Below are 57,671 nucleotides of genomic sequence, written 5' to 3'. Positions count from 1 at the left end.
ATACTTATCAAACGGAAAAGACAATTTACAATTTTTATTCTCAGCAAACAAAGGAGGTAATTTTGGAGAATTGAAAAAGGTAGCATCAGGAGGGGAATTATCTCGTATCATGTTGTCGATTAAAAAAATACTATCAGAGAATATACAATTACCAACGATTATTTTTGATGAGATTGATACTGGAGTTTCAGGAGAAGTATCTAATAAAATTGCAAAAATAATGCAAGATATGAGCGCTCACATGCAGGTAATAACCATAACACATTTACCTCAAATAGCTTCAAAAGGCGTGCAGCACTATAAAGTGTTTAAAGGAGAAGAAAAAGGAGTAACAACCTCTAATTTAAAGTTATTGTCAGAAGACGAACGTATTAGAGAAATAGCAGAGATGTTAAGTGGAAAAAACGTTTCTGAAAGTGCTTTAATTCACGCAAAAGAATTATTAAATTAAGAGTATATTTGCTTTCAAAACAAACAACGATAGACTAAAATATTTTAAATATGTATAATTTATTAAAAGGAAAAAAAGGAATCATTTTTGGAGCATTAGATGAAAATTCTATTGCATGGAAAGTTGCTGAACGTGCTCATGAAGAAGGAGCAGAGTTTGTATTAACCAACGCGCCAATCGCTATGCGTATGGGAGGTATCAAAGATTTAGCAGCGAAGACAGGATCAGAAATTATTCCAGCTGACGCAACTTCTATGGATGACTTAAACAATTTAGTTGAAAAGTCTATGGAAATTTTAGGAGGTAAAATCGATTTCGTTTTACACTCAATCGGTATGTCAGTAAATGTACGTAAAGGACGTCATTATACAGATTCTAAATACGATTTTACAACGAAAGGATGGGACGTTTCAGCGGTATCTTTTCACAAGGTAATGAACGTTTTATATAACAAACAAGCCATGAATGAGTGGGGGAGTATTGTTGCATTAACGTATATGGCAGCACAACGTGTATTCCCAGATTATAATGATATGGCTGATAACAAAGCGTATTTAGAGAGTATTGCACGTAGTTTTGGGTATTTTTTCGGAAGAGATCATAAAGTGCGTGTAAACACAATTTCTCAATCACCTACACCAACAACTGCAGGTCAAGGAGTGAAAGGGTTTGACGGATTTATTTCGTATGCTGAAAAAATGTCACCATTAGGAAACGCAACAGCATTAGAATGTGCTGATTATACAATTTCATTATTCTCTGATTTAACTAAAAAAGTAACTTTACAAAACTTATTCCACGATGGAGGTTTCTCTAATATGGGAGTGAGTGATGCAGTAATGGAAAGATTTACTGAAGAGTAAGATCTTTACTGAAATACAATATAGATAAAATGCAAATCGTTAGATTTGCATTTTTTATTGAACTCATCTTTTCTTTTTGTTTTTAACCGAAAATGAGTTGAAATTTGTTCAGATAAGGCACTTTTTGAAAGATACAGCAAGACTATATGTAAGAAAAGTAACGAAATATGAGCAAATTTGAAACATTTTTTAGGAAATAGAAAAAGGGAAGATGAGTTCACTAATAGCTACAAAATGAACAATATTTTACAGATAGAAAAGGAGTTAGCGCCATTAAGGCAACAATTAAAAGAGCACGAATTATACAATTCGTTAAAGCATATTAATGATGTAAAATTATTTATGGAATCACATGTGTTCGCTGTGTGGGATTTTATGTCGTTGTTAAAGGCTTTACAACGAGAGCTTACCTGTGTAACTTTACCTTGGCTACCTGCCGTAAATACAAAAACAGCACGTTTTATCAATGAAATTGTGTTAGGTGAAGAAACTGATGAAAATGAATTAGGAGAACCTAAGAGTCATTTTGAAATGTATATTGATGCTATGCGTCAAGCAGGAGCGAGTACTGTTCAAATTTCAAGTTTTATTTCAGATATTATTGATGGAAAACCTGTTGAATTAGCCATAGAAGATTGTTCTATAATTGATGAAGTAAAAGACTTTGTAAACTTTTCTTTTGAAGTTATCAAAACAAGACAACCACATATCATTGCATCAAGTTTTACCTTTGGAAGAGAAGACGTGATTCCAGATATGTTTTTAGAAATTGTAAGAAATACTGAAGAGAAAGAAGGAAGTTCATACAGTAAACTTACTTATTATTTGAATAGACACATTGAGCTAGATGGTGATGAACACGGACCGTTATCATTACAAATGATAGAAGAACTATGTGGTGAAGATCAGCAAAAGTGGGATGATGTGTTATATTACGCGAAAGAATCACTACAGAAAAGAATTCAACTTTGGGATGGAATCGCTAAACAAATTAATCAAGCAGTTTTAGCGTAATGAATTTACAATTTTCAATAATAGTACCTGTTTACAATCGACCACAAGAAATTGATGAGTTGTTGGAAAGTTTGACTAAACAAGAGTTGAAAGACGACTTTGAGGTACTTATTATTGAGGATGGTTCAGAAGACTCATCAGAAGAAGTTATAAATAAATACATTTCACAACTTAATCTAAACTACTTTTTTAAGGAAAATAGCGGAGCAGGAGCAAGTCGTAATTACGGAATGGAAAGAGCATCAGGAAATTATTTTATTATTTTAGATTCAGATGTTATTGTTCCACCACAGTATTTATCTCAAGTAAAAAAAACGTTAGAAGAAAATTATACAGATGCTTTTGGAGGGCCTGATGCTGCGCATCCTAATTTTACAGCTTTACAAAAAGCAATTAATTATTCGATGACTTCGGTATTAACTACAGGAGGAATTCGAGGTAAGAAGAAGTCGGTTGGTAAATTTCAACCCAGAAGCTTCAATCTAGGCTTGTCAAAAGTTGCTTTTGAGAAAACAAATGGTTTTTCTAAAATGAAAGCAGGAGAAGATATTGATTTAACTTTTCGTTTGTGGGAAAACGGTTTTGAAACGCAACTAATAGCTAAAGCTTTTGTATATCATAAACGTAGGAGTACCATTAAACAGTTTTTTAAACAAACATTTGCTTTTGGTACAGCTAGACCTGTTTTAAATAAAATGTATCCTGAAACAGCTAAATTAACTTATTGGTTTCCGAGTTTGTTTATTATAGGAATTGATATTGCGGTTATCGCAGTTTTCTTTGGATATTGGCAATTGTTGGCTTTTTACGGAATTTACTTTACTTGTATTTTTTTAGATTCTCTAATTCAAAATAAAAATCTACAAGTAGCTTTATTGAGTGTTGTTACAACTCTTACTCAGTTTTATGGCTACGGATTAGGTTTTTTAGAGTCTCGATTTCTAAAAAAATAAAAGCTCCCAATTTCTTGAGAGCTTTTGTTAATTATAATTTTTTTTAAAATTATTTTTCAGGATTTAAAACTCCTAAGATATATCCGTTAGTTAAATATTTCTTAGCTATTTTTTGAATATCTTTTGTCGTTAAAGAATTTACACTCTTTTCAAAAGAAGCTATGTCTGAGACATCGTTGTTTTGGTAGTCTACATTTTTAATAGTACTTAACCAAAATTGATTCTTTTTAAGCTCTTCTTTGTAGTCAGCAATCATTCCTTTTTGAGCTTTCATTAAATCTTCTTTTGTAGGTCCATTTTTAACTACAGAAGCAACTTCAGCAACAGAAATGTTCTTTAATTTTTCAACATTTTCAGGTGCACAAGGGTATGCAATTGTAAAGTTATACCAACCGTAAGGCATTTTGTTTATGCTACCACGAGCACCAGCAGAATAAACACCACCTTCTTGCTCACGTAGTTTTTCAATTAACTTAATTCCTACAACTTCTCCTAAAACTTTAAAGGCTAAAGCATCTTTTTTGTTGTATTTCGCTTCTCCTTGGTAGGTAATACGAACGTTACTTTTAGGATCTTTTCCTTTTTCTACTATTTTAGTGTGTGAACCTGATAAAGGTCTGAAATCAGTAACATTGTATTTTTCGTTTGAATTTTTCCCTGGTAAACCAGCAATATATTTAGTTGCGTATTCAGCAAGTTTCTTTTCATCAACATTTCCAACAAAATAGAAGTTAAAGTCTCCAGCATCTGCAAAACGCTCTTGATACTTTTTATATGCTAAGTTGTAATCAGCTTTTTCATATTTTTCAGGAGACGGGAAGCCTGTATAACGAGGATCTTTTCCGTAAACAAACTCACTCATTTCTTTTTGGAAGAAGAAATTAGGACTAGCTAGTAGATTTCCTAAGAAACTTTTTTGCTTATTTACATACGAATTAAAAGCTTTTTCATCTTTGTTTAAAGAAGTGAAGTATAAATGCACCATTTGGAATAATTCTTCTAAATCTTTAGGTGTAGCAGAACCTCTAAATCCTTCACTTATTCCACCGATATAAGGAGAAACACGAACGATTTTACCAGACATCATTTTAGATAAATCTGTTTTAGAGAAACCATTAATTCCTGCTTCAGAAAGTCCGCTATTTGCAAAAGCAGTAGCTTTTAATTCTTTATCAGAGTATAACGAAGTTCCACCGAAACTAAACGCTTCAAATAAAACTTCATCGTTTTTAAAGTCAGTTTTCTTATAAGTAATCTTAGCTCCGTTACTTAAAACCATCGTTTTTGTACCTAAATCTTTGTTTTCAGTAACCTTAGTAATAGTACCAGGAGTTGGTTGTTTTGTAATTAAAGAAGCAGCTACAGCTTTATCTTCATAAGGTTTTAACTCTTTAGTTTTAACGTTGTTTAAAGCATCTAATACCTGTTGTTCAGTTACAACTTTTTTAGGTCCAGTAATAACTACAACACGGTTATCATCATGTAAATAATTGTTAATTAGGTTGTTTATTTCTTCTAATTTTACAGAAGGTAATAATTTTTGATGAGTCTTATATCTCCATTCAATACCTGGAATTGGCTTTTGCTCTAAGAAATTGTTTACATATTGACCAATAATTCTGTTAGACTCTCTTTTGTCTTTATCTTTAAAAGACTTTTCCATGCGAGCACTAACGCTCATTTTTGCACGATCTAATTCTCCTTGTTGAAAACCGTATCTTTTAACACGCTCGCTTTCATCTAATAAAGCTTGTAATCCTTTTAATTGACCATCGGCACTTACACTTGCTCTTGATTGGTAAGCTTCTTTACCACGAGCCCATGTTCCACCATGATAACTGAATCCGTAAACAAAAGGAGGGTTTTCGCTATTACGTAATTCCTCTAAACGATTATTAATCATTTGAGCAAATAGCGATTGAACAATTGAATTTCTGTAATCAGCAACAGTTGTTTCTGGTTTTGCTTCATCATAATCTTTGTACATTAACTGTACACTAGCAAAAGGAGCTTCTTTATCAGCTTCAATCGCGATAAAAGTTTCTTTGTGATTTTTTAATGGAGCAACTTCTCTTTTACGAGGATTTTTAACTGCAGGTATTTTACTAAAGTGCGATTTGATTTTTTCTTCTAAAATGTCAACACTTACATCACCAACAGCTACAACAGCCATTAAATCTGGACGATACCAATCTTTATGAAAGCGACGAATACTTTCGTGTTTAAAATTTTCTATGTTTTCTTTAGTACCGATAGGTAATCTTTCAGCATATTTAGAACCATGCATTACCTTTGGTAAATACTTTTCTAACATACGGCTGTCAGCTCCTCTACGAGAACGGTATTCTTCTAAAACTACACCACGTTCTTCGTCAATGTCTTTTCCTTCTAATAAAGCACCATGCGCCCAATCTTCAAGAATTTGAAATCCTTTTTCTAGTTTTTCTTGGTCATCACTTGGAATAGGCAAGATGTATACAGTTTCATCAAAACCTGTATAAGCGTTTAAGTGTGCTCCAAACTTTACTCCGATAGACTGTAAATAATCTACCAATTCGTTCTTTTTAAAGTTTTTGGTACCATTAAAGTTCATGTGCTCCATAAAGTGAGCCAATCCTAACTGGTCATCATCTTCTAAAATAGAACCTGCATTTACAACTAATCGTAATTCTACTTTGTTGGCTGGTTTCGGATTCTGTTTGATGTAGTAGGTCATTCCGTTTGATAGTTTTCCTATCTTAACTGAAGGATCAGTCGGAATGTTCATAGCAGTTACTTTTTCTTTTTTGTTTAGCTTTTGTTGTGTTTCTTTTAAAGCTTGACTATACCCCGTGGATATAATGAAGGCCAGGGATAGCCCTAATACTACTTTTTTCATAGTGAAAGAATTTTTAATTTGAGAGCAATTTACAAGGAATTATTAATAAACTAAAGAATTAGTTATTTAAATTGTGTTAAAATAAAAAAAACTCCCAAATTTTTGAGAGCTTTTAAATAGTTAGATAATTTCTTTTATATTTTCGGGTGGTCTACCCACTACAGCTTTATTTCCGTTAATAACTATAGGACGTTCTATTAATTTTGGATTTTCAACCATTGCTTTAATGATTTCAGCATCTGATAGTTCTTTTCCTTTATATTCCTCTTTCCAAATTTTTTCATTTTTACGAACTAAATCAATCGGAGAAATATTTAATAAACTAATAACTCCTTTTAATTCTTCTTCAGAAGGAATAGTATCTAAATATTTTACGGTTTTAAACTCTTTACCAGAGTTTTCTAAAATTTCTAAACTTTGTCTTGATTTAGAACAACGTGGATTGTGGTATATTTTTATCATTATTAAGAGTTTTATAGTATTAATCTTCTTTTTGTCCCATCATCATTAAATAGGCTTTTAAAAACGGATTGATGTTTCCGTCCATAACAGCATCTACATTTCCTGTTTCATGAGCTGTACGGACATCTTTTACCAGTTTATATGGGTGCATTACGTAGTTACGAATCTGGCTTCCCCATTCATTTTTCATTTTGTTTGCTTCAATTTCATCACGAGCAGCTAAACGTTTTTGTAACTCAATTTCGTACAATTGCGATTTCAGCATTTGCATTGCGGTAGCTCTATTATCATGCTGTGAACGTGAGTTAGAACACTGAATTTGAATTCCTGTAGGTTTATGCAAGAGCTGAACTTTAGTTTCAACTTTGTTTACATTCTGTCCACCAGCTCCACTAGAACGGGCTGTAGTAATTTCAATATCGGCTGGATTGACTTCAATTTCGATAGAATCATCTGCAACAGGATATACGTAAACAGAAGCAAATGAAGTATGACGTTTAGCGTTGCTATCAAAAGGAGAAATACGCACCAAACGGTGTACACCATTTTCACCTTTTAACCATCCAAAGGCATAATCACCATCAAACTCTAAAGTTACTGTTTTTATACCTGCAACATCACCTTCTTGGTAGTTTAAGGTCTTTATTTTAAAACCTTGTTTTTCTGCCCACATGGTATACATACGAGTAAGCATTTCTGCCCAGTCACAACTTTCAGTTCCACCAGCACCTGCTGTAATTTGTATCGTAGCACTTAAACTATCACCTTCTTCAGAAAGCATGTTTTTAAATTCAATATCTTCTAAGAAAGTAGCTGTTTTTTCAAATTGTTCTTCTACTTCACTATCTTCAACATCACCTTCTTTATAAAAATCGTACAAAACTGTTAAATCGTCGTTCATAGCCGTAACAGTATTGTAGTCTTCTACCCATTTTTTCTTAAAACGAAGAGATTTCATAATAGCTTCAGCCTCTTTCGGATTGTTCCAAAAATCAGGATTTGCAGTTTTTTCTTCTTCATTTGAAATTTCAATTAACTTCTTGTCAATTTCTAAATATCCTTTTAACTTGCCAATTCGTTCAGCGATATTTTTAAGCTGTTCGTGTGTAATCATAGATGCAAAAATACATTTTAAAAATCGTAGTTAGAAATGGAAATAAACTTAATAAGTGATACTGTAACAAAGCCAACTCAAGGAATGTTGGAAGCAATGATGAGAGCTAAGGTAGGAGATGATGTTTTTAAAGCAGATCCAACAGTGAATTTGTTACAAGAAAAGGTAGCTGATATGTTTGGAATGGAAGCTGCGTTATTTTTTCCTTCGGGAACCATGGCTAATCAAACTGCGATAAAGATTCATACACAGCCAGGTGATAGAATGTTTTGTGATAAATGGGCACATGTATATAATTATGAAGGAGGTGGAGCAGCGTTTAATGCAGGAGTAACTTCTTGTTTGATTGATGGTGACAAAGGAATGTTTACTGCAGAACAATTGGAAAGTGTTGTAGGAAGGAGAAATGATATTCATACACCGTATAGCAGACTAGTTTGTGTTGAAAATACTACGAATAAAGGAGGAGGAGCTTGTTGGGGTTTTGAAGAGTTGCAAAAGGTTCAAAAAGTAGTTAAAGCTAATGATTTAGCATATCATTTAGATGGAGCACGTTTATTTAACGCATTGGTAGCAAAAAATGAAACTACTAAGCAATATGGAGAGTTATTTGATACGATTTCAATTTGTTTGTCAAAAGGATTAGGAGCTCCTGTTGGTTCTGTTTTGGTGGGAAGCAAAGAACATATTGAAAAAGCCTTACGTGTGCGTAAATTGTTTGGTGGTGGAATGCGACAAGCAGGTTTTTTAGCCGCAGCAGGAATTTATGCTTTGGATAATCAAGTAGAGCGTTTAACTGAAGATCATAAAAAAGCAAAAGAAATAGGAAAGGTGTTAGAAAATTGTTCGTATGTTAAAAAAGTAGAGCCTATTGAAACAAATATTGTTATTTTTTATGTAGAAGATTCAATATATCCAGATTATTTTATGAAAAAGATGGCAGACAGAGGTATATTACTAATTTCAATGGGTGAAGGAAAAATACGTATTGTAACACATTTAGACTATACTGATGAGATGCATGAGAAATTATTAGAAGAGTTGAAGTCATTTTAAATAAAAAGAGAGGTTGTTTTACAACCTCTCTTTTTTTAGTTTAATTCTTCAAGTTTAGCTAACTCTTTGTAGTTTTTATTCAGCTTACGTAATAATATACCATATAGTAATTGGTAAAAGCACCATAAAATCACTACCATAATGATTAATAACACGATAGTAACAATTATAGAAACTAAAATTTGTTTAGAATTGAATTCTGGATGAGTTTTAAGTGTAGCAATTGAAACAATAACTCCAAAAATAAAAACATATAACAAATTAAATAAAACATAGTACTTTACAGTTTTTCTTGTTTTAATAATCTTGTCCATTAAAGTTTTTGTAGAGTCGACTACAGATATACTTTTATAATTTAAATAAAACTTAATTAAAAAATAGAATAGTATTGGATAAAGAACAAATTGTGAATAAAACATGAAGTTGTATAATCCAAGTTGTCTGTATTCGTTATAAGCCTCTTCCATGTCAAAAATAAAATAGAAAGAATTCAAGAAAATAAATTCTAAAATTCCAATAATAAAAATCCATTTCACTATTGATGAAGACTTGGAGTGTGCCATCTTATATATATCGACCTTAGAAACTTTGCGTGTCTCTTCTGGTTGGTTTTCCCAAGCTTTTTTATATTTATCTAAATCCATTAACTTATGGGTTTAATACTTTTTTTAATTTACCCTTCGCCCTAGTCATTTTTACTCGAGCATTTACTTCACTAATTCCTAAGGTATCTGAAATTTCTCTGTAAGATTTATCTTCCAAATACAAAAAGATGAGTGCTTTATCAATATCATTTAATTTACGTATTGCACTGTATAGTGCTTTTAATTGTAACTCTTCTGTGTCGTCATAATCCTCTGCTTTAATTTTAAATGAATACTCTGAAATGTCCTGTGTCTGTATAGTTCTAGTTGATTTACGATATAAAGAAATTGCAGTGTTAAGCGCTACACGATACATCCAGGTACTAAATTTTGCATCTCCTCTAAACTTGCTGTAATTTTTCCATAGTTGAATAGTGATTTCTTGAAACAAATCATTGTGAGCATCTTGGTCGGTCGTGTAAATTCTACATACCTTATGTACAATGTTTTGATTGGCTTCGAAATCGTCTAAAAATTTATTTTCTAGTTCTTTTTCCACAAAGTTTGATAAAGTTGATATGTTATAAGTAGCCTAAAAATACAAATTGTTACAACTCATCCTAAAAAAAATACAATTCAGTTTGTTTTTGTTTTTAAAAGCTGATTTCTAGAAGAGATTTGTACAAGAATTAACCATAAAAACAACATTATGAAATTTTTTACACACATTTTAATCGTAATAGTAGTGTTTACTGTCGAAACAATTTCTGCTCAAAAACAGAACATCACAGCTACAGTTGTTAACGCAACATCAGATGTTGGAAACATCAAATATGCGTTATATACTAAAGAGAATTTTAGAAAAGAACCAGTACAAGCAAAAGAAGCTAAGATAAAGGAAGGAAAAAGTACTGTAGTATTTGAAAATATACCTGCTGGTGAGTATGCAATTATTTGTTTTCACGATGCAAATAATAATAACAAAATGGATTTTGAACCTAATGGAATGCTTTTAGAAGATTATGGAGCATCAAATAATAATTTATCTCGTTTTGGACCACCTCAATATGAAGATGCAAAGTTCTTAGTTAAGGATAAAGATGTATCTTTCGATATTAAATTTTAATGAACTAGAGTAAACTTAAGTTTGTAGTAAGTAAAAGAAAAGAAATGAGAACACCATTAAAAAAAACACTTAACAACTTAAAAAATGATATTTGGATCTGTACAAAGCTTACAATCATTTTTGGTGTTGTTTTTACTTTAATAAATCAGGCATTTACTTTAAAAGAAGCAGGATTGGTGTTTTTATTTTCTGCAATGTATTCTTTTGTTTTAGGTTTAGGAAATGGAATTATAAATAACTACTTAAGTGAAAAGTGGGATTGGGTTTTACAAACTAATCAACGAGTATGGGCTGGTATTGTTGCAACAATAAGCTATACGGTAGTGGCGGTATTATTAATCCATTATGTACAATACTTTGTTATTTTTAATAATAATATAGATAACTTTTTTAAAGGTCAGTTTTTGTGGATGCATTTATTTGCAATTATACTTTCATTAGCCATTGCTGTGTTTTTTCATGCGAAAGATTTTATGGTAAACTGGAAGGCATCAGTAAAACAAGAAACCACACAGCATGAAATAGTAGCTAAAACAGAAACAGCAAAGTTTGAAACCTTAAAGAGTCAAATAGATCCACACTTTTTATTCAATAGCTTAAATGTACTTACCTCTTTAATAAGTGAAAACCCAAAGCAAGCAGAAAAGTTTACCACAAAATTATCTAAAGTATATAGGTATGTATTAGAGCAACGAAATAAAGAACTAGTACCAATTCAAGAAGAATTACAATTTGCTAAGACGTATATGGAATTATTACAAATGCGTTTTGAAGAAGCTGTACAATTTAATATACCTGAAGAAGTAAGTAATCCCGATTTAAAAATAGTTCCGTTATCGCTACAATTATTATTAGAGAATGCAGTAAAACATAACGTGGTTTCTTCAACTAAACCTTTAGAAATAAACATTTTTGAAGAAGAAGGTTTCTTAAAAATTCAAAATAATATTAATCCAAAAGAAGCTATAGGAAAAAGTACAAAAGTAGGATTAAGAAATATAGTAGATCGTTACGGTTTAATAACCGATAGAAACGTTCAAATAGTTAATAATAATAAAACATTTACAGTGTGTTTACCGCTGTTAATTAATATAAAAGATAGTATCATGGATACAAAAAGCTTAGAAAATAGTAATTACGTAAAAGCAGTAGAAAAGGTAGAAAAACTAAAAGAGTTTTACCAAAACTTAGTTTCGTATTGTATAGTCATCCCTTTTTTAATATTTATAAACCTTAAAACATATTCAAAATTTCAATGGTTTTGGTTTCCAATGATAGGTTGGGGAATAGGATTAGTTTTTCATTACCTAGAAGTAAATAATTACAATTTATTCTTAGGTAAAAACTGGGAAGAACGTAAGATTAAGGAGTTAATGGATGATGATAAAAACTATAAATAAAATGAGAAAAGATTATAGAATTGAATATAAATACGCAAAGGCAAAAAAGAGAGTAGAAAAAATAAAAGGTCTATACATTCATCTTGTAGTAACTGTGTTAATTATACCAGTATTGATTTTTATAAACTTAAAGTTTGTACCTAGTTACCATTGGTTTTATTTTCCAACTATAGGAATGTTTTTAGGGCTGTTTTTTCATTGGTTTGGGATTTTCGGAATAGAAAAAATAGGTTTAGGAAAAGACTGGGAAGAACGAAAAATTAAAGAATTTTTAGAAAATAATAGCAATGGAAAATAATTATACAGAAGAAAAAAGATATTTAGAAGCTAAAAAGAAAATAAAACAAGTAAAAGGGTTTTATGCTCATCTTTTGGTAAATATAATTTCAATAATAATCATTGTAGTAGTAAACTTAAAATTTTCACCTTATTATCACTGGTTTTGGTTTCCAGTTATAGGAATAGTACTAGTTACTTTTATTCATTGGATGTTAGTTTTTGGTGTTGATTTTTTGGTGTTTGGAAAAGATTGGGAGGAAAAGAAGATAAATGAATACCTAAATAAAAAGGATTAGTATGAAAAGAGATTATACAGAAGAACATAAATACTTATTAGCGAAAAAAAGAGTAGAAAAAATTAAAGGTTTTTATTGGCATTTAGCAGCATACATAATTGTGAATATATTTATTTCGGTTGTAGTTATTATGGGATTGATGAATGAAGATAAATTAACTTTTACAAAAGCAATAACTAATTTTGGGGTGTATGCTACTTGGTTTTTTTGGGGGATTGGAGTCTTTTTTCATTGGTTAGGAGTATTTGGAACCAATATATTCTTTAATAAAGAATGGGAGCAACGTAAAATACAAGAATATCTAGATGAACTAAGAAAGAAAGAAAATGGAAACTTTAAATAGAGAACAACAATATATAAGAGCTCAAAAAAGAGTAAATGAAATCAAAAAGTTCTATAAACATTTAGTGTTTTACATGCTTATAAACTTAGTTTTTATAGGAAGAAGAATATATAAAGATATTGTTTATAGAGACGAATCTGTTATGGATGCTTTCTTAGATATAAACAATTATAATTTATTTTTTTGGTGGGGAGTTATAGTATTTTTACACGGATTTAATGTTTTTGCGAAAGAAAGGCTTTTTTCTAAAAACTGGGAAGATCGTAAGATTAAAGAATATATGAATAAATAATTGCTAAAAATAAACAAGTCATGAATGTTATAATTATTGAAGATGAAAAACCAGCAGCAAGAAGATTAAGTAGGATGTTGGCCGAATTAGGTATAGAGGTTAAGCAAATGCTTCACTCGGTAGAAGAATCGATTAACTGGTTTCAAAATAATTCCCATCCTGATTTAATATTTTTAGATATTCAACTTTCAGACGGATTATCATTCGAAATTTTTGAAGAAGTAACTGTGAAATCAGCTATCATTTTTACAACCGCTTATGACGAGTATGCACTAAAAGCATTCAAGTTAAACTCTATTGATTATCTCTTAAAACCAATAGATGAAGACGAGTTAAAAGTAGCAGTAGATAAGTTTAAAGAACACCAGCCTTTACAGAATAATATACAAGTCAATATAAATGATATCCGTAAGTTATTGATCAACCCTGTTGATAGAAAATACAAAAAGCGATTTACAATAAAAGTAGGTCAACATTTAAAAATTATAAATATTGAAGATATTGAATGTTTTTACTCAGAAAATAAAGCAACTTATATACATACCAATTCCAATAGAAACTATTTAATAGATAACTCTTTAGAATATTGGCAAGAAGAGTTAGATCCAGAACAGTTCTTTAGAGTAAATAGAACATTTATAGTACACATAAATGCTATCAAAGATATTGTGTCTTACACTAACTCACGCCTACAACTAAAACTAAATTCTTATAAAGATTCAGAACTAATTGTAAGCAGAGAGCGTGTTAAGGATTTTAAATGTTTTATTGAGTAAGTATTTTTCTAAAAGAATCAATTTGAGGCATAGCTTCAGGATGTATGTCATTTCCATCTTCAGTAAACCAAGCATGAGTACTACCAAGATAGTTCATGCCTAAATATTTAGCACTTTCAATAAAAGGCATTTCAAAACCATCTCTAAGGTCATTTGCCCCAGAGTTGCTAATCATAGCCATATTTTTACCTCGTAATTGTCTACCTAAATCTTTTTTGTATTTTAACAAGTCAGACAAACGATCAAAAAATATTTTTAAAGTAGCACTCATGGTATACCAATACACAGGGGTTGCAAAAACAATCGTATCATAGTTATTAATAACTTCTTCCATCACAGGAATAAAATCGTCATTAGCATTGCTAAAGTCATATTCAAAAACACCAATGTTTTTTGTTTTTAAGTCGATAACATCAAAAGAGTTGTTGCTGTTGAGGTAGCTAATAACTTTATTAGTGTTTCCTGTGCTTTTAGAACTAGCTTGTATAATAATTGTTTTATTCATCTGTTGCTTATTTGGAAATAAAGCTCAAAAAAATAAATAAAAGAATATCTTGGATTTAATTGTAATATTTGATAATAACCAAGAAAAAATCAATAGAAGAAGTCTATATTTTTGTACTTTTATGCTATAAAAAAAGCGGATGAACACAAATACCTACATATTTTCTAAAAAAAGGAAGTTAAATGAATTTTCTACTAAAGAAGTTGTTGATAATGCTAAGAAGAAGCTGAAAAAATCAAGAAAAAAAATTAGTGATTTACAAGACACAATGTATGCAGAAGGTAAGTATAGTGTTTTATTGTGTTTACAAGGAATGGATACAGCCGGTAAAGATAGTTTAATTCGAGAAGTTTTTAAAGATGTTAATGCACGTGGAGTAGTGGTACATAGTTTTAAAGTACCAACAGATTTAGAGTTGAAGCACGATTTTTTATGGCGCCATTACATAGCATTACCCGCAAAAGGAAAAATAGGAGTTTTTAATCGTACACATTACGAGAATGTTTTGGTAACAAGAGTGCATCCAGAGTATATATTTGCTGAAAATATTCCGACAGTAAAAAGTTTAGATGATTTAACTGATACTTTTTATCATAGTAGAATGGAACGTATTAATCAGTTTGAGAAACACATATCTGAAAACGGAACTATTATTTTAAAGTTCTTTTTAAACGTGTCTAAAGAAGAACAAAAAAACAGACTATTACGTAGATTAAACATTCCAGAAAAAAACTGGAAATTTTCCGCAGGTGATCTTGAGGAACGAAAGTTATGGGATACATATCAAGAGTGTTATGAAGATATGTTACAAAGAACATCAACAAATTATGCTCCTTGGTATGTAATACCTGCAGATGATAAACCTACAGCACGTTACATTGTAGCAAAAACATTAGAAAAAGAATTAGAAAAATATAATTTTAAAGAGCCTACACTTCCAAAGAAAGTGTTAGACCAAATAGATAAATTTAAAAAAGAATTAACGAACGAATAATATATAGAAAAGACAATAATAGATATATGTAAAGTAAATAGAATATTGTCTTTAAGCACTACAAAAAATGAATTTAAATTTAACAAAACCAATCGTATTTTTTGATTTAGAAACAACAGGAATAAACATTGCTAAAGATAGAGTAGTAGAGATATCTATTTTAAAAGTGTTTCCTAATGGAAATAAAGAAAGTAAAACATGGTTGGTAAATCCAGAAATAGAAATACCAAAAGAAGCTTCAGAAATTCATGGAATTACTAACGAAAAAGTAGTTACAGAACCAACTTTTAAAGAATTAGCACCGCAAATTAATGAGTTGATAGGAGATGCTGACTTAGCAGGATTTAACTCTAATCGATTTGATATTCCTTTATTAGCAGAAGAGCTGCTTCGAGCAGGAATTGATTTTAATATGAATAATCGTAAAGCAGTTGATGTACAAACTATTTTTCATAAAAAAGAACAGCGAACACTAAGTGCTGGATATCAATTTTATTGTGGAAAAGAGTTAGTAGGAGCGCATGGAGCAGAAGCGGATACAAAGGCAACCTATGAAATTTTATTAGCACAGGTTGAAAAATATGAAGATTTAGAAAACTCAGTAGAAGCATTGAGTGAATTTTCAACCCACGGAAAAAGAGCAGATTTTGCAGGGTTTATTTTATTTAATGATAAAGATCAAGAAATCTTTTCTTTTGGGAAGTATAAAGGAAGAACTGTAGAAGAAGTACTAAAAGAAAATCCAGGATACAATGCTTGGATTCAGAATGCTGATTTTCCTTTGTACACAAAAAAGGTTTTAAAAGAAATAAAAGAACGAATGTCGGCACCGAAAGATACGATGACTGATGAAGAAAAGCTACAAGCTTTACAACAGAAGTTTAATTTACATTAAGTGTTTGAAAATTAACAACTACTTAAGAGCTCTTATAATTTTCAATTTTTACATTCGTTAAAAATTTAGTTATGAGAGTTTTTCTTTTTCTATGTTTTGTAAGTATTACAGCATTTTCACAAACAGTAGTTTTAAAAAATAAAGTAATAGATGCATATACAAATGATCCTGTTGCTTATGCGAATATTAGTTTTTTAAATGAAAATGTAGGGGTGTCTTCCGATGAAAATGGTCACTTTTCATTACAGATCAATAAAAAATTATTGAAAAGTAAAGTACATGTTTCTTGTTTGAATTATAAAGACACTGTTGTATTAGCATCGGTTTTACAGAGTGAATCTCTTAAACTTCAACCAAAATTATATGAGCTAGAGGAAGTAATAATTTCAAATAAAGCGGATAGAGAGTTAGTTGTTGATGATTACAAAAGAAGAGATATAAAAGCTAGTTTTGGAGGAAGAAAAGGATCACCTTGGATAGTAACCAAGTATTTTCCTTATAAAAGTGAATATAAAAAATTCCCTTTTTTAAAGAGTGTAACGATTTATTTTACAAGTTTTCTTTCTAGAAAGAAAGCAAAATTTAGGGTTCGTTTCTTTAAAGTTGATGAAAAAACAGGTAAACCATCAGAAGATATACTAAAAGAAAGTTTAATTGTTGATGTAAAAAAGACAAAAGGAAAGATTGAAGTTGATGTATCTAAGTTTAATATAGAATTTCCAAAAGAAGGTTTTTTTGTAGGATTAGAAAGAATACATATACCATATAATTTTCATAAAATAAAATACACTAACCAAGGGAGTAGAAAAAAGTATAAAGATATTATGGTTGCCCCAGATTTTGGGGCAATATACACGAAAGATTCAACTTGGGTAAAATCAAGTGGAAAATGGGTAAAACACTATTTTCCTCAAGAATTTTATAAAGGAAATGCGCTAAAACCAGCAATTTCCGTAACTTTGAGTAACTAAGAAATTACATATTCAAAAACTTAAATATAAAGAACAACAATGTTTACAGAATATAAAAAACTACCTCAAAACTCAAGAGTTTGGGTGTATCAATCAGATAGAGAGTTTACACAAGAAGAAATAGAATTAATCAGTGCAAAAGCATTGCTTTTTATTGATAATTGGACGCGTCATGGAGACGATTTAAAAGGATCATTCACTATTAAGTACAATCAATTTTTGGTGTTGGGTGTAGATGAGAACTTTAATAATGTTTCAGGATGCTCAATAGATGCTTCTGTACGTTTTATTCAAGAGTTAGAAAAAGAGTTAGAATTAGATTTAATGGATAAAATGAATATTTCTTTTAAAGATGGAGATAATATTAATATCGTAAAACTACCAGAGTTCCAAAATTTTGCCAAAGAACAAAAAATAACCGCTAAAACGGTTGTTTTTAATAATATGGTAAATACTAAAGAAGATTTTGAAACAAAATGGGAAGTGCCAGCAAACCAGAGTTGGCATGCACGGTTTTTGGTATAACTATTGATTTTATAAAAAAAGATGTTAAAGTCTTACATGTTTTTTGTAAGGCTTGTTAAGGGATAATATATGAAAAGAAAAGTATTAACATTACTAACGTTTGTTTTTATACAAATAATTCAAGCCCAAGTCCAAGGAGTAAACCCTTTATTGGCAAAAGATTCTATAGCACAAAATATTTGGGTAGATAGTATTATGAAAAACATGTCTGTTGATGAAAAAATAGGACAGTTGTTTATGATACAAGCGTATTCAAATAAAGATAAAAAACATGAAGATTTTATTTCAAATATGGTTACAAAATACCATGTAGGAAATATTATTTTTATGCAAGGAACACCAGATAAACAAGTAGTTTTAAACAATAAATACCAAGAATTAGCAAAAATACCTTTAATGGTTGGTTTTGATGGTGAATGGGGGTTGGATATGCGTTTGAAAAACACCTATCGTTTTCCTTGGAACATGACTTTAGGAGCTGTTAAAGACACAGTTCTACTTCAAGAAGTTGGTAAAAGAATAGGAGAGCACTGTAAGAGAGTAGGAATTCATATGAATTTCGCTCCAGTTGTAGATGTAAATACAAATCCGAATAATCCTATCATAGGAAACCGTTCTTTTGGTGAGAGTAAAGAAAATGTTGCAGAAAAAGCTATAGCATTTACTAAAGGAATGCAAGGAGTAGGCGTCTTGGCAAATGCAAAACACTTTCCAGGACATGGAGACACCGAAGCAGATTCACACCATACATTACCAACAATTAATTTTAGTAAACAACGCTTAGATTCGATAGAATTATATCCATTCAAAAAAACATTTGAAGCAGGAGTAGGAAGTGTAATGACAGCACATTTAAGTATTCCAGCTTTAGAAACCAATCCCAAACTACCTTCATCATTATCAAAAAATGTGGTGACTAATCTATTACAAGACCAATTGGGCTTTAAAGGATTAGTTATTACGGATGGACTGAATATGAAAGGGGCAGCGAATTATTCAACACCAGCAGAAATTGATTTAGCAGCAATTTTAGCAGGAAATGATATGTTGTTAATTCCACAAGATGTTCCTGGATCTATAAGTTTGATTAAAAAAGCGTTGACGGAAGGTAAATTGACTGAAGAGCGTTTAAATCATTCTGTAAAAAAGATTTTAAAGGCAAAATATTTAGTTGGTTTAAACAATTACCAACCGATTGCTACTGAGAATATTTCAAAAGATTTAAATTCTCCATACGATGAGGTATTGCATCGAAAATTGATAAAAAACTCAATAACAGTTTTAAAAAATCAAGAAAGTATTTTACCTATCCAAAATCTTCAAGATAAAAAAATAGCTTACGTATCATTAGGAAATGATAGTGGTTCTGATTTTTATGAAATGCTAGCTAATTATGCAAATGTTGATAAAGTTTCAGATACTCATTTGAGTGTTTTATTACAAAAACTACAGAAATATAATCTTGTTATAGTTGGTTTTCATAAGTCTAACAAAAACGCTTGGAAAAGCTATAAGTTTTCTAATAAAGATTTAGTTTGGTTACAAGAAATTGCCAGAAATCATAAAGTGATTTTAGATGTTTTTGCAAGCCCATATAGTTTATTACAAGTAAAATCTTTTGAAAATGTTGAAGGAGTTGTATTGTCATATCAAAACAGTAAACTATCTCAAGAGCTTTCTGCGCAGGCACTTTTCGGAGCCTTTGATTTGAAAGGGAAATTGCCAGTATCAATAAAAAATGAATTTAAAATTGGAGATGGAATAGAGACTAAAGGATTGAATGTATTACAATATACCATTCCAGAAGAGGCCGGTGTCTCTTCTGAAAAATTATCAATAATAGATAAAAGAATAGATACTATTTTACAGGAAAAAATGTCTCCAGGAGGTCAGATTTTAGTGGCTAAAAACGGTAAAGTGATTTACAATAAAAGCTTTGGATATCATACCTTATCAAAAGAAAGAGCCGTTAAAAATTCTGATTTGTATGATTTAGCTTCACTTACTAAGATTTTAGCTTCATTACCTATGATAATGAAAGCTGAAGAAGAAAGAAAAATCAGTTTGTTTTCAAATTTAGGAGATGTTTTGCCAAGTTATAGTAAGTCGAATAAAGATACGCTATTGTTAAAAGAAGTGTTGTCTCATTACGGACGTTTACGTTCTTGGATTCCGTTTTATTTACAAACAAAAGATAGTGTAACAGGAGAAAATTCAACTAAGTATTACAGAAAGAAGCGTACTTCAAAATTCAGTATAGAAGTAGCTAAAAACTTATATATAGCTAAGGAGTATACCGATTCTATCTATAAACAAATAGTAGATTCTGAACAGCGTAAAAGGCCAGGATATAAATACAGTGATTTAGGGTATTATATTTTCAAAGAAATTTTAGAAAGAAAGTATAAAAAACCTTTGGATAAATTGGTAGACGAACAGTTTTATCAATCGTTAGGAGCTAATAGAATGACCTTTTTACCATTAAATAAATTTGATAAAAGTGAGATAGTTCCAACTGAGAGAGATAATTATTTCAGACATCAATTAGTTCATGGCTATGTTCATGATATGGGAGCGGCTATGATAGGTGGAGTAGGGGGGCATGCAGGGTTGTTTGCTAACGCAAATGATGTGGCAAAAGTTATGCAAATGTTTTTACAAGATGGTTCTTATGGAGGAAAAAAGTACTTAGAACCAGAAACAGTGCATAAATTTAATAAACGTTATTATGAGAATAAAAGAGTACGTAGAGGTTTAGGTTTTGACAAACCACAGTTAAACCCTAAAGTTAAAGCAACATGTGGTTGTGTGTCAGACGTAAGCTTTGGGCATAGTGGTTTTACAGGAACGTATACTTGGGCAGACCCTGCAACTGGTGTTGTGTATGTGTTTTTATCAAATAGAATTTACCCTACAATGAGGAATTATGGTTTAGTTAAGAGTAACATTCGAACTAAAATTCAACAAGATATTCAAGACGCTATTTTGATGGCGGGGAAGTAGGTGTTAGTTTAGTATAAAGTAGTACAAGAAACAATGAAGATAAAAAGTATGCTAAACCAAATTTCCACCCCAAAAATGAGCCTATTATCCAGCTTTGGATACAATAAAAGAAAGGAAAAAGGATAGCATTTACACCAAAACGAAAAGTATCAATAAATTCAATTTCATCTATTTTTTTACTTAAAAACTTCCAGATTGTAAAAGGGATAATACTGTTTAAAATAATTAGATAAAATAAAGGAAAAGTGTAGTTTTTACTGCTCTTTTTTTTAGTTGTAGTAAGTCTGTTTTTTATGGTAGCATTTACAGTATTTATATCCGTGAAATCCGTTTGATTTTTGTTAAGAGAGGTTAAGGTTTCTTCGTAGTCTTTATCAAAAGGAATGTGTACACTTAATTCTTTTAATTGTCCAGAAACGAGCTCTTTAATTGTTTTAACTGACTGGTTAATGTCTTGCTGATTATAAAAACTATTGGCTAAAATAGGTGACCCGAAGTGTATAGCTACTTTAGAAGGATAACTAGAAACATTTTGATAAGTAATTCCTATAGGAATAATATGAATATCTGTATCAGGATGTTCATCTAAAGTTCTAAAAAGAATTCTTGTAAACCCTTTACTCAAAGGTCTAACAGTTCTTGCTTTATTGTGAGTTCCTTCAGGAAATATAAGTAGCGCTTTATTGTCTTTTAAAAGATTTTGGCATTTGTTAAAGATTTCTTCGTTTCTAGATAGTTGTTGTATCCCGTCTCTAATGCGATAAACAGGCATCATTCCAAGTAAATTAAAAAACTTAGCGATATGAGGATTATTAAAAACAGCTGCACGTACTAAAAAATGTGTTTTTCTTTTCATATGTGTGGCTATAAAAAGTGGATCAATCAATCCGTTAGGGTGATTAGCAGTAAACAGAATAGCACCTTTTTTAGGGATGTTTTCAGTTCCTAATGCTGTTATTTTTTTTGTGTAAAAGAATAAGCCAGATTTAACAAATGCTTTAAAAAAGTAGTATACTAAAGTTTTCATTTTTATTTTTTTCTTCCCCAATAAGTAGCTAACATCATTCCTGAAAAAATATCCCAAACACCCCAAAAAGCGGCTAATAAAGCCATACCGCCCAGACCGTCAAAAAAACTAAAAATAAGCAGCAATCCTAATCCACTATTTTGAATACCAGTTTCCATTGAAATTGTTTTACAATCTTTATTATTTAGCTTAAAAGATTTTGCAGTAACATAACCTATTACAAAAGCATAAATATTATGAAATATGACTAAAAATAACACTAAATGAATGTAGTTTTTAAAAATATTAGCATTGTCATATAACGCAACAACGATTAGTATAATAAAGAAGAAAATAGAAAAAGGTCGTAATAGCTTGTTAATTTTTTTCGCCATTTCATGATGGTAGTGGTTCACAAGCATTCCTAGAATTATTGGAATACCTAAAATTAATAAGACAAGTTTAAAAAGCTCAAAAGGGTTTAAAGAAACACTTTTTAAAATAATATTGGTTGGTTCATATAAACTCCCCCATAGTTGTAAGTTTAGAGGAGTCATTACCAAGCATATTAAAGTTGCAAAAGCAGTTAAGCTAACAGATAATGCGGTATTCCCTTTTGCCATTTTACTAAAAAAATTAGATACATTTCCACCAGGACACGCGGCTATCATCATCATTCCTAAAGCAAAGCTAGGATAAGGTTTAATAATATAGATTAATATAAAAGTTAAGAGTGGAAGTAAAATAAACTGTGATAACAACCCTACAAATAATATTTTAGGGTTATTTATAAGTCTTTTAAAATCCTCAATTTTTATATCTAAGGCTATACCAAACATAATTATAGCAAGTGCTATATTAAGCATCCATAAAGCTTCTGTGTCAAAATTTATCTTTATGTCATCAATCTGTAAGGGGTTAATGTTTAAAAGCATATTCAATTATATTAGCTCCCATTTTAAGAGCTTTTTCTCTTATTTCTTTAGGGTCGTTATGTACTTCTTGGTCTTCCCATCCATCGCTTAAATCACTTTCATAATCGTAAAATACAATAAGTCTTCCTTCGTAAAAAAGACCAAATCCTTGTGGAGGTTTCCTGTCGTGTTCATGAATTTTAGGTAATCCATTCGGAAAAGAGAATGTCTGATTGTAAATAGGATGATTTTTAGGAATTTCTTGAAGTGTTAGCTCAGGGAATACTTTTTTTAATTCCCTTCTGATGTATGAATCCATTCCATAATTATCTGATACGTGTATGAAGCCTCCTGAGATTAAATAGTCTCTTAATGTTGTAATTTCATCATTTGTGAAATAAATATTGCCATGACCTGTAATGAAAGTTATAGGATAATTTAAAATTTGGTCATCATCTAACGTTACAGTTTCAACATCCTTTTCAATTAAGGTTTTAGTGTTAAGGTTAGTAAAGTTGATTAAATTAGGTAAAGCAGTAGGGTTAGCATACCAATCACCTCCACCATTATATTTTAAAACAGCAATTTGTTGAGAGAAAACACTAGAGAAGAATAAAAGAAAATAAAACGTTATAATATTTTTCATAAAATAAGCTTTGCTTAGCTGAAGCAATATAAGAAAACAGTAATAAAAAAAAACACTAACAACTAGGTCGTTAGTGTTTTTATTTTCCCCTTAAACATAAATTATACTTTTTAATTTGAAAAGTCCCCACTTTTTCAAAAAGCAATTAATTTACGATACGAAGATATAAAAGATTAAATAGAAGAAGTACAATAACGTCTGATTGGGTGTTTTAGAACTTACTTTTTATAAAAAGCATAGCTTTATAATGAAAAAGGCCAGCTTTTTTAAGTTGCTTAAGTAAGTAAAAATAAAAAACACCAATATTAAATACTGGTGTTTTTAAAGTTTAGCTCTCCCTTTTTCGTATTGAGAATGAGTAGTTCTCAATAATTTTTTTAGAAATTTTAATTATAAATTGAAAACCCCTTCAACTATTTTCAATTACTAATTTTTTTAATTTCACTATGTAAATATAAAATACAGATAAAAGAAGTGAGTTCGAAAACATCCAGTTTCAGTGTTTTCGGACTTTCTTTTTATAAAAAGAAAGTAGAAATTTAACCGTTAATAGGAGTTAATGCTAGTTTTTTAAATTCTACAGGAGTGTTTCCTGTATGCTTTTTAAAAACAGCATAAAAGGTAGATTTTGAGTTGAAACCAGATTCTAAACCAATAGAGGTTATGGTGTAATCTGAATATTCTGGATCGAGTAATAATGTCTTTGCTAAATCAATTCTCATTTCGTTTAAGTAATCAGTAAAAGATTTTTTAGCTACATTATTAATAATTAAAGAAAGAGTACTGGAACTTAACTCTGTGTCCTTAGCTAAATCTTGAAGCGTGTATTTCGTAGATAAATATTTCTTTTTAGACTTAATAAAATCATCAATTTCTTGAAACTGTTCTTTATGTCGTTCAGCTTGACTTTGAGAAGGACTTTTTTCAGTATCTACTTTTATGGTGTCTACACTAAAATTTCCGTTTAAATCAATCAAAAGAGATTTTCTAATATTTTCTCTTTCTTTTAAAATTCTAATCTGTTTAAAGCCTTGGTAACCTAACCAGTAGATTAAAATAGTAGTAAATACCCTTAAAGGATAATAAGAAAATAAGAAGTTGCTAAAGTTTAAACTTATTTTTACAACAAGAGCAAGGATCCAAAGCAGATATCCTATTGAAGAAAGAATAAAGAAGGAGTAAAGCCATTTTAGATTATCAAAAGATAATATTTTAGGAAATAAATTTTCTTTCTTGTATAAAATATACATTGAATATATGAAAAAGCTCAAAGAGGTAAGCATACTGAAAAACTCTTCAAGAGAAGAATATCTTTCATAAACGTAATCTAACCTTTCTTGCGAAGCAGTATCAGTGTAGTACACAACAAAACTTATTTGGGCTATTACCATAAGGATAAAGGCAGGAATAGCGAATTTTAAAACATTAAAAGATTTTTGAGGTAAATCTAAATAATGAACTAAAAACATATATAAAAAAGGCATAGCTAAAAAGTGCCAAGAAAATTGCATATAATCTAAAGCAAATTTATTTTGGAGTAAGCCTCTTTCTAGAGCCCAAGATTGTATATTGTTTATAGAAATTACTAAGATTAATAAGTTTAAGTATATCATACTTTTTTCTCTTCCGTTTTTTGAAGAGAATAAAACGATACTGAACGCGAAGCCATGTAAGGCACTTACTAATAAAAAGAGATTAAATAGATATTCTATTGTCACAACCTGTATTTTTAACAAAAAGTTAAATATACAAAAAATGAATTATTGATGGAGGTATGAAATGCTTTGAACTACGTTTAAACCTGCTGTTTCTGTTCGTAATCTAGTTTCTCCTAATGAAATAGGTTCAAAATTTTTGGATAAAGATTGTTGAATTTCTTTTGATGAAAAATCTCCTTCAGGACCAATAAGAATAGTGTAAGAATTATTAGGCGTAGCTATGTTTTTTAAAAGTTTTTTCTCGATGTTTTCTTCACAATGAGCTATAAACGTTTCGCTGGTAAAGTCTTGATCGATAAAATGAGAGAACTTTATAGGCTCGTTTAGTTTTGGTAAAGTAAATTGTAAAGACTGTTTCATAGCGGCTTGTACAATTCTTAAAAACCGCTCTGTTTTTACAACTTTTCTTTCTGAATTTTCACAGATAATTGGCGTGATTTCATCAATGCCAATTTCCGTAGCTTTTTCTAAAAACCATTCAAAACGATCATTGTTTTTTGTGGGAGCAATAGCTACGTGTAAATAATAATCTCTAGTAAATGGTTTTTCTTCTGATTTTATAATTGAGGCAATACATTTTTTATCACTACCCAGTATGATTTCTGCTGAAAACAAAAAACCTTTCCCGTTGGTAATGTGTAATACGTTTCCTTCCTTTTTACGTAAAACTCTAATGATATGACGACTTTCGTCTTTATCAAAAGTAATTTCTTTTGAAGTGGGACCTAAATCAGAATTGTAAAATAGTTGCATTATAAATCGAGTTTGTAGGTTCTTCTACGTTTATGAATTTTAGGATTAAAAGCTTTCCAGATTTGATGAATAGCGTGGTTTTCTTCTAACTCAGGTGTTCTAATGCAGTTTTCAATACCTTTGGCTAAAAAGATGGGGTGAAACTGCTCAAAAATAACAGCTGTTACTCCCTTTTTTTGGTATTCTGGATCTACACCAATTAAGTAAAAGGTAACATCTTTTGAGTTTTTTCTAGCATTTAATAAATGAAAAAGACCAAAGGGGAATAGCTTACCATTAGCCTTTTGTAAAGCTTTAGAAAAAGAAGGCATTACAATAGCAAAAGCAACGAGTTTGTGGTTTTCATCAACAACAAACTTTATATATTCAGGGTTAATGAAACTGATATATTTCTTTTTAAAGTACTCTATTTGAGCATCAGATATCGGTACGTAAGTTGATAGTTTTGAATATGTTTTACTAAATAGTTCAAACATTTCATTAACATAAGGCATTATTTTTTCTGTAGAAGTAAAATTTAGAGGGGTTAATTTATATCTCTTTTGAATAATAGTACTAGCTTTTCGGTACTTTTCAATATCTACATTTTTAAAAGAAAAGATACTTTCTATGTATTCTTTTTCTTTTGTAAACCCTAATTGCTCTAAGTGTTTAGCGTAATAAGGATGGTTGTACCAAGTAATCATGGTGCCTATATAGTCAAATCCTTCAACAAGAACGCCAGTTTTGTCTAAGTTGCTAAATCCAACAGGTCCTTCGATGTATTCTAAACCATTTTCTTTACCTATTTCAGCAATTTTATCTAGTAAAGCTTTTGTTACTTCTATATCATCAATTACGTCGAACCAACCAAAACGCATTTTTTTTATGTTTTGGTTTTTGGTTTCATAAGTATTGATGATGGCTGTAACTCGACCAACAATTTTATTGTTTTTGTAGGCTAAGAAAAAACGAGCTTTTGCATGCTCAAAAACAGGGTTTTTATCTTTATCAAAACTTTCAACTTCATCATTAATGATAGGAGGAACCCAATATTTATTGTTTTTATAAAGAGAAAAAGGAAACTTAACAAATTGTTTCATTCCCTTTTTAGTTGTTATTTCTTTAATTTGAATCATATGTCAAATGTAAGATTTTTAATTGTCATCTTTTTCTTGATCTTTTCCCTCTTTTTGTTCTTCCTTTTTGATTTCTTCTTCTAGTTTCTTAATCTCTTTTTCAAGCTTTAAGCGTTCCTTCTCTTTTTGCTTGGCTTCTTTTTCTTCTAGTTTTTTTATCTCTTTCTCTAGTTTTAAACGCTCTTTTTCTTTTCGTTTTGCTTCTTTTTCAGCTTTTCTTTGAGCTTTTTTAGCAGCTTTCCTTTCTTCTTTTGCAGTCTTTTTCTTTAGTTTTTTATCTTCTTTAGCAATAACATCTACTAAAGATCCTTGACGTTCTCTTCTTGGTTTTTGATTTAAGGCATCACCATCAGTTTTAGAAATGTCTAAATCAACTTTTTGCTCTCGTTTCTTTGAAAATAATTTTCCTGTCTTACTGAATAATCGACCAAAGAAACTTCTGTCTTCATCGTACTTAACTTGTTTGCCTTCTTCTATTTTATTTCCAAATTCATCTATTTCAACAAATTTATCTTGGTGTTTATTAAGTCTATAAGAAACACCTACTGAAGTGTAAAGACCAATTTCATCTTGTTGCATATTGGCTCTTAGTGAGGCGTTAAATTGTAAATTTTCGCTAAATAAATAGGCTGCACCAGCACCTATATTAGTTTTCTTTTCATATTCTTCAAAAATACCTTGTATTTCTGCGAAACCAGACCAGTAATCATTAAAATTATATGTTCCTGTTACGATGTAAGAAAGCTGTGAAAAGTCCGTTCCAATATAATTGTAGTGAAGATTGGTAATCACATTTAACTTGTCTGAAAACTCATTTTGCAATAAAAGACCTACTTTCGGACTAAAGCCATCTCTTTTGTGATAGTCAGTTAAAAAGTTACCAATATTTACACCAGCAGAAATACCAATATGAGGTATCCAACGCTTCCAGTCGAAAGAATGTCTTTTTTTCCAGCTTCTTATTTCTTTACTTTTATCATCATACTTCGGAGCATAAACAAGGTATTTAGCACCCAAGCTAAATTGACTTAGACCTGTTTTGTTATATGATGATTCAAAGATGTTTTTAAAAGCTATTTTGTCTCTTTGTAAAGAAGTATTTAAATTCATTTCTAATTTTTCAGAAATAAAACTGGTTCTGAAAAATAAGTTCAATCCTAAGGCTTCTGGATTGCTAAAAGTAGGTGTAGCATTAATTTTTCTATAAAAAATACTCGATTCAAACTGATATACACCTGATCCAACGCTGTAAGGGCTCTCAGAAAAACCTGGTCTATTTGAATTTATAACAGGGGTGTATTGCGCGTTTGCAGTTAATACTGAGAAAAATACAAAAAACAAAAGGAGTTTCTTAATCATATAATAAGTCCAGATTTTCAGGTTTTACAAACATACGTAAAAATACAATTACCTTTATAATATAAGTTTTGTAAAGTCTTAACGCTTCCTTTTGCTTCAAATTGTTATTTTTGATTGATTTTTTTATTTTTTAGAAAAAGATGACATATATAAATGAAGCTGGACCTGTGAATTTTTTAAAGACCATATTAATTATTCTGTTAGTTTATTACGCTATAAAGTTTTTGGCGAGATTATTTGCGCCTTACCTTATAAAAAAAGCGGTAGATAAAGTACAAAAGAAAGCAGAACAACAGTTTAGAAACGAACAACAAGCATCTGATGTTGAAGTAGGGAAAACTGTTATTGATAAAAAGCCAAATACTACAAAACAAAGTAATAATTCGGTTGGCGAATACGTTGACTATGAAGAAATAGACTAACATGAACTTAAAGAAAATTTTACCGTTTGCAATTGCAATTATTGTCTTTGCAATAGCATCGGTGTTGTATTTTAATCCAGTTTTAAGCGGAAAACAAATAAAACAAAGTGACATTACTCAGTTTATAGGAATGTCGAAAAGTGTTAATGAATATAGAACTGAAAAAGGAGAAGAGCCATACTGGTTAGATAATGCTTTTAGTGGAATGCCAGCTTATCAGGTAAGTGCTTATTATCCGAATGATTTTGTGCGATATATTGATAAGGCTTTTCGTTTTTTACCGCGACCTGCCGATTATCTTTTCTTATATTTTTTAAGTTTTTTCATACTATTAACAGCTTTAAAAGTTGATTGGAAGCTTGCCGTTTTAGGAAGTTTGTCCTTTGGATTTTCTACCTATTTGATTATTATTTTTGGAGCAGGACATAATGCAAAAGCACATGCAATAGGGTACATGCCAATGGTTATTGCAGGGGTTATTTATGTTTTTAGAAAGCGATATTTACTCGGATTTGTACTCACAGCTTTAGCTATGGCTTTAGAAATATATTCTAACCATCCACAAATGACGTATTATTTAGGGTTTTGTTTGTTGATTTTAGCTATTGTTGAATTTATTGAAGCTTTTAAATCGAGAACATTATCAGTGTTTTTTAAGCAATCAGCAATTTTAGTAGCGGCGATGTTAATTGGTATCGGAGCGAATTCAACTAGGTTGCTGGCAATGAAAGAATATGCTGATTACAGTACGAGAGGAAAGTCAGAATTAACTATCAATCCTGATGGAAGTCCAAAAGAAAAATCTTCAGGATTAGATAAGGACTATATTACTGAATATAGTTACGGAATTGCAGAAACCTTCAACTTACTAATTCCTCGTTTTACAGGAGGAGGAACTGTTGAAGAGTTAAGAGAAGATTCCAATTTTTACCAAGTTTTAGAACAAAATGCAGGAAAAAGTGTAGCGAAAGATTATTCGAGTCAAGCATTAACTTATTGGGGAAAACAACCAATTGTCGAGGCTCCTGCGTATATAGGTGCAATTGTTTTTTTCTTATTTTTCTTAGGAATTTTCTTAGTAAAAGGACGTTTAAAATATTGGTTGGTAGCAGCCACCGTATTTTCAATAGTATTGAGCTGGGGAAAGAATTTTCCAGCAGTTACAAACTTTTTTATTGACTATGTTCCGTTGTACAACAAGTTTAGAGCGGTATCATCTATTCAAGTAATTGCAGAATTGTGCGTTCCGTTGTTAGGGATTTTAGCATTGAAAGAATTTTTTTCGTCTGAAACTCCTTCCGAAGAAAAAGAAAAAGCAGTAAAAAAAGCTTTTTACATAGTAGGGGGAATTTCGTTAGTATTCCTATTGTTCGGATCAAGTTTATTTGCTTTTGAAGGATTACGTGATGCGAATTATCAACAGCTTCCAGAGTTGATAGATGCCTTGATTTCAGATAGAAAATCGATGTTGTTTAATGATAGTTTACGTTCGTTTTTGCTTGTTTTAGCAGTAGCAGGGGTACTTTGGTTTTATTTAAAAGGAAAGTTACAGCAGGTTCCAGTATTACTTGTTTTGGGCGGATTGATTTTATTCGATTTGGTGTCGATAGATATGAATTATGTAAATAAAGAAGATTTTATATCGGCAAGAAGAGTAGAAAAACCATTTACTGAAACCAAAGCAGATACAGAAATATTAAAAGATAAAAGCGATTATCGTGTTGCGAATTTTTCTGGGAGTCCGTTACAGGATGGTAGAACTTCATATTTCCATAATTCAATAGGAGGGTATCATGCAGCAAAAATGAAACGTTACCAAGAATTGTTCGATTATCAGATTGCAAGAAATAATATGGAGGTATTGAATATGCTGAATACTAAGTATTTTATTGTGAGTGAGGAGCAATTTCAAGAAAATCCAGAAGTAAATGGAAGTGCTTGGTTTGTAAATTCATTGAAAGAGGTAACTTCAGCCAACGAGGAAATCATTGCCTTAGATAGTTTAAAAACTAAAACGGAAGCTGTAATCAATACTAAGGAGTTTGATTTTAGCGGAGTAGACACATATCAAAAAGATACTACAGCAACTATCAATTTAGTGAAGAAAGACCTTACAGAACTGGTATACGAAACAAACACAAGTTCAAAACAGTTTGCAGTATTTTCTGAAATATATTATAAAGATGGATGGAATGCATATGTAGATGGTGAAAACGTTTCGTATTACAGAGTAAATTATGTGTTAAGAGGGATGGAAATTCCTGCAGGAAAACACACTGTAATGTTTAAATACGAGCCAACAGTTATTAAAACAGGAAGTTTATTATCATTATTCTGTTATGGGTTACTAATCCTTGTATCTATTGGTTGGTTTGTCATATCAGGCAAAAGAAAATAGCTTTAATTAATCGTCAAGAGTTTTAAAAAATGCAGAAGGAGTTACGCCTACATGCTTTTTAAAAGCTCTTGTAAAAGCTGAAGCATTGGTGTAGCCTATTTCATCGGCAATGGCTTGAACAGAGTATTTTCTAAAAGTCTTGTCGTTCTTTAGTTTTTCTACAACATAATTAATCTTAAGCTTAATACAGTATTGCTTAAACGATTCGTCATGGTATTTGTTAAAGACAAAAGAAACGTACGTATTGTTGGTTTCTAGTTTGTCAGCAATATAGTTAATAGAAAAATCAGGTCTTAAAAAGTCTAGGTTTTTTGTTGCATTTTTAAACTCATTTAAAATCTTATTTTCTAGTTCTTCGTCAATATTGTACTCTTTTTTTTCAGTCTCTACGGGCTTGTCGTTATTTATCATTAAAATAAGTTCTTTCTTTTTCTTTTTTTCTTTTTTTAATAGATAAAAAGTAATAATAAAGAAAGTTATTAATAAAATGGCAAATGAAATAGTGAGCTTTTTTTGTTTGCTAGCTTCTTTTTCTTTGATTTCCTGATTAAGTAGTTGAGCTTTGTTGAAGTTGTTGTTGTAAAATAAGTTAAAAGTCTTGTCTTTGTTATTTTTAGCTAAATTAAATTGTTTTAATGTTAAAGCTGAGTATTTAAAGGCACTATCTAACTTGTTTAGGTTGTTGTATTCCTTTGAAAGGATATCATAAACAGTGATTAATTTACTTGTTTCACATTTTTTATGGCTTTTTAAAAGTTTATTTGAGTAATAAACAGCGGAGTCAGAACTGTTTAAGTTGTGGAAACAAATAGCTTTTTGAAAATATTCTCTATGAAGGTAATTATAACCGTTATTAATATTTTTATAGTTATTGATAAGGTCAATAGCTTTTTGATATTTATTTTGCTTCATTAACACCTCGGTTTTTCTAAAACTGTAAATAATTTCAGAGTCTTTATGAGGAGGATTAAACATCTTAGCTACTTCATAAGCTTTGTCGTAATAGTAATTTGCAGAGTCTAGAAAAGTTTTATATGGGTGCTGATTATTTAGCGAAACATAAGTGTTGCCAAGACAATTGTATGAGTTAGCCTTCCAGTGAAGAAAAAATTCTTCTTTTTGAACATTTTTCAAAATAGGATTTTTAGCCTCTGATAATGACTGAAGCAAAATACTTTTGGCTTTGCTCTGCATATCAAGCTTGTTTTTTATAACGGCTTTGCTAAGAGTCAAGCCGAGTATATTCCTAAAGTTGACATCATCTTTAATAGGGTGATTTACTATTAGATCTTCTTTTTGTGTAAGAATAGCAAAGGCCTCTTGATATTTTTCTTGATTTTTTTTAATCCAAAAAAGCCTATTTAAAGCGGCTATTTTTCTGTCTAAAAGACAAGTTAGATTTTTGTGATTTAATATAGAGTCAACTTGTTCGATAACTCTGAGGGATATACTTTCAGCTTTATCGTAGTCTTTTTTTCGGTAAAAACCATAAGACTTACCAGTAGAGCCCTCAAGACTTTTACAGATGTTGTTAGATTGTTCTAGTTTTTCACAGTAAAGAAATAAACTATCATTATTAGTGTTCTTATAATAATTGATTTTATCAAGGTAAAATGAATCTAAACTTTTTGTTTGAGAAGCACTGTTTGTGCTGAAAAAAAGAATAATAAATATAGCAATTAAAAGTCTGGTCATTTTATACAAATCAATAAAACATATACTTTCTATAAAAAGCATAGGTTAGAAAACCAAATATAAGATTTTTTAGTTATGCTTTTTATAAAATAGGGTGTATAGTGTTTTTTTTATATCTAAAACAACAATATGTTTGTATCGAGTAAAAAGTACATACAATAACTGTACGGATTGCTATGGGAAATTAAAAAGTTAGAAGCGAAGGAATTACCTTCGCTTTTATGCTTTTAGTACCTGTCAAAACGTATTTTTACTTCTGTTGCTTAGAATGGTAAAATAATAATACATTTGTTTTAAAATAAATTTCATGTATTCTACATTACCAAAAAAGAGATACAATCATACACTTGAGTTTTTACAAAAACATCTTCCTGCTCCGGCAAAAATATTAGATTTAGGAGTTCGTAATCCTTTTTCTAAAATAATGGAAGAAAATGGATATACAGTATACAATACTAATGGAGAAGATTTAGATGTGTTGCCACAAGTGGTAAAGGAATATAAAGTAGATGCTGTAACGGCTTTTGAAATTTTTGAACATTTGTTAGCGCCTTTTAATGTGTTAAGAGAAATAGAAGCAACAAAGATTATTACCACTGTTCCTCTAAAGTTATGGTTTACGACTGCTTATAGAAGTAAAACTGATATGTGGGATAGGCATTACCACGAGTTTGAAGATTGGCAATATGATTGGTTACTAGAAAAATCTGGTTGGAATATTGTAGATACACAAAAATGGACAAGTCCTATTAATAAGTTGGGAGTGAGGCCTATTTTACGAAAATATACGCCTAGATATTACGCTGTTTTTGCTGAAAAAAAGAGTTTGAAATGAGAATAGGAATGATTTTAGACAAAACATTCCCTCCTGATCCAAGAGTGCATAACGAAGCTATTGAATTAATCAAATCAGGGCATGAGGTTTTTTTATTTTGTCTAACGTACTCGAATCAGCCTTTAAAAGAAGTAATAGATGGAATTCAAGTTAAAAGGTATAAGTCAAATACTTTAGAATATAAACTATCAGCTTTGGCGTATACTATTCCGCTATACTCTATTCTAATGAAGAAAAAGATTACTCATTTTCTTGATGAATTTTCTATTGAAGCAGTTCATATACACGATATGGTTGTTGCAGAAGCGGTTTTGAACGCTTGTAAAAAAAAGAAACTTCCTGTAGTGTTAGATTTGCATGAGAACAGACCTCAAATAATGAAGTTTTATCCTCATTTAAAAAAGTTTCCGCAGAATGTATTGATATCTCCAAAAAAGTGGCAAAAAAAAGAAGAAAAGTTTGTAAAAACAGTTGATAACATAATTGTAGTTACTGAAGAAGCAAAAGAAGAAGTATGCAAGAGGACTAAAATAAATCCTGATAAAGTTGTAGTTGTTCCTAATACAGTTAGAAAATCATTTTTTGGTGAACAAGGCAATTTTGAAGAAAACTCTGAAAGAGATACTTTTAATTTACTGTACATAGGAGATACAGGAGAGAGAAGAGGCTTAGCTACAGCAATTAAAAGTTTACCAGCGTTAAAAAAGGAAATAGATAATATTCAATTAGTAATTGTAGGAAGTGTTAATGTTGAATTAAAAAAGTTATCTGAAGAATTAAAAGTTGAAGAACAAGTGAGTTTTGAAGGATGGCAGGAAGAAACTACATTTCCTAAATACATAAAACATAGTGATGTTTGTTTGTCTCCTTTACACAGAAATTTACATCACGATACAACACATGCTAATAAATTATTTCAATACATGAGTTTGAGAAAACCTTTATTGGTAAGTGATGTAACAGCTCAAAAAAACATAGTAGAAAAAGTAAATGCAGGATTGGTACATGAAGCAAAAAACGTAGAAGATTTTACCAATAAAGTATTGAGGTTATACAAAGATGAGTTGCTGAGAAAAGAATTAGGTGAAAACGGAGAAGCTTTTATCCGAAATGAATTTACATGGGATAAAACTTCGAAAGGATTGGTGAATTTGTACAATAACTTATAATTTGAAAGTACTAATCATAACATATTATTGGGTACCAGCAGGTGGATCGGGAGTGCAGCGTTGGTTAAAATTTGTGAAATACTTACGAGATTTTAATATCGAACCTGTAATTTTTACAGTAGATGGGGCAAACTATCCAATTATAGATGCTTCTTTAGAGGAAGACATTCCAGAAGGAATTGAAGTAATAAAGAATCCAATATGGGAGCCTAACAATTTATTTTCAGTTTTTAAGAAAAAAGGAGCGAAAACCAGTGCGGGATTTTTAGATCCAAATCCGAGTTTTTTTGGAAAAGTTATGCAGTATGTTCGAGCTAATTATTTTATTCCTGATGCTCGTAAGTTTTGGATAAAACCTTCCGTGAAAAAACTAAAAAAGTACTTAGAAGAAAAAAAAATTGATGCAATTATTACGACAGGTCCTCCACATAGTTTGCATTTGATAGGGTTACAATTGAAAAGAGCATTGGGGATAAAATGGATTGCAGATTTCCGTGATCCTTGGACGGAAATAGATTATTTTCATCAATTACCATTAACACAAAAGGCAAGAGCTAAACATCATCAATTAGAGCAAGAGGTGCTTATAAATGCTGATGTAACTTTAGTAGTGGGGGAAACCATGAAAAAAAATTACGAAAAATTTTCAAACAATATTCACGTTATCACTAATGGCTATGATTCTGAAGAGCAAAAAGAAGTGGGAGTGAAGCTTGATGAGAAATTTTCAATTACCCACATAGGTTTGATGAATGCTGATAGGAATCCGATAATAGTTTGGGAGGCATTGTCAGAATTATCTAAAGAAAATGCTGAGTTTTCAGAAGATTTAGAAATAAAATTGATAGGTAACATAGCGAATGAGGTAGAAGAGGAGCTAGCTAAATATCAGTTTAAGAACATTACTAAAATAGCTTACGTACCGCATAGTGAAGTGCAAAAGCATCAAAAAGCATCGCAAATTTTGTTGTTGGCGGTAAATAAAGTTCCGAGTGCAAAAGGAATTATAACAGGTAAAATTTTTGAATATTTACAAGCAAAACGTCCTATCTTAGCAGTTGGTCCTGAAGATGGTGATTTAGCAGAAATTTTAACTAAAACCAATGCAGGAACTATAGTTGATTTTGACGGTAAAGCTAAAATGAAGAAAGAAATCATGCAGTTGTATGTTGATTATAAAAAAGGCAACCTGCAAGTGGCTTCTAAAGATATAACACAATATCATCGAAAAAAATTGACTGAACAATTGTCTATCATACTTAAACAAGTCGTTAATTCTTGAAAAAAATAGTAACCATACTAGGTGCTCGTCCGCAGTTTGTTAAAGGAGCTGTGTTAAGTAGAGTGATTCAAAAACATAAGGGAATTGAAGAAATAATAGTGCACACAGGTCAGCATTTTGATGCTAATATGAGTGCTGTGTTTTTTGAAGAAATGCAAATTCCGAAACCGAAATACAATCTAAACATCAACGGATTGAATCACGGAGCGATGACTGGGCAAATGTTAGAGAAAATAGAAGAGATCTTACTTGCTGAAAAACCAGATGCTGTGGTTGTATATGGCGATACTAACTCTACATTAGCAGGAGCTTTGGCAGCTAAAAAGCTACAGGTTAAAGTAGTGCATATTGAAGCCGGTTTACGTTCTTTTAATATGCAAATGCCAGAAGAGGTAAACCGAATTTTAACAGATAGAATAGCAAATCTGTTAAGTTGCCCAACAGAAATTGCTGTATCAAATTTAAAAAACGAAGGTTTTGACGGATTTGATACCCTAGTAGAAAAACACGGTGATATTATGAAAGATGCTGTAGAGTTTTACAGCAAAGTTTCCGAAGAAAAATCTACGATTATAAGTGATTTAAACTTAGCTAAAAACGAATTCGTACTAGCGACAATTCATCGACAAGAGAATACAGATGACAAAGAAAAATTAGCTAATGTTTTTTCAGCTTTAGAAGAAATTCATAAAACAAAACAAGTGATACTTCCTTTGCATCCTAGAACAAAAAAAATGTTGGAGAAGTATCATTTACAGCCAAACATCACATTTATTGATCCTGTTGGTTATTTCTCAATGTTAGAATTGTTGAAAAATTGTTGCATGGTAATTACTGATAGTGGAGGGTTACAAAAGGAAGCATTCTTCAATAAAAAGTTTTGTGTAATTGCTCGTGAAGAAACCGAATGGAAAGAGCTTGAAGAAAACGGATATGCTACTATTTCTGGTACAAGTACTGAAACGTTGGTAAACGATTTTAATCAGTTTTTAACTTTGGATAAAAGTTTTGCAGAGGAGCTGTATGGAAATAATGTGGGAGAAAAAATATATCAATCAATTAAAAAACTAATTCAATAATACTTTGGGAATCGTATTTAAACAATCGTTCAAAAACACGTTAATAATCTATTTAGGGTTCTTAATTGGAGGTATCAATACCGTAGTTTTGTATACTCGTTTTTTAGGTGATGAATACTACGGGTTAGCAACCTACGTGTTTTCGGCGTCTAACTTAATCATGCCAATTACTGCTTTTGGTGTTCATTTTACGATTATCAAGTTTTTTTCAGGCTATACCTCAAAAAATGAAAAAGATAAATTTTTAAGTTCTGTAATTTTTCTACCGCTTTTAATAGCTATTCCCATAGGATATTTTTGGGACTATTTCCATAATTGGATTATGCATTATGTTGCTAAAAGTAATTCTAAAGAAAATCTAGTTATTGAAAACTATACAATTTATATATACATAATAGCAGTTTGTACAGCTTATTTTGAAGTGTTTTATTCATGGGCAAGAGTGCAAATGCAATCAGTTTTCGGAAATGTTTTAAAAGAGCTATATAACAGAGTTGCTATTATGGTGATGTTATTCTTAGTGTTTTTCCAAGTTATAACAAAACAAGAGTTTCTTATTTATATGTCATTAGCATACGCTTTAAGAACTTTATTAATGATGGTTTATGCGTTTCGTTTATATACACCAACATTTTCTTTTTCATTACCGGAAAATATTATAGAGGTATTGCGTTACACTTTTTATATCATTTTAGCAGGAAGTGCAGGAGCGATTATTTTAGATATTGATAAAGTAATGATTCCAGGTAAGGAGGGCTTTGAAAAAGCAGCTTATTATACCGTTGCCGTTTTTATAGGTTCTTTTATTGAAGCTCCAAGTAGAGCAATGGGACAAATATTACAGCCTTTAACTTCTAAGGCACTTAATGAAAATAACCCTGTTGAGACAGAAAACTTATATAAGAAAAGTTCGATTAATCTTTTGTTGATAGGTGGTTTGTTTTATGTGTTAGTAAACTGTAATGTAGAAGAGTTGTTTAGACTTATGCCTAATAAAAATTATGCTGAAGGCGGTGCTTTGGTGGTACTATTAATATCTTCAGCTAAGTTGTTTTTAATGTCTTTAGGGAGCAACGGAGCCATTATAAGTAATTCTAAATTTTATCGCATTACATTACCAGTAGGAGTAGGAATGGCGTTATCGGTGTACTTTTTAAACGATTATTTTTATAATGGTTTAGGTATGGGCACTGAAGGATTGGCTTTGGCTACTTTAATTACAGTTGTAGTATTTAACACGTTTAAACTGTGGTTTGTTAAAGAGAAGTTTAACATGATGCCGTTTACAAACAAAACATTTTTAATGATTATTGTTATTTTAATCATGTTTTTTGTATTTAACTTTTGGAACTTCTCAGTGCCTAAATTTTCTATTTTAGACTTCCCTATTCACCCGATAGTAAACATATTGCTAAAGAGTATCATTATTATAGCTGTTTACGGATTTGTAGTTGTGAAAATGTCTATTTCTGAACAAATTAATAATCTTGTAAAAAGGTACGTGAAATAATTTACGATTTAAAAATTTCGATTTTTAGTTTGTTAGTTATGGTGAGTAACAAGGTTATATTGTTGAATTAAACTGTTTATAAAAACAAAAAAAAGACTTACACACACAAGAGGTAAGCCTTTTATTAAGGGAGAATGAAACAAATAATAAGGGGGAATTTGTCTCTGGATCAAATATAGGAAAAATTAACAATACGATTGTTAACAAATGTTAAGAAAGTTTATTAACAATAAGTTTTTTCTTAATTCTACTAAGTTGCACAGGTGAAATGTTTAAAAAAGATGCAATATATCTTTGTGTAATCAAGTCATCTATATTCGGAATTCTTTCTTTCAAGGCTAAATATCTTTCTGTAGCACTAAGGCTAGAAGTTTTTAAGAGCACATCCTCTGCTTTTACGTAGGCACTTTCTAGTGTTTTAATGTAAAACAAACTCAATTCATGATGTTTTAAAGTCAATTTTATTAAATCATGAAAATTACCTTTATACCCTGTTACTTTGGTTAAGGCTTGGTAGTTTACTTCAGACGGAATTTTTTGCATCATTGCAGAATTAGCCCCAGTAATATCCCCCGAAGTAAAAAAAGCACGAGTTGTTTCCATACCATTATCATTTAATAAATAGGAACGCATGATTCCTGTTTTTACGATAAAAAAATTAGTAGGATGTTCACCCACTTTTGTAAAGATTTCATTAGGTTCTAGCTCTGTATAGGTAACTAATGACTCAAAAGTAGTTATTAGGTGATCAGGTAATTTTATATACGAATTAAGAAAATTCTTAACATCATCATTCATAATTAACAAGTTATATGCTGATAATAAGAAAACTAATATACTTAAAAAAAATAAAGTAAGGATGCGAAAAACAGACCTAATTTTAAGGGGAATTAGGTCTGTTATATTTTAAGGGGTTGTAACTTGTTAATTACACTACAAATGTATGACGGTTTTAAATTTTGAGCATTAACATATGTTAATAAATGGAGTTTTTTCTGATTCTACTCAACTGTACTGGAGTAATATTCAAATAAGAAGCAATATGGTATTGATTGATTAAATTATCTATACCAGGATAATTTTCTTGTAGTTTTTTGTATCTCTGAGTGGCATCTAGCATTTGTAGTTCTAGAATTTTGCTCTCTTCCCTTATATAAACATTTTGCAATATCTTGTAATGAAAAATTGATATCTCGTGGTGTTGTAACGATAAATTGTAAAAATCTTTATAGTTACATTCTAAGACTTCACAATCGGTTAAACACTCGTAAATTAATGTTGAAGGTTCATTTTTTATAAGAGCTCCCAAATTACCAGAAGTAATAATAGGTGTATAAATGGTTTTAGTATGCTCTTTGTTTTTTTCAATACTATAGGCGCGTATAACTCCAGATTTTAAAATGTATGCGTTTACAGGTGTTTCATGTAATGATACTAACTCGTAGTTTTTAGGGAATTTTTTTACTGTTAAAAGGTTGAAAATTCTTTCTAAACCATCTTCAGATAGGGGATGGAAATTAAGTGCAAATTCTTTAAATAACTCCATAGAAAGATGTAAATGTTGAGATTATTTCAAATCTACATCAATTTTTTCTAAAAAGCTAATCGTATTTGGACCTTCCATAAAGAGTAAATCTAAAATGGATAAATCAGGAATAAACCCGTGTTTGTCATCAAAAATTTGAATGTAGGTATCCATTTCTATTTCGATACCTTTTTTTGCAATGGCTAAATCTCTATAATCTGTGCTGTTTGGAGTTAACTCATAACTCGATGTTTTAGCAAAGTTTTGCTCTATTTGTAAAGCATCTGTTACAAATAGATGGGTATCGATGTTTAAGTCTTGTAAAAAAGTATACTTTTTATTGAAGATTTTTAATAAATCCTCTTCAAAAAATTCAAAAAAAGGAGAAGAACGATATGCAGATTGTAACGATTTGTAATGCTGTTGTTGCCACGGAAAATTGTTTTCTACCAAAGTGTCTTTAGTCTTTTTTCTACCTTCTATAGCTTTGTGTTTTACAGGAATATTCAAAGCCAATTTACCATTAGCTCCATATATATAACATCGATTACGATAGGTTTGCTTTTGATAATTGTCTTCTAGTTCAAAAGTAACCGATTCTGCTTGGTATATCGCTGCATACTGAGAAATAGGAGCGAAGTAAGTAGGGATAAAAAGTGACATTACGCTTTCTTCTTTTTACTTTTTCTAAAACTATATACAGTGTAACCTCCAATTAATAGTAGTACTAACCATAAATAAGATACAGGTCTGCCACTACCTCCAACAGTTGTAAACATTCTATCCCAACGAATAGAATTTATTTTTGCAACAAAATTAGGGGCATTAGCATCCCAACTTAACCAAATCATTACAGGTTTTCCTACTACATGGTCAAAAGGTACATAGCCCCAGTTTCTCGCATCTAAAGAACGTTGACGGTTGTCACCCATCATCCAGTAATAATCTTGTTTAAAAGTGTAGTTTTTAGCTTTTTTTCCGTTGATATACACATCGTCACCTATAAAAGTAAGGTTGTTGTTTTCGTATCTTCGGATAATTTGCTCGTAAAACGGAATTGTTTTAGCGTTTAGCTCTACGGTAACTCCTTTTTTAGGAATATAAATAGGACCAAAATTATCAGAAGACCAAGCATATCTTGGATCATGAGGAAAAACAGATTCATCATAAAACCCTTTAGGCGTTAAGTATTTTTCAATGCTTTTAACAATAGGGTTTTTGGCAACCAAAGCTGCTTCGTCATCTGTTAAATTTAGATAATACTTACCATCGTTGGTTGTTCCTCCTTCTCTAATATTGTATCTTGAAAGAGCACCTTGACTAAATTTTTCTCCGTTGGTGTCAACTATAAAATGCCACTGTGGTTTAGCTCTGTCGGGTAATACAGTTCTTTCTCCATTGATAAAAACATATCCATCGCGTACTTCTAGGCTATCACCAGGAATTCCTACAGCACGTTTTACATAGTTTGTACGTTTGTCAATTGGTTTATAGGTAAAATTACCTGAGTTGTCTCCCCACATCGTAGCTAGCGAGTCTGAAGGCCAGCTGAAAACAACAATATCGTTACGCTTAATTTTTTGGAAACCAGGCAAACGCATGTATGGTAATGATAGTTTGTTTAATAAACCATCTTTGTTTTTATCGTCAGATAAAAATGATTTTGTTCCTAATACAGGAATGGTATCATGTGCCATTGGTGCAGCAACGGTAGTCATAGGTACGCGAGCACCGTAATGAAACTTGCTAACAAATAAATAATCACCTACTAACAATGTTTTTTCTAACGAAGAAGTAGGAATAGTGTATGGCTGCATAAAATAAGTATGCACTAAAGTAGCGGCTATAATAGCGAAAGCAATAGAACTTATCCATTCACCTAAAGGAGACCTTGGTTTTAAACTTCTGTTTTCAATGTGTTTTGCATCTGTAAAATAATTAATATAATAAATGTACAAGCCTAAAGTAAGAACAGTTAAAATAGAGTCTGGCTTTTTGTTGAAGCCAAAACTTCTACAAGTTTCAATCCATACTATTGGAAACATAAGTAGGTTTACAATAGGAACGAATAATAAAATCACCCACCATTTAGGGCGATTAATAATTTGCATTAGTACTATGGCGTTGTATACAGGTACAGCAGCCTCCCAAGCTTTTTTACCAGCTCGTGTGTATAGCTTCCAAGTACCTAAAAAATGAACAACTTGTATGAATAAGAAGAATAAAAACCATTCAGTAAATGTCATAATCTGTATATTTTGTTTTCCTTTTCAGGAATGTAATTCTAAGCTTATTTGTGCTTTTTAGCTGCTTATTGTTAAGGTATTAACCTAAGTTTAACACATCTCTCATGGTGTAAACACCTGTTTTGTTATGTAACCATTCAGCGGCAATAACGGCTCCTAAAGCAAAACCTTGTCGGTTGTGTGCTGTGTGTTTTATGTCAATTGTATCTACTTCAGAACTATAAGTTACAGTGTGAGTACCTGGTACATCTGGAGTTCTAATTGCTGTAATCGGAATATTTTCTTCGGAAGTTTTTTCGTCTAACTCCCAAGCTTTTTTATTGGTGTTTTCAATAATTCCTTCAGCTAAAGTAATAGCAGTACCACTTGGAGCGTCTAATTTTTGTGTGTGATGAATTTCTTCGATAACAATATTGTATTGCTCAAGCGTACTCATCATCTTAGCCAGTTGCTTATTTAACTCAAAAAAAACATTTACTCCTAAACTAAAGTTTGAAGCATAGATAAAAGCACCACCTTTTTCGTTGCATAAATCAACAATTTCATTGTATTTATCTAACCAGCCAGTAGTTCCTGAAACTACAGGGATGTTATTGTTAATACAGTTGCTGATATTGCTATAAGCAGAAGCAGGTACACTAAAATCAATAGCTACATCAGCTTCGTTTATATCATAAGTATTTTCTCCTGTAGATTTAATAACGATCTCGTGTCCTCTCTGTAAAGCAATCTTTTCGATTTCTTTACCCATTCTACCATAACCAAGTAAGGCTATTTTCATTTTAAAAAGAATATTTTAGTGTTAAACCAACTTTTGGCGCTTCAATAAATAAGGGATCTGGAGTTATTACAGGTCTTACAGATAAACTGTCATCGGTATCAAATTGCAATAAATGTGCATTTACACTAGCTTCTACAATTTGTAAAACGTATAAAAGTACCCCAGTTAATAATGATAAATCTCTGTTTTTGCGTAAGGTTTTTTGAGCAGATTCTAATCCAGGTGTTGATATAAATGGATTTCCGTCCTTACCATTGAATTCATCAGATAACCCTTGACTTCTTAGCTTAAAAGCTGTTCTGTATCGATCGTACTGATCGCTATTGTCTAAATAAAAATAGACACTTGTACCCATAGCTGCCCAAACTATTGGAGCTTTCCAATATTTTTTATTGTATATCTGTCCACCTCCTGGAAAAATAGCAGAATAAAATGCTGCTTTAGATGGAGAGAGTGGATTGTATTTGTCGCTTGATAACTGAAGTTGTTTAGCTCTTACAGCAATAGAATCTTTTTGAGCAAAAGTATTTTGAAACAAAAAAAGACTAAAAAAAGCGAATATGATTACACGTATGTTCAATTACTTTAATAAGTTTTTAATACGGTTAAAGTCTTCTTCTGAGTGAAAAGGAATAGATATTTTTCCTTTACCACGATTGTTAACAGTTACATCAATTTTATGCCCGAAATAATCGCTGATATCTTTTACGCTTTCAGAAATATAATTAGGTAAAACTTTCTTTTTAGCGGCTTTAGCAACAGTACCCGCTTTTAAGTTTTTAACCAATTCTTCAGTTTGACGAACAGATAGTTTGTCACGAACAATTTTTTCGTAAATGTTTAACTGATCTGTAGTGCTATCAACATTAATCAATGCACGACCATGACCCATTGAGATAAATCCGTCACGCATTCCTGTTTGAATAATCGGATCTAATTTTAATAAACGTAAGTAGTTGGTAACTGTTGAACGTTTTTTACCTACACGTGTACTCAATTCTTCTTGTGTTAATTGAATTTCATCAATTAAACGTTGATATGAAAGGGCAACTTCAATAGGGTCTAAGTTTTTACGTTGGATGTTTTCTACCAACGCCATTTCTAACATCTCCTGATCGTTGGCTAAACGAATGTATGCAGGAACTGTTTTGTTTCCAATAAGTTTAGAGGCTCTAAAACGACGCTCACCGGAAACTAATTGGAATTGATCGCTCGATAATTTACGAACAGTAATAGGTTGAATTACCCCTAACTCTTTGATAGAACTGGCTAATTCACGCAAAGCTTCTTCATCAAAATAAGTTCTAGGTTGGTATGGGTTTACTTCAATCGAGTTAATGTCGATTTCAATAATATTTCCAACTAATTTATCTGCGTTTTTATCTTCTGCTGAATTTACTTCCGCAGTTTCTTTTAATAAAGCGGATAAACCTCTACCTAAAGCTTGTTTTTTCGTTGCTTTTGCCATGTATCTTTATTATGCGTTTTTAGTTAAAATTTCGTTCGCCAAATTTAAGTAATTTACGGCACCTTTAGAGGTTGCATCGTATGAAATTATACTTTCTCCGTAACTAGGTGCTTCACTTAAACGGGTATTTCGATGTACAATTGTTTCAAAAACCATAGAACTGAAGTGTTTACGAACTTCATCAACTACTTGATTAGACAAACGTAAACGAGAATCGAACATAGTTAATAACAAACCTTCAATTTCTAAATCAGGATTGTGAATTTTTTGAACGCTTTTAATGGTGTTTAATAATTTACCTAAACCTTCCAAAGCGAAGTATTCACACTGAATAGGAATAACAACAGAGTCTGCTGCTACAAGTGAATTTAATGTGATTAAACCTAAAGAAGGAGCACAGTCTATTAAAATATAATCGTACTCATCTTTAATATCTTCTAAAGCTTTGTTAAGCATGTATTCACGTTGTTGCTTATCTACTAATTCAATTTCAATAGCGACTAAGTCAATATGAGCAGGGATTAAATCAACATTAGGAGATTCTGTTTTTATAATTGTGTCTTTAGTCGGAATTGTATGCTCTAAAACCTGATAGGTTCCAACTTCTACATTTTCAACATCTAAACCTAAACCAGAAGTAGCATTTGCTTGGGGATCAGCATCAATTAATAATACTTTTTTTTCTAAAACACCTAAAGCCGCAGCTAAGTTTACAGATGTTGTAGTTTTACCTACACCACCTTTTTGATTTGCAATTGCAATAATTCTACCCATTATTATTTATAAAGTTTGAAAGAGGTAAATTTACAATTATTTATCGTTTTTGAAAGTGAAAGGTGTTATAAAAAACAAAAAAGCCACAGGTGTTGATATTGTGGCTTTTATAATAGTGTAAGTTGTTTTTTTCTATCCGTTTAACATTACAGGCATAACTAGCATAGTGACTAGTTCACCTTCTTCTGTTCCGTCAATTGGAGTTAAAATTCCAGCTCTATTAGGTAAACTCATTTCAATTAAAACATCGTTAGAATTTAAGTTATTTAACATTTCACTTAAAAAACGAGAGTTAAATCCAATTTGCATGTCATCTCCCTGGTAATCACAATGTAAACGCTCATCAGCTTTGTTTGAGTAGTCTAAATCTTCCGCAGAAATATTTAGCTCAGTTCCTGCCATTTTTAAACGAATTTGATGTGTTGTTTTACTAGAGAAAATAGAAACACGACGAACAGAGTTTAAGAAAGAAGCTCTATCGACTGTTAATTTGTTAGGGTTCTCTTTTGGAATTACCGCTTCGTAATTAGGATATTTCCCGTCAATTAAACGACAGATCAATACTACGTTGTCAAAAGTAAACTTAGCATTGGTGTCATTATATTCAATAGTAACGTTATTTTCAGAACCACCTAAAATTCCTTTTAATAAGTTTAAAGGTTTTTTTGGCATAATGAATTCTGCTGATTTTTCAGCGGTAATATCTGTACGTGTATATTTTACTAATTTATGAGCATCTGTAGCTACAAATGTTAATTCTTTAGAGTTAAACTGGAAAAACACACCGCTCATTACAGGGCGTAAATCATCGTTTCCTGCAGCAAAAATAGTTTTAGAAATAGCAGTTGCTAAAATGTTTGATGGAATTTCAGTACTACTAGGTGAAGGTAGTTCCACAGCTTTTGGGAATTCGTCTCCACTAAAATAAGCCATGTCATATTTACCTTGCTCAGAAATAATTTCAATAGTACTATCGCTTTCTACTTTAAAAGTAAGCGGTTGTTCAGGAAATGTTTTTAAAGTATCTAACAATAAACGAGCGTTAATAGCAATGGCTCCAGTATCTGTACTTTCAACATCAATTACTGATGACATGGTTGTTTCAAGATCAGATGCAGATATTTTTAATTCATTTTCAGATAATTCAAATAAAAAATTATCTAAAATTGGTAATGTGTTATTGCTGTTTATAACTCCTCCTAAAACTTGTAGTTGTTTTAATAACTGTGAGCTAGATACGATAAATTTCATTGAATAGTTTTTCTATTTATTAGACTTACAAATATATTTTAATTATATGATTATAAAAATTATTTTTTTTAAACCAGATATTAACCTTAGTTAAACTGATAATTTAATTGAATAGTTCCGTAAAGATTACCTTTTGGAACTCGAGCACTTTTCAGTTTTTTTGTGTGATAATTGATAGCATAACCAAAATTAAAACGATTACTGGTAAAACGTATTCCAAATTCGGTAGTGAATACAAAAGGTTGAATGTCAAAAGTAACAGGGCTTCCATGAGCTAAAAAACTTCCTTCTATGGTTGCGTCATACGCTGCATAACGAATCATGGGATTAATATATAAAAAAACTTCCGCGTTGTTGTGGAATTGGGTGTTTTGGTTGTTTAAATTGCCGTTAAAAGCAATGGAATTTAAAATACTTTCTAAAGGTTTAAAGCCAATACGAGTGTACAAACCGGTTGATAAATCGGTGTAAACGGTACCAATTCTGGCGGTATTCCTCCAGTTAAGATCAAAAAAGCTGTCTTTGGTGAGTTTTTTAATGTATTCTGCTTTTAAGTTAAGGGCAAAAGCATCTTTTATTTGGTATCTCCAACCAGTAGCTTTTTTAAACCCGTAAATATCATGGATAAAATCTTGCAGTTCCTCGCTAAAAGAAGATGAACCAATACTACCAACCTGTAAAGATGTTTTTAAGATTGATTCATTTTTGAAGAAATAATTGATGCCAAAGCTTCCATAGAGATATCCAGCAAAAGGTCGATCATGTTCTTCTACAGTTTCAACAACAGCCTTAAAAGGTGTATACATATGGTGTCCAAGTTGAATTTCGTAGCTTTTTTTTTCAATATTTTGAAATTGTTTTTCACTAAGATAACGATACGTTAAAAATACACCGTTTGTGTAGTATCTGTCGTAATAAGTGGAAGTGTATAAGTCATTGTCGTTTAAGAAACTGAACTCTTTGGTATATTTTCGTTGCGAGAAGATAGTAAGTGAAAATAAGATGAATAAAAGTGTTGTGTTTTTTTTCATAGCTGTAAATATCGTATTATTTTAGCACAACCTAGGTTAAATTATTAAGAAGGATAATTAGTGGCTTTATGAGTAAAGAATCTGTATTAACGATTGAAGATTTTGAAAGTGTTTCTACCAACGAAGAACTTTTGGCTAAGATTAGAAAAAAAGGAATTTCTATAGCGAAAGTTCAAGTGAAGTTAGATTATGAAGAAGAGTTAAGAAAACTTCAAATTGAGTTAGTAAAACTTCAGCAATGGATTGCGAAGAAAAATAAAAGAGTAGCTGTGATTTTTGAAGGAAGAGATGCGGCAGGAAAAGGAGGAAGCATACGTAGATTTATGGAACACTTAAATCCTCGTTCTACACGTTTAGTAGCTTTAAATAAACCGACTGAAGTTGAAAAAGGTCAATGGTATTTTCAACGATATATAAAAGAATTACCAAACCCAGGAGAGATTGTTTTTTTTGATAGAAGTTGGTATAACAGAGCTGTAGTTGAGCCTGTAATGGGGTTTTGTACAGATGATCAATATAAAAAATTTTTGGTGCAAGTGCCAGAGTTTGAACATATGTTATATGAAGATGGAGTTGTTGTGATAAAATTTTGGTTATCAATTTCAAAAGAAGAACAGTTACGTCGATTTAATTCTAGGAATAATAATCCTTTAAAGCGTTGGAAGTTCAGCCCTGTAGATAAAAGAGGACAAGAGCTTTGGGATGAGTATACTTTTTATAAAGATGAAATGTTTAGTAGAACACATACTGCGTACAGCCCTTGGATTGTTGTTAAAACAAATAATAAAAAAGAGGCAAGAGTAGAATGTATGCGTCATGTATTAACACAGTTTAATTATGATGGAAAAAATGAAGCGCAAACTATTTTAACACCAGATCCTAATGTTGTAATGCGCTATTATCGTTCAGTAAAGCAGTTAGATTAAGAATGAGAAAATTAACCCAAAGAGACGTAAATAAACTAAATAGTACACGAGGTTTAAAAGCTTTGTTGTCGAAACCTTTTAATATAGAAAGAGCAATTCGATATGTAGATTACGAACGAAAGTTAAAAAAATTACAAGTAGAGTTGATTCGTTTACAAGCGTGGGCTATTAGAGAAAATGAACGAATTATAGTGATTTTTGAAGGTCGTGATGCAGCAGGGAAAGGAGGGGCGATTCGTAGAATTACTGAGCGGATTAATCCACGTCATATGCGAATTGTAGCTTTACCAAAACCTAGTGAAGATCAAAAAACACAATGGTATTTTCAACGTTATGTAGAGCAGTTTCCAAAGGCAGGAGAAATCTTATTTTTTGATCGTAGCTGGTATAATAGAGCAGTAGTAGAGCCTGTGAATGGATTTTGTACTCAAGAAGAATATCAAATATTTATGAATCAAGTAAATGATTTTGAACGTATGATTTTAGAATCAGGTATACGCTTGGTGAAAATTTATATGTCTATCAATAAAAAGGAACAAGCAAAACGATTTAACGATATTAAAAACGATCCGCTTAAACAATGGAAAATGACTCCTGTAGATGAAAAAGCACAAGAATTATGGGATGATTATACCAAGTATAAAAAAGCAATGTTTTCTAAAACAAATACAGAAGCTTCTCCTTGGAAAGTTATTCGTGCTAATAGAAAAACAGCAGCTCGTATTAATGTAATAAATCACATTTTAAAAAGCATTCCTTATGATAAGGAGTTAGAAGTGTAGTTCTTCGGGTAACCTATTTTTAATATCTTCAAAAATAAAAAATAATTCACCAGCAATTTGTTTACTTGTTTCTAAGTATGTTTCGTCTGTCAAATCAGTATTGTCAGATGTTTTAGGGTCTTTATAAGGTAGATGAAAACGTTCAATAGCATCAGGTATATATGGGCAGTTTTGGTCGGCATTATCACAAGTAGTTATAGCGACAAAAGGATAACTGTTTTGAGGATGATCATATAACTTAGAAAAACCTAAAATTGATTTTTTAGTTTCATTAAAAGAAATTAAATATCTTGGATTCTGATGAGAAAAATCAACAACGTTAAAAATAAAACCAGTTTTTTGTAAACATTTCACTGTATTTCTATGAAAAGAAGTGGTTTCTGTTCCGCCAGAATAGGTAAACATATTCTTTAAGTTAAAATATTCAATAGCAAAAAAACTCCATACTTGTGCAAACTGACTTCTACGAGAATTATGAGTACAAATAAAATTTAAATTTATTTTTTCTCTGTCAAGATACTCTTCATAAATAGTATCTATTATTTCAAGTAATAAATCTTTTCGGTCTTCGGTAAGGGTTAACTCTTTTCTAGCTTCCTCAAAGAAAACTTTTGTATTGATATTTTTAGTGTTAATCATTTATTTTCAGTTCTTTTGCAGTGTGTTGTGATTGTAGCAAAAATACAAGCTAAAGCCCTTTTAGCTAATTAAATAAAGGTTAAGAATGTGTTTAGAAATCGGTAATAAAGTAGCTGTGATTGACGCTGATATTAGAGGAATCGTAACAAAAATTACTAATGAAGAAGTTTTTGTTAAAGATGCTGATGGAATGGAGTACCGTTTTTTTAAAAATGAATTGGTAAAGATTGAAGTTGATCAAAATGAATTAAGTAAGTATTCAGATATTAACAACCCGATGTTAAAGGCGAAAACACAATCTAAAAAAACGTCTAAAAAATCCCTTTTTGTAAAAGATAGAAATGAAACCGTTATGGAAGTTGATTTGCATGCCGAAAAGCTTGTGAAATCAACACGAGGAATGGATAATTATGATATTTTATCACTTCAATTAGATATAGCAAAACAAAAACTAGAGTACTGTATCTCAAAAAAAATATCAAAACTAGTGTTGATACATGGTGTGGGTGATGGTGTGTTAAAAACAGAACTTCAGTATTTATTAAATAATTATCGGGTGAAGTATTACGATGCTTCTTATCAAAAGTACGGACAAGGAGCCACTGAGGTGTACGTATATCAGAATTAAATAGGTGAGTTTAATTGTTTATAGGTTTAGTTGCTTAGGGGTTTCTAGATGTTAAACTAAAAAGGTGAGTGTTAGTAATCTCGTTTTTTTTAATCTAAAATTCCAAAAATCTAACTATCTAATATAAAACTTTACTTTTGTAGTATGAATTCAGTGTATTTAGATAATGCGGCTACCACACCTATGTTGCCAGAGGTGGTAAGTGTAATGCAAGAATCGATGCTTGCTAATTTCGGAAATCCGTCTTCAACTCATCAATACGGAAGAAAGGCAAAAGCTGCTGTAGAAACAGCAAGAAAAAATATTGCGAAACATTTTAATGTAACGGCAAGTGAAATTATTTTTACCGCAGGCGGAACTGAAGCAGATAATTTAATCTTACAAAATGCAGTCTTGCATTTAGGAGTAAAAAGAATTATCACCTCTAAGTTAGAACATCATGCTGTTTTAAATACCGTACAGTTTTTAGAAAAAAAACATAAAATAACTGTAGATTATGTTAGGGTAAATGAAAATGGAGCTGTTGTATTGGATAGTTTGGGGGAGGCTTTAAAAAAGTCAAACGAAAAAACCTTAGTGAGTTTAATGTATGTGAATAATGAAATTGGTAATATTTTGCCAATTGAAGAGGTGGCAAACATGTGTAAAGAACACCATGCTTATTTTCACTCAGATACAGTACAAGCTATCGGACATTATCCAATAGATTTACAAAAAACTCCGGTTGATTTTATCGCGGCGAGCGCACATAAATTTCACGGTCCTAAAGGTGTTGGTTTTGCTTATGTAAAAAAAGGAATAGCAATTCAACCTATGTTTTTTGGAGGAGAACAAGAAAAAGGAGCGAGGTCTAGTACCGAAAATGTTCACGCTATAATAGGTATGGAAAAAGCATTGCAGATTGCTTTTGAAAACCTGATAGTAGATGAAACCTATATTAAAGAGTTGAAAAATTACTTTGTAAAAAAAGTAAAAGAACTAGTGCCAAAAGCTGAAATAAATGGAGAGTTAGCCGATGAAACAAGTTATACTATTGTTAATGTACGATTTCCTGTTCAAGATAAAATGCTACTGTTTAATTTAGATTTATCAGGAGTAGCAGCATCAGGAGGAAGTGCTTGTCAAAGCGGTAGTAATAAAGGTTCGCACGTGTTAAGTGCTTTTTTAAATGCAGAAGAAGTTCATAAAGCTTCTGTACGATTTTCGTTCAGTAAGTTAAATACGATTGAAGAGGTCAACTATGTTTTGATGCAGTTAAAAAGAGTGTTAAAAAAATAATAGGCTGTTTTATTCGTTTTAAAGCATTTTTTTACTTATTTGTATATGTGTTTAGGTTAGAAGGTTAAATTCTTTAAAAGTAGTTTTAAAAGATTGTTTTGTATAGTTTTTATTGATTTGGTAAATGAAACTTATTTTTTTTAACTATAATGTGACTTAAACTGTTAATTTTACATCTAATATTTTAGTGAGAGTAAAAAAAGTTTATTTTTGCACGCTATTAAAATAGAAGTCCCCCACAAGAAAAAAGGTTGTAGAACAGCAACTTAAGTTTTTTTTTGTGTGGGATTTTTTATATCTCACTTTATTGTTTATTAAGAATAAAAGTCTTGAAGAATTTCAAGGAATAAAATTGTATATATAAAATGTATTAATATGGGGGAAAACTACATTGCTAAAATCGGTACATATAAAAAGGCTTTCTTTTTTGTGTTAACGGTTTTTTTGTCTGCTAAATCTTTTTCGCAAGATTGCACTATATATTCCGATAATGATAACTACAATATACCTGATAATACAAGTAGTTATTCAGACTATGCTTCTGTAACAATTTCTGATTCATTTTCTATTGTGGATTTAGATGTGAATATTTCTATTACTCATACCTATAATTCTGATCTTAGAATAAGATTGGTGCATAGGGTTGGAGGTGTTATAAATAGAGCAGTAGATTTATCGATTAACAGAGATGGACAAGGTGATGGTTTTAGTAATGTTACATTTGATGAAAGCTCAAGTACATCTCTTCCTAATGGAGGAAATAATAATACGCTTACAGGAACATATAATCCGGATGGTAATTTAGATGATTTTGTAGGTGATAACTCGTTGGGAGATTGGGTGTTGCAAATCAGAGATGATCTTGCTGGGTATACGGGTACACTTACAAGCTTCTCAATAAATATTTGCAAATTACATGAAGTTTCATGCAACGATGTATACGCAAGTTCATCATCTTCAATATTAGGTAATCGTAACTCTTTATATACGTTAACAGGTTCAACCATGACCCCAGTATATACAGCTCCTCAAAGAATAGGTGGTTTGGCAATTAGTGCTGATGGTAATGCGTATTACGATGATGCTTCAGCATCATTTCCTTTGTATAGTTCAGATGGCTCAACTCAAGTGTCTGAAGGGGCTACGTTACCAAATCAATTAGTTGGTCAAGGAGCGAATGCTGATGGAGATGTATACTATATTGATACTTCATATCATTTACGAGTAATAGAGAAAGGGTCGGGTACTGCTACCGATTTAGGTGCTCTAAACTTTGGTACAGATACTATTGGAGCTACATTAGTAGCAGGAGATTTAGCTTTTGATGGTAATGGTCGCTTACATTGGTATGCTTCAGTAGGAGGTAGTGGAGCTTCTTATTTATTTATAATAAACACGAATACATTAGTAGCACAAAATCTAGGTAATGTGGGGCCTAATGGAGCAACTGGGGTGGCTTTCGATAGCAGTGGAAATATGATCACGAGTACATCTAATGGAGATGGAACTAGTAATATCTATTCTATAGACTTTTCGTCACCAACATTATCAGGAACTTTTATAGGTACAGCATCGCCAGGTGTATATGATATGGGGTCTTGCTCTACACCAACCTACAACCCAATTTTATCAGCTACCAAATCTGTAAAAAACATAACAAAATCGGCAGATCCTGCTGTTATAGCTTTAAGCGGAGATGTGTTAGAATATACTATAGTGGTAAATAATACCGGTAATTTATCAGCATCTAATACTACGTTTATAGATGCAATACCAGCTTCAACAACTTATGTAGCAAATTCAACTCAGTTAAACGGGGTTTCGATAGCTGATGTAGGTGGTAATATGCCGTACACTACAGCTACAGAAATACACTCGAGTACTCAGCCAGATGGAGTGGTTACTATTGGTAGTCCTGTTACTATCACGTTTAGAGTAACAGTAGATTATGGAAGAACGTTACCAGCTACTATTAATAATACAGGGACAGTAGAGTATCCTATTGTTACTGGTGGTGTTACAACTAATCAATCTGTTGATTCAAATACTGTAAGTACTCCTACGGGAGACATATGTACACTTGGTATAAATGATTCAGATGGTGATGGAATTGATGATATTTGTGATTTAGATGATGATAATGACGGGATACCTGATACTGAAGAATATTGTACTAATGCAACAACTACGTTGCTTCCTTCAGCAAATGCATCAGGAGATAGAGAGGTAGTGATAACTCATGCTGATACAGGTTTTGCTAAGTTAGACTTGTTAGAGTTAGACAATTCTTTTCAAATGTTTGTTAATGGAACTCCAGTGCACCCTTCAATATTAGAGTTTGAAAACGGAGCTTTAGGCACAGGAGAAGTTTATTTCAGATTTCAATCTGATAATGCTTTCATAACTACACCTTGGAATCCTAATAGTAATGGTTTGCCTAGATTGAGGTTGATTATAGATGAGTTTGGAGTGATTACTTTATTAGGTTCAAGAACAACAACTTCAACAGTTCTGGAACCAATGGTAGCACAATCGGGAGAGCCTTTTAACACAATAACGTGGACTCCTTCAGCTAATAACACGTTTAGAATTGTTAATCAAGTAGGGCCTGGACCAGAAGAGTTAAAAGGGAGTTTATATGCAAGTAATATATGTGACGCTGATGGAGATGGAATAAGTAATCAATTAGATTTAGACTCTGATAATGATGGAATACTTGATATTGTTGAGTCTGGTGTTTTAAATGAAACAGGAGTAGCCGATTCAAATAATGATGGTAGAATAGATGGGGCTAATTCGGGAAGTGGAGCTAATGGACTTTTTAACATCATAGAAACAAATGATACTTTTACAGCTTCTTTAAATTATTCGGTTTTAGATTCTGATACAGATGGTGATACTAACCCTTATGACGTTGATTCTGATGGAGATGATTGTCCTGATGCGATAGAAGGAGACGAAGATGTTTTATCATCACATTTAGATGGAGATGATAGGATAGATTATGTGGCTAATGGGGGAGTTGACGCAAACGGAGTTCCTAACCTTGTAAATGATTCTGGAGCAGCAGATATAGGAGATGATCAAGGACAAGAGACCACAGGTAATGAAATTGTTGCTACTCAAATACAAATGGACACACAACCAAGTGATAGCACTATATGTTTAGGGAGCAATGTTACTTTTACAGCCGCAGCAAGCTCTTTAAGTACAACTACTTATATAGGGAGTGCTCCATCTACTACGCCTGATTACAGTGGTAGCACAAGTACTACAACAGGGTTAGTATATCAATGGCAAGAACAAATTGCAGGTGCTGGAGCTTGGAATGATATTTCTAATGGAGGAATATACAGCAATGCAACTACTCCATCATTAACTTTAACCAACCCACCAGTAACAGTTTCTACTAATAAATATAGGTTGATAGTAACTAGTACTCTTAACACCTGCCAGATTTTAACTTCAAATGAAGTATCTCTTACCGTAGATCCTACTTCGGAGGGTGGAAGCATTGCAGGAAGTACCAATGTGTGTACGGGAACGAATTCTACAACACTTACACTAAGTGGATATACAGGAAATATCATTCGTTGGGAAAGTTCTACCGATAACTTTGCGACTGATACCGATATCGCCAATACTACCACGACCTTAACAGCTACCAACCTTACCACCACCACGCAATACCGTGCGGTCGTACAAAGTGGTGCCTGTGCAGAAGCGACTTCTGCTACAGCAACCATTACTGTAGATCCTACTTCGGAGGGAGGAAGTATTGCGGGAAGTACCAATGTGTGTACTGGTACCAATTCAACAACATTGAGTCTAAGTGGACAGACAGGAAATATCATTCGTTGGGAAAGTTCTACCGATAACTTTACCACCGATACCGATATCGCCAATACCACTACGACCTTAATAGCAACCAACCTTACCACCACCACGCAATACCGTGCGGTCGTACAAAGTGGGGCTTGTACAGAGGTAGCTTCAGCTACAGCAACCATTACTGTAGATCCTACTTCGGTGGGAGGAAGCATTGCGGGAAGTACCAATGTGTGTACTGGTACCAATTCTACCATATTAACCTTAAGTGGAGAAACAGGTAATATCATCCGTTGGGAAAGTTCTACGGATAACTTTGCGACCGATACCGATATTGCCAATACTACCACGACCTTAACAGCAACCAACCTTACCACCACCACGCAATACCGTGCAATCGTACAAAGTGGTGCCTGTGCAGAAGCGACTTCTGCTACAGCAACCATTACTGTAGATCCGACTTCGGTGGGAGGAAGCATTGCGGGAAGTACCAATGTGTGTACCGGAACCAATTCTACCATATTAACCTTAAGTGGAGAAACAGGAAATATCATCCGTTGGGAAAGTTCTACCGATAACTTTGCGACTGATACCGATATCGCCAATACTACCACGACCTTAACAGTTACCAACCTTACCACCACCACGCAATACCGTGCGGTCGTACAAAGTGGTGCCTGTGCAGAAGCAACTTCTGCTACAGCAACCATTACTGTAGATCCGACTTCGGTGGGAGGAAGCATTGCGGGAAGTACCAATGTGTGTACCGGAACCAATTCAACAACATTGACCCTAAGTGGACAAACAGGAAATATCATCCGTTGGGAAAGTTCTACCGATAACTTTGCGACTGATACCGATATCGCCAATACTACCACGACCTTAACAGCAACCAACCTTACCACCACCACGCAATACCGTGCAATCGTACAAAGTGGTGCCTGTACTGAAGCTACTTCTGCTACAGCAACCATTACTGTAGATCCGACTTCGGTGGGAGGAAGCATTGCGGGAAGTACCAATGTGTGTACCGGAACCAATTCAACAACACTGACCCTAAGTGGACAGACAGGAAATATCATCCGTTGGGAAAGTTCTACCGATAACTTTGCGACTGATACCGATATTGCCAATACCACTACGACCTTAACAGCAACCAACCTTACCACCACCACGCAATACCGTGCGGTCGTACAAAGTGGTGCCTGTGCAGAAGCAACTTCAACTACAGCAACCATTACTGTAGATCCGACTTCAGTGGGAGGAAGCATTGCGGGAAGTACCAATGTGTGTACCGGAACCAATTCAACAACATTGACCCTAAGTGGACAGACAGGAAATATCATCCGTTGGGAAAGTTCTACCGATAACTTTACCACTGATACCGATATTGCCAATACCACTACGACCTTAACAGCAACCAACCTTACCACCACCACGCAATACCGTGCAATCGTACAAAGTGGTGCCTGTGCAGAAGCGACTTCTGCTACAGCAACCATTACTGTAGATCCGACTTCGGTGGGAGGAAGCATTGCGGGAAGTACCAATGTGTGTACGGGAACCAATTCTACCATATTAACCTTAAGTGGAGAAACAGGTAATATCATCCGTTGGGAAAGTTCTACCGATAACTTTGCGACCGATACCGATATTGCCAATACTACCACGACCTTAACAGCAACCAACCTTACCACCACCACGCAATACCGTGCGGTCGTACAAAGTGGGGCTTGTACAGAGGTAGCTTCAACTACAGCAACCATTACTGTAGATCCGACTTCGGTGGGAGGAAGCATTGCGGGAAGTACCAATGTGTGTACCGGAACC

The 57,671-nt window shown here is 31.8% G+C and carries 54 protein-coding genes (1 of these 54 running past the window's edge); 29 read left to right on the top strand and 25 right to left on the bottom strand.

The features are described from left to right. From recN to Q0663_RS06425, 4 genes are all read left to right on the top strand, one after another. A protein-coding gene (gene recN / locus Q0663_RS06440; RefSeq protein WP_299008305.1) for a DNA repair protein RecN crosses the window boundary here: on the top strand, nucleotides 1-451 show its end. 1,202 nt of this gene lie to the left of the window's left edge; 451 of the gene's 1,653 nt are visible here — the last part of the coding sequence; its start codon lies beyond the left edge, outside the window; its stop codon occupies nucleotides 449-451. 50 nt (nucleotides 452-501) lie between these two features. Next, nucleotides 502-1,314 (top strand): SDR family oxidoreductase, encoded by an 813-nt coding sequence (locus Q0663_RS06435; RefSeq protein ID WP_099216418.1) that lies wholly within the window; start codon nucleotides 502-504, stop codon nucleotides 1,312-1,314. Between the two features lie 234 nt (nucleotides 1,315-1,548). Continuing rightward, a complete protein-coding gene (locus Q0663_RS06430; RefSeq protein WP_299008298.1) occupies nucleotides 1,549-2,328 on the top strand; it encodes a DUF3050 domain-containing protein in 780 nt (259 codons plus the stop codon). Continuing rightward, nucleotides 2,328-3,281, top strand: a complete 954-nt coding sequence (locus Q0663_RS06425) for a glycosyltransferase (RefSeq protein WP_299008295.1) — start codon at nucleotides 2,328-2,330, stop codon at nucleotides 3,279-3,281. Before Q0663_RS06430 ends, Q0663_RS06425 begins: the two co-directional genes overlap by 1 nt. Nucleotides 3,282-3,330: 49 nt before the next feature. On the opposite strand, the gene Q0663_RS06420 is transcribed toward Q0663_RS06425, so the two are convergent. From Q0663_RS06420 to prfB, 3 genes are all read right to left on the bottom strand, one after another. Then, complete coding sequence (locus tag Q0663_RS06420) at nucleotides 3,331-6,159, bottom strand: pitrilysin family protein (RefSeq protein ID WP_299008292.1); 2,829 nt, start codon at nucleotides 6,157-6,159, stop codon at nucleotides 3,331-3,333. 120 nt (nucleotides 6,160-6,279) lie between these two features. Beyond that, nucleotides 6,280-6,621: an arsenate reductase (glutaredoxin) gene (gene arsC, locus Q0663_RS06415; RefSeq protein WP_299008289.1), complete on the bottom strand. Its 342-nt coding sequence runs from the start codon at nucleotides 6,619-6,621 to the stop codon at nucleotides 6,280-6,282. Between the two features lie 19 nt (nucleotides 6,622-6,640). Beyond that, nucleotides 6,641-7,735, bottom strand: a complete 1,095-nt coding sequence (gene prfB / locus Q0663_RS06410) for a peptide chain release factor 2 (protein WP_299008287.1) — start codon at nucleotides 7,733-7,735, stop codon at nucleotides 6,641-6,643. Nucleotides 7,736-7,771: 36 nt separating this feature from the next. Between prfB and Q0663_RS06405 the strand changes: the two genes are divergently transcribed. Then, nucleotides 7,772-8,791, top strand: a complete 1,020-nt coding sequence (locus tag Q0663_RS06405; RefSeq protein ID WP_299008284.1) for a low specificity L-threonine aldolase — start codon at nucleotides 7,772-7,774, stop codon at nucleotides 8,789-8,791. 35 nt (nucleotides 8,792-8,826) lie between these two features. Here the strand turns inward: Q0663_RS06405 and Q0663_RS06400 are convergent, their stop codons facing one another. Both Q0663_RS06400 and Q0663_RS06395 read right to left on the bottom strand, forming a co-directional pair. Next, on the bottom strand, nucleotides 8,827-9,435 hold the full coding sequence (locus Q0663_RS06400) for a hypothetical protein (protein WP_299008281.1): 609 nt from the start codon (nucleotides 9,433-9,435) through the stop codon (nucleotides 8,827-8,829). A 4-nt stretch (nucleotides 9,436-9,439) separates the two neighbouring features. After that, nucleotides 9,440-9,934 carry an RNA polymerase sigma factor gene (locus Q0663_RS06395; protein ID WP_299008278.1) on the bottom strand — a complete coding sequence of 165 codons (495 nt, stop codon included), beginning with the start codon at nucleotides 9,932-9,934 and terminating at the stop codon, nucleotides 9,440-9,442. A 150-nt stretch (nucleotides 9,935-10,084) separates the two neighbouring features. Here Q0663_RS06395 and Q0663_RS06390 point away from each other — a divergent pair, with 150 nt between their 5' ends. The 7 genes from Q0663_RS06390 to Q0663_RS06360 are packed head-to-tail and all read left to right on the top strand — an operon-like array spanning nucleotide 10,085 to nucleotide 13,887. Further along, the gene (locus tag Q0663_RS06390) at nucleotides 10,085-10,501 is read left to right on the top strand and encodes a DUF2141 domain-containing protein (protein WP_299008275.1); all 417 of its coding nucleotides are present in this window, start codon (nucleotides 10,085-10,087) and stop codon (nucleotides 10,499-10,501) included. A gap of 44 nt (nucleotides 10,502-10,545) precedes the next feature. Then, nucleotides 10,546-11,901, top strand: a complete 1,356-nt coding sequence (locus Q0663_RS06385) for a 2TM domain-containing protein (RefSeq protein WP_299008272.1) — start codon at nucleotides 10,546-10,548, stop codon at nucleotides 11,899-11,901. 1 nt (nucleotide 11,902) lies between these two features. Further along, nucleotides 11,903-12,199 carry a 2TM domain-containing protein gene (locus Q0663_RS06380; protein ID WP_299008232.1) on the top strand — a complete coding sequence of 99 codons (297 nt, stop codon included), beginning with the start codon at nucleotides 11,903-11,905 and terminating at the stop codon, nucleotides 12,197-12,199. Beyond that, nucleotides 12,189-12,476 (top strand): 2TM domain-containing protein, encoded by a 288-nt coding sequence (locus Q0663_RS06375; protein ID WP_299008229.1) that lies wholly within the window; start codon nucleotides 12,189-12,191, stop codon nucleotides 12,474-12,476. The genes Q0663_RS06380 and Q0663_RS06375 overlap by 11 nt, the downstream gene beginning before the upstream one ends. Nucleotide 12,477: 1 nt before the next feature. Beyond that, entirely contained in the window at nucleotides 12,478-12,819 is a 342-nt protein-coding gene (locus Q0663_RS06370) for a 2TM domain-containing protein (RefSeq protein ID WP_299008224.1), read from the top strand. Then, the gene (locus Q0663_RS06365; protein WP_299008222.1) at nucleotides 12,803-13,111 is read left to right on the top strand and encodes a 2TM domain-containing protein; all 309 of its coding nucleotides are present in this window, start codon (nucleotides 12,803-12,805) and stop codon (nucleotides 13,109-13,111) included. The genes Q0663_RS06370 and Q0663_RS06365 overlap by 17 nt, the downstream gene beginning before the upstream one ends. Nucleotides 13,112-13,131: 20 nt before the next feature. Then, nucleotides 13,132-13,887 (top strand): LytTR family DNA-binding domain-containing protein, encoded by a 756-nt coding sequence (locus tag Q0663_RS06360; protein ID WP_299008219.1) that lies wholly within the window; start codon nucleotides 13,132-13,134, stop codon nucleotides 13,885-13,887. On the opposite strand, the gene Q0663_RS06355 is transcribed toward Q0663_RS06360, so the two are convergent. Then, nucleotides 13,877-14,392 (bottom strand): flavodoxin family protein, encoded by a 516-nt coding sequence (locus tag Q0663_RS06355; RefSeq protein ID WP_299008216.1) that lies wholly within the window; start codon nucleotides 14,390-14,392, stop codon nucleotides 13,877-13,879. The genes Q0663_RS06360 and Q0663_RS06355 overlap by 11 nt on opposite strands. 139 nt (nucleotides 14,393-14,531) lie before the next feature. Between Q0663_RS06355 and Q0663_RS06350 the strand changes: the two genes are divergently transcribed. The 5 genes from Q0663_RS06350 to Q0663_RS06330 all read left to right on the top strand — a co-directional run bounded on the left by Q0663_RS06350 (nucleotide 14,532) and on the right by Q0663_RS06330 (nucleotide 20,780). Continuing rightward, nucleotides 14,532-15,386: a PPK2 family polyphosphate kinase gene (locus Q0663_RS06350; protein WP_299008213.1), complete on the top strand. Its 855-nt coding sequence runs from the start codon at nucleotides 14,532-14,534 to the stop codon at nucleotides 15,384-15,386. Nucleotides 15,387-15,453: 67 nt separating this feature from the next. Beyond that, nucleotides 15,454-16,281: a 3'-5' exonuclease gene (locus Q0663_RS06345; protein ID WP_299008210.1), complete on the top strand. Its 828-nt coding sequence runs from the start codon at nucleotides 15,454-15,456 to the stop codon at nucleotides 16,279-16,281. A gap of 71 nt (nucleotides 16,282-16,352) precedes the next feature. Further along, the gene (locus Q0663_RS06340) at nucleotides 16,353-17,252 is read left to right on the top strand and encodes a carboxypeptidase-like regulatory domain-containing protein (RefSeq protein ID WP_299008208.1); all 900 of its coding nucleotides are present in this window, start codon (nucleotides 16,353-16,355) and stop codon (nucleotides 17,250-17,252) included. A 39-nt stretch (nucleotides 17,253-17,291) separates the two neighbouring features. After that, nucleotides 17,292-17,777 carry an ABC transporter ATPase gene (locus tag Q0663_RS06335; protein WP_159490688.1) on the top strand — a complete coding sequence of 162 codons (486 nt, stop codon included), beginning with the start codon at nucleotides 17,292-17,294 and terminating at the stop codon, nucleotides 17,775-17,777. A 69-nt stretch (nucleotides 17,778-17,846) separates the two neighbouring features. Further along, entirely contained in the window at nucleotides 17,847-20,780 is a 2,934-nt protein-coding gene (locus tag Q0663_RS06330) for a glycoside hydrolase family 3 N-terminal domain-containing protein (RefSeq protein ID WP_299008199.1), read from the top strand. Here the strand turns inward: Q0663_RS06330 and Q0663_RS06325 are convergent. From Q0663_RS06325 to Q0663_RS06295, 7 genes are all read right to left on the bottom strand, one after another. After that, nucleotides 20,758-21,807, bottom strand: coding sequence for a lysophospholipid acyltransferase family protein (locus tag Q0663_RS06325; protein WP_299008196.1), 1,050 nt, complete (start codon nucleotides 21,805-21,807; stop codon nucleotides 20,758-20,760). The two genes, Q0663_RS06330 and Q0663_RS06325, sit on opposite strands and share 23 nt — an antisense overlap. Nucleotides 21,808-21,809: 2 nt before the next feature. Continuing rightward, nucleotides 21,810-22,721 carry a bile acid:sodium symporter family protein gene (locus Q0663_RS06320; protein ID WP_299008193.1) on the bottom strand — a complete coding sequence of 304 codons (912 nt, stop codon included), beginning with the start codon at nucleotides 22,719-22,721 and terminating at the stop codon, nucleotides 21,810-21,812. Then, on the bottom strand, nucleotides 22,705-23,346 hold the full coding sequence (locus tag Q0663_RS06315; protein WP_299008190.1) for a DUF4159 domain-containing protein: 642 nt from the start codon (nucleotides 23,344-23,346) through the stop codon (nucleotides 22,705-22,707). The genes Q0663_RS06320 and Q0663_RS06315 overlap by 17 nt, the downstream gene beginning before the upstream one ends. Before the next feature lie 539 nt (nucleotides 23,347-23,885). Continuing rightward, entirely contained in the window at nucleotides 23,886-25,064 is a 1,179-nt protein-coding gene (locus Q0663_RS06310; RefSeq protein WP_299008188.1) for an AraC family transcriptional regulator, read from the bottom strand. Nucleotides 25,065-25,106: 42 nt separating this feature from the next. Next, on the bottom strand, nucleotides 25,107-25,817 hold the full coding sequence (locus Q0663_RS06305) for a 16S rRNA (uracil(1498)-N(3))-methyltransferase (protein WP_299008186.1): 711 nt from the start codon (nucleotides 25,815-25,817) through the stop codon (nucleotides 25,107-25,109). Beyond that, nucleotides 25,817-26,935: a GTP cyclohydrolase gene (locus tag Q0663_RS06300; RefSeq protein ID WP_299008184.1), complete on the bottom strand. Its 1,119-nt coding sequence runs from the start codon at nucleotides 26,933-26,935 to the stop codon at nucleotides 25,817-25,819. The genes Q0663_RS06305 and Q0663_RS06300 overlap by 1 nt, the downstream gene beginning before the upstream one ends. A gap of 18 nt (nucleotides 26,936-26,953) precedes the next feature. Beyond that, the gene (locus Q0663_RS06295; RefSeq protein WP_299008181.1) at nucleotides 26,954-28,294 is read right to left on the bottom strand and encodes a transporter; all 1,341 of its coding nucleotides are present in this window, start codon (nucleotides 28,292-28,294) and stop codon (nucleotides 26,954-26,956) included. A gap of 140 nt (nucleotides 28,295-28,434) precedes the next feature. On the opposite strand from Q0663_RS06295, the gene Q0663_RS06290 reads away from it, so the two are divergent. Further along, nucleotides 28,435-28,716, top strand: coding sequence for a DUF4834 family protein (locus Q0663_RS06290; RefSeq protein WP_299008179.1), 282 nt, complete (start codon nucleotides 28,435-28,437; stop codon nucleotides 28,714-28,716). Between the two features lies 1 nt (nucleotide 28,717). Further along, the gene (locus Q0663_RS06285) at nucleotides 28,718-31,114 is read left to right on the top strand and encodes a YfhO family protein (protein ID WP_299008176.1); all 2,397 of its coding nucleotides are present in this window, start codon (nucleotides 28,718-28,720) and stop codon (nucleotides 31,112-31,114) included. A gap of 6 nt (nucleotides 31,115-31,120) precedes the next feature. Here Q0663_RS06285 and Q0663_RS06280 read toward each other — a convergent pair whose 3' ends face one another. Continuing rightward, on the bottom strand, nucleotides 31,121-32,809 hold the full coding sequence (locus Q0663_RS06280) for an AraC family transcriptional regulator (protein WP_299008173.1): 1,689 nt from the start codon (nucleotides 32,807-32,809) through the stop codon (nucleotides 31,121-31,123). Nucleotides 32,810-33,116: 307 nt separating this feature from the next. Between Q0663_RS06280 and Q0663_RS06275 the strand changes: the two genes are divergently transcribed. The 5 genes from Q0663_RS06275 to Q0663_RS06255 are packed head-to-tail and all read left to right on the top strand — an operon-like array spanning nucleotide 33,117 to nucleotide 38,684. After that, the gene (locus tag Q0663_RS06275) at nucleotides 33,117-33,644 is read left to right on the top strand and encodes a methyltransferase (RefSeq protein ID WP_299008170.1); all 528 of its coding nucleotides are present in this window, start codon (nucleotides 33,117-33,119) and stop codon (nucleotides 33,642-33,644) included. Next, entirely contained in the window at nucleotides 33,641-34,813 is a 1,173-nt protein-coding gene (locus tag Q0663_RS06270; RefSeq protein WP_299008167.1) for a glycosyltransferase family 4 protein, read from the top strand. Before Q0663_RS06275 ends, Q0663_RS06270 begins: the two co-directional genes overlap by 4 nt. Nucleotide 34,814: 1 nt before the next feature. Continuing rightward, complete coding sequence (locus Q0663_RS06265) at nucleotides 34,815-36,095, top strand: glycosyltransferase family 4 protein (RefSeq protein ID WP_299008164.1); 1,281 nt, start codon at nucleotides 34,815-34,817, stop codon at nucleotides 36,093-36,095. After that, on the top strand, nucleotides 36,092-37,174 hold the full coding sequence (gene wecB / locus Q0663_RS06260; protein WP_299008161.1) for a non-hydrolyzing UDP-N-acetylglucosamine 2-epimerase: 1,083 nt from the start codon (nucleotides 36,092-36,094) through the stop codon (nucleotides 37,172-37,174). Before Q0663_RS06265 ends, wecB begins: the two co-directional genes overlap by 4 nt. Before the next feature lie 4 nt (nucleotides 37,175-37,178). Continuing rightward, the gene (locus Q0663_RS06255; RefSeq protein WP_299008158.1) at nucleotides 37,179-38,684 is read left to right on the top strand and encodes an oligosaccharide flippase family protein; all 1,506 of its coding nucleotides are present in this window, start codon (nucleotides 37,179-37,181) and stop codon (nucleotides 38,682-38,684) included. Nucleotides 38,685-38,894: 210 nt separating this feature from the next. Here the strand turns inward: Q0663_RS06255 and Q0663_RS06250 are convergent, their stop codons facing one another. From Q0663_RS06250 to Q0663_RS06205, 10 genes are all read right to left on the bottom strand, one after another. Beyond that, on the bottom strand, nucleotides 38,895-39,482 hold the full coding sequence (locus tag Q0663_RS06250) for a Crp/Fnr family transcriptional regulator (protein ID WP_299008155.1): 588 nt from the start codon (nucleotides 39,480-39,482) through the stop codon (nucleotides 38,895-38,897). A 178-nt stretch (nucleotides 39,483-39,660) separates the two neighbouring features. After that, nucleotides 39,661-40,230, bottom strand: coding sequence for a Crp/Fnr family transcriptional regulator (locus tag Q0663_RS06245; RefSeq protein WP_299008152.1), 570 nt, complete (start codon nucleotides 40,228-40,230; stop codon nucleotides 39,661-39,663). 21 nt (nucleotides 40,231-40,251) lie between these two features. Further along, nucleotides 40,252-40,872: a WbqC family protein gene (locus Q0663_RS06240; RefSeq protein ID WP_299008149.1), complete on the bottom strand. Its 621-nt coding sequence runs from the start codon at nucleotides 40,870-40,872 to the stop codon at nucleotides 40,252-40,254. Then, nucleotides 40,872-42,455 (bottom strand): signal peptidase I, encoded by a 1,584-nt coding sequence (gene lepB / locus Q0663_RS06235; protein WP_299008146.1) that lies wholly within the window; start codon nucleotides 42,453-42,455, stop codon nucleotides 40,872-40,874. The genes Q0663_RS06240 and lepB overlap by 1 nt, the downstream gene beginning before the upstream one ends. Nucleotides 42,456-42,534: 79 nt before the next feature. Further along, nucleotides 42,535-43,236: a 4-hydroxy-tetrahydrodipicolinate reductase gene (gene dapB / locus Q0663_RS06230; RefSeq protein ID WP_299008144.1), complete on the bottom strand. Its 702-nt coding sequence runs from the start codon at nucleotides 43,234-43,236 to the stop codon at nucleotides 42,535-42,537. 1 nt (nucleotide 43,237) lies between these two features. Beyond that, nucleotides 43,238-43,816 (bottom strand): DUF5683 domain-containing protein, encoded by a 579-nt coding sequence (locus Q0663_RS06225; protein WP_299008141.1) that lies wholly within the window; start codon nucleotides 43,814-43,816, stop codon nucleotides 43,238-43,240. Further along, entirely contained in the window at nucleotides 43,817-44,704 is an 888-nt protein-coding gene (locus Q0663_RS06220; RefSeq protein WP_299008136.1) for a ParB/RepB/Spo0J family partition protein, read from the bottom strand. It lies immediately after the preceding gene. A gap of 9 nt (nucleotides 44,705-44,713) precedes the next feature. Beyond that, nucleotides 44,714-45,478 carry an AAA family ATPase gene (locus Q0663_RS06215; protein ID WP_299008131.1) on the bottom strand — a complete coding sequence of 255 codons (765 nt, stop codon included), beginning with the start codon at nucleotides 45,476-45,478 and terminating at the stop codon, nucleotides 44,714-44,716. A gap of 132 nt (nucleotides 45,479-45,610) precedes the next feature. Continuing rightward, nucleotides 45,611-46,729 carry a DNA polymerase III subunit beta gene (gene dnaN, locus Q0663_RS06210; protein ID WP_299008128.1) on the bottom strand — a complete coding sequence of 373 codons (1,119 nt, stop codon included), beginning with the start codon at nucleotides 46,727-46,729 and terminating at the stop codon, nucleotides 45,611-45,613. An 86-nt stretch (nucleotides 46,730-46,815) separates the two neighbouring features. Continuing rightward, nucleotides 46,816-47,760: a lipid A deacylase LpxR family protein gene (locus Q0663_RS06205; RefSeq protein WP_299008126.1), complete on the bottom strand. Its 945-nt coding sequence runs from the start codon at nucleotides 47,758-47,760 to the stop codon at nucleotides 46,816-46,818. Between the two features lie 68 nt (nucleotides 47,761-47,828). Between Q0663_RS06205 and ppk2 (Q0663_RS06200) the strand changes: the two genes are divergently transcribed. Together ppk2 (Q0663_RS06200) and ppk2 (Q0663_RS06195) are read left to right on the top strand one after the other, a co-directional pair. Next, a complete protein-coding gene (gene ppk2, locus Q0663_RS06200) occupies nucleotides 47,829-48,686 on the top strand; it encodes a polyphosphate kinase 2 (RefSeq protein ID WP_299008123.1) in 858 nt (285 codons plus the stop codon). A 2-nt stretch (nucleotides 48,687-48,688) separates the two neighbouring features. Continuing rightward, nucleotides 48,689-49,468 (top strand): polyphosphate kinase 2, encoded by a 780-nt coding sequence (gene ppk2, locus Q0663_RS06195; RefSeq protein ID WP_299008120.1) that lies wholly within the window; start codon nucleotides 48,689-48,691, stop codon nucleotides 49,466-49,468. Here the strand turns inward: ppk2 (Q0663_RS06195) and Q0663_RS06190 are convergent. Further along, complete coding sequence (locus tag Q0663_RS06190; RefSeq protein ID WP_299008117.1) at nucleotides 49,457-50,107, bottom strand: hypothetical protein; 651 nt, start codon at nucleotides 50,105-50,107, stop codon at nucleotides 49,457-49,459. The genes ppk2 (Q0663_RS06195) and Q0663_RS06190 overlap by 12 nt on opposite strands. A gap of 85 nt (nucleotides 50,108-50,192) precedes the next feature. Here Q0663_RS06190 and Q0663_RS06185 point away from each other — a divergent pair, with 85 nt between their 5' ends. The 3 genes from Q0663_RS06185 to Q0663_RS06175 form a co-directional block, all read left to right on the top strand. Further along, entirely contained in the window at nucleotides 50,193-50,735 is a 543-nt protein-coding gene (locus Q0663_RS06185; protein WP_299008115.1) for a Smr/MutS family protein, read from the top strand. Between the two features lie 144 nt (nucleotides 50,736-50,879). Beyond that, nucleotides 50,880-52,013, top strand: a complete 1,134-nt coding sequence (locus Q0663_RS06180) for a cysteine desulfurase family protein (protein ID WP_299008113.1) — start codon at nucleotides 50,880-50,882, stop codon at nucleotides 52,011-52,013. 375 nt (nucleotides 52,014-52,388) lie between these two features. Continuing rightward, the coding region (locus Q0663_RS06175; protein WP_299008110.1) for a proprotein convertase P-domain-containing protein at nucleotides 52,389-57,671 on the top strand (5,283 nt) is incomplete at its 3' end.

Origin of the sequence: uncultured Tenacibaculum sp., from assembly GCF_947504135.1 — a bacterium.
GTDB lineage: Bacteria > Bacteroidota > Bacteroidia > Flavobacteriales > Flavobacteriaceae > Polaribacter.
This window is presented reverse-complemented; position numbering and strand designations above follow the sequence as displayed.

Bases quoted from the DNA above. Each gene is read 5' to 3' on its own strand.
- Q0663_RS06435 (WP_099216418.1), top strand. From the start codon at position 502: ATGTATAATTTATTAAAAGGAAAAAAAGGAATCATTTTTGGAGCATTA.
- Q0663_RS06430 (WP_299008298.1), top strand. From the start codon at position 1,549: ATGAACAATATTTTACAGATAGAAAAGGAGTTAGCGCCATTAAGGCAA.
- Q0663_RS06425 (WP_299008295.1), top strand. From the start codon at position 2,328: ATGAATTTACAATTTTCAATAATAGTACCTGTTTACAATCGACCACAA.
- Q0663_RS06420 (WP_299008292.1), bottom strand. From the start codon at position 6,159: ATGAAAAAAGTAGTATTAGGGCTATCCCTGGCCTTCATTATATCCACG.
- arsC (WP_299008289.1), bottom strand. From the start codon at position 6,621: ATGATAAAAATATACCACAATCCACGTTGTTCTAAATCAAGACAAAGT.
- prfB (WP_299008287.1), bottom strand. From the start codon at position 7,735: ATGATTACACACGAACAGCTTAAAAATATCGCTGAACGAATTGGCAAG.
- Q0663_RS06405 (WP_299008284.1), top strand. From the start codon at position 7,772: ATGGAAATAAACTTAATAAGTGATACTGTAACAAAGCCAACTCAAGGA.
- Q0663_RS06400 (WP_299008281.1), bottom strand. From the start codon at position 9,435: ATGGATTTAGATAAATATAAAAAAGCTTGGGAAAACCAACCAGAAGAG.
- Q0663_RS06390 (WP_299008275.1), top strand. From the start codon at position 10,085: ATGAAATTTTTTACACACATTTTAATCGTAATAGTAGTGTTTACTGTC.
- Q0663_RS06385 (WP_299008272.1), top strand. From the start codon at position 10,546: ATGAGAACACCATTAAAAAAAACACTTAACAACTTAAAAAATGATATT.
- Q0663_RS06380 (WP_299008232.1), top strand. From the start codon at position 11,903: ATGAGAAAAGATTATAGAATTGAATATAAATACGCAAAGGCAAAAAAG.
- Q0663_RS06375 (WP_299008229.1), top strand. From the start codon at position 12,189: ATGGAAAATAATTATACAGAAGAAAAAAGATATTTAGAAGCTAAAAAG.
- Q0663_RS06370 (WP_299008224.1), top strand. From the start codon at position 12,478: ATGAAAAGAGATTATACAGAAGAACATAAATACTTATTAGCGAAAAAA.
- Q0663_RS06365 (WP_299008222.1), top strand. From the start codon at position 12,803: ATGGAAACTTTAAATAGAGAACAACAATATATAAGAGCTCAAAAAAGA.
- Q0663_RS06360 (WP_299008219.1), top strand. From the start codon at position 13,132: ATGAATGTTATAATTATTGAAGATGAAAAACCAGCAGCAAGAAGATTA.
- Q0663_RS06355 (WP_299008216.1), bottom strand. From the start codon at position 14,392: ATGAATAAAACAATTATTATACAAGCTAGTTCTAAAAGCACAGGAAAC.
- Q0663_RS06350 (WP_299008213.1), top strand. From the start codon at position 14,532: ATGAACACAAATACCTACATATTTTCTAAAAAAAGGAAGTTAAATGAA.
- Q0663_RS06345 (WP_299008210.1), top strand. From the start codon at position 15,454: ATGAATTTAAATTTAACAAAACCAATCGTATTTTTTGATTTAGAAACA.
- Q0663_RS06340 (WP_299008208.1), top strand. From the start codon at position 16,353: ATGAGAGTTTTTCTTTTTCTATGTTTTGTAAGTATTACAGCATTTTCA.
- Q0663_RS06335 (WP_159490688.1), top strand. From the start codon at position 17,292: ATGTTTACAGAATATAAAAAACTACCTCAAAACTCAAGAGTTTGGGTG.
- Q0663_RS06330 (WP_299008199.1), top strand. From the start codon at position 17,847: ATGAAAAGAAAAGTATTAACATTACTAACGTTTGTTTTTATACAAATA.
- Q0663_RS06325 (WP_299008196.1), bottom strand. From the start codon at position 21,807: ATGAAAACTTTAGTATACTACTTTTTTAAAGCATTTGTTAAATCTGGC.
- Q0663_RS06320 (WP_299008193.1), bottom strand. From the start codon at position 22,721: ATGCTTTTAAACATTAACCCCTTACAGATTGATGACATAAAGATAAAT.
- Q0663_RS06315 (WP_299008190.1), bottom strand. From the start codon at position 23,346: ATGAAAAATATTATAACGTTTTATTTTCTTTTATTCTTCTCTAGTGTT.
- Q0663_RS06305 (WP_299008186.1), bottom strand. From the start codon at position 25,817: ATGCAACTATTTTACAATTCTGATTTAGGTCCCACTTCAAAAGAAATT.
- Q0663_RS06300 (WP_299008184.1), bottom strand. From the start codon at position 26,935: ATGATTCAAATTAAAGAAATAACAACTAAAAAGGGAATGAAACAATTT.
- Q0663_RS06295 (WP_299008181.1), bottom strand. From the start codon at position 28,294: ATGATTAAGAAACTCCTTTTGTTTTTTGTATTTTTCTCAGTATTAACT.
- Q0663_RS06290 (WP_299008179.1), top strand. From the start codon at position 28,435: ATGACATATATAAATGAAGCTGGACCTGTGAATTTTTTAAAGACCATA.
- Q0663_RS06285 (WP_299008176.1), top strand. From the start codon at position 28,718: ATGAACTTAAAGAAAATTTTACCGTTTGCAATTGCAATTATTGTCTTT.
- Q0663_RS06280 (WP_299008173.1), bottom strand. From the start codon at position 32,809: ATGACCAGACTTTTAATTGCTATATTTATTATTCTTTTTTTCAGCACA.
- Q0663_RS06275 (WP_299008170.1), top strand. From the start codon at position 33,117: ATGTATTCTACATTACCAAAAAAGAGATACAATCATACACTTGAGTTT.
- Q0663_RS06270 (WP_299008167.1), top strand. From the start codon at position 33,641: ATGAGAATAGGAATGATTTTAGACAAAACATTCCCTCCTGATCCAAGA.
- Q0663_RS06250 (WP_299008155.1), bottom strand. From the start codon at position 39,482: ATGAATGATGATGTTAAGAATTTTCTTAATTCGTATATAAAATTACCT.
- Q0663_RS06245 (WP_299008152.1), bottom strand. From the start codon at position 40,230: ATGGAGTTATTTAAAGAATTTGCACTTAATTTCCATCCCCTATCTGAA.
- Q0663_RS06240 (WP_299008149.1), bottom strand. From the start codon at position 40,872: ATGTCACTTTTTATCCCTACTTACTTCGCTCCTATTTCTCAGTATGCA.
- lepB (WP_299008146.1), bottom strand. From the start codon at position 42,455: ATGACATTTACTGAATGGTTTTTATTCTTCTTATTCATACAAGTTGTT.
- dapB (WP_299008144.1), bottom strand. From the start codon at position 43,236: ATGAAAATAGCCTTACTTGGTTATGGTAGAATGGGTAAAGAAATCGAA.
- Q0663_RS06220 (WP_299008136.1), bottom strand. From the start codon at position 44,704: ATGGCAAAAGCAACGAAAAAACAAGCTTTAGGTAGAGGTTTATCCGCT.
- Q0663_RS06215 (WP_299008131.1), bottom strand. From the start codon at position 45,478: ATGGGTAGAATTATTGCAATTGCAAATCAAAAAGGTGGTGTAGGTAAA.
- dnaN (WP_299008128.1), bottom strand. From the start codon at position 46,729: ATGAAATTTATCGTATCTAGCTCACAGTTATTAAAACAACTACAAGTT.
- Q0663_RS06205 (WP_299008126.1), bottom strand. From the start codon at position 47,760: ATGAAAAAAAACACAACACTTTTATTCATCTTATTTTCACTTACTATC.
- ppk2 (WP_299008123.1), top strand. From the start codon at position 47,829: ATGAGTAAAGAATCTGTATTAACGATTGAAGATTTTGAAAGTGTTTCT.
- ppk2 (WP_299008120.1), top strand. From the start codon at position 48,689: ATGAGAAAATTAACCCAAAGAGACGTAAATAAACTAAATAGTACACGA.
- Q0663_RS06190 (WP_299008117.1), bottom strand. From the start codon at position 50,107: ATGATTAACACTAAAAATATCAATACAAAAGTTTTCTTTGAGGAAGCT.
- Q0663_RS06185 (WP_299008115.1), top strand. From the start codon at position 50,193: ATGTGTTTAGAAATCGGTAATAAAGTAGCTGTGATTGACGCTGATATT.
- Q0663_RS06180 (WP_299008113.1), top strand. From the start codon at position 50,880: ATGAATTCAGTGTATTTAGATAATGCGGCTACCACACCTATGTTGCCA.